The organism is Actinopolyspora lacussalsi subsp. righensis, from assembly GCF_900116555.1.
Taxonomy (GTDB): domain Bacteria; phylum Actinomycetota; class Actinomycetes; order Mycobacteriales; family Pseudonocardiaceae; genus Actinopolyspora; species Actinopolyspora lacussalsi.
Map to the genome: position 1 here is coordinate 749509 of NZ_FPAT01000001.1, position 55104 is coordinate 804612.

Below are 55104 nucleotides of genomic sequence, written 5' to 3' on the forward strand. Positions count from 1 at the left end.
CCGTCGAGCAGCACCGAGCCCGAGGTGACGTTGTACTTGGGGTGTCCGGCGATCGCGTAGGCCAGGGTGGACTTGCCGGAACCGTTCGGTCCCATGAAGGCGTGGATCTCGCCCGAGCGCACGGTGAGGTTCACGCCGGTGAGGATCTCCTTCGAGCCCTCCTCCGTGTTGACCTCGGCGTGCAGGTCCTTGATCTCCAGGGTGGCCATCGTGTTCGTCTTCTCCAGGTGGTTGCGCGAAAAGCTGTGTCTTGCTGCCGCGTCAGCGGCGGTGGGCGGGCGGCCGAAACGCCGAGCGTTCCGGCCGTGGCCGGCTCATGCTCCGACCGCCGCCAGTTCCTTGTCGATCGCGGCCTCCAGCCGCTCGCGGACCTCGTCGACCGTGATCTTCTGCAGGAGCTCGCCGAAGAAGCCGCGTACCACCAGCCTGCGTGCCTGGTCGTACGGAATCCCCCTGGCCTGCAGGTAGAACAGCTGGTCGTCGTCGAAACGCCCGATCGCGCTTGCGTGACCCGCACCGGCGATCTCGCCGGTCTCGATCTCCAGGTTGGGCACCGAGTCGGCACGCGCTCCCTCGGTGAGCACCAGGTTGCGGTTCAGCTCGAACGTCTCGGTCCCTTCGGCCGCCGCCTGGATGAGCACGTCGCCGATCCAGACCGAGCGGGCCGAATCGCCCTGCAGTGCCCCCTTGTAGGTGACGTTGCTGCGGCAGTTCGGCTGCGCGTGGTCCATCAACAGCCGGTGCTCCAGGTGCTGACCGCTGTCGGCGAAGTACACCCCCAGCACGTCGGCGTCGCCGCCGCGGTCACCGAAGGTCACCTTGGTGTTGACCCGCACGAGATCGCCGCCCAGCGAGGCGGCGAAGTGGCGGAACACCGCGTCCTTGCCGAGGTAGGCGTGCTCGGAGGAGACCTGGGTGGCGTCGTCGGCGAAGTCGTGGATGGTCACCACCGACAGTTGTGCCGAGTCCTCGGCGATCATCTCGATGTTGTCGCCGATGATCCCGGAACCGCGGTAGTCCAGCACGACCACGGCCTCGGACAGCGGCTCGGCCCGGACCTGCAGGTGCCCGTAGGCGGTCCGGTCCTGCCCCGGGCCGTGCACGGTGACGGTGACCGGGTCGGTGGCCTGCGTGTCCTTCGGGATCGTGACCACGGTGGCCTCGGTGAACGAGCTCCACGCCTGGGCGGCGATCCGGTCGGCGGGAGCGCCGGCCGCGCCCAGCCGCTCGTCGGAGCGGTCCACGGTCTCCACCTTCACGGCGGAGTCCCCGCTGACCTCCACATCGAGCGAACCGGTGGCCTCGGCCGAGCCGTCGTGCAGTCCATGCAGCCGCTTCATGGGCGTGAAGCGCCAGTCCTCCTCACGCCCACCGGGCACCTCGAAGGCACGCACGTCGTAGGAGGTGAAGCGGTGCCCGCGAGAACTCCGCGGCGGCACCGCGGAGTTCTGCGGATCGCGCTCGTCGAGGCCGTTCTGGCCGGACGTTTCGAGAGTCGACTCCGTCATCAGCCGACGGCCCCTTCCATTTGCAGCTCGATCAGACGGTTCAGTTCCAGGGCGTACTCCATGGGGAGTTCGCGGGCGATCGGTTCGACGAACCCGCGCACCACCATGGCCATCGCCTCGTCCTCGGTCAGCCCCCGCTGCATCAGGTAGAACAGCTGGTCGTCACTGACCTTGGACACGGTGGCCTCGTGGCCCATCGTCACGTCGTCGACCCGGACGTCCACGTACGGGTATGTGTCCGACTGACTGATGTTGTCCACCAACAGTGCGTCGCACTTGACGTTGGACGAGGAGTGGTTGGCGCGCTTGGCCACCTTGACCAGCCCGCGGTAGGAGGTGCGCCCACCGCCACGCGCGATCGACTTGGAGACGATCGAGGAGGAGGTGTGCGGCGCCATGTGCTCCATCTTCGCGCCCGCGTCCTGGTGCTGGTTCTCACCGGCGAAGGCCACCGAGAGCACCTCGCCCTTGGCGTGCTCGCCCATCAGGAACACCGACGGGTACTTCATGGTCACCTTGGAGCCCAGGTTGCCGTCGACCCACTCCATGGTGGCGCCCTCTTCGGCCTTGGCACGCTTGGTGACCAGGTTGTAGACGTTGTTGGACCAGTTCTGGATGGTCGTGTAGCGGCAACGGGCGTTGCGCTTGACGACGATCTCCACCACGGCCGAGTGCAGCGAGTCGGTGGAGTAGATCGGCGCGGTGCAGCCCTCGACGTAGTGCACGTAGGCACCCTCGTCGACCACGATCAGGGTGCGCTCGAACTGGCCCATGTTCTCGGTGTTGATCCGGAAGTAGGCCTGCAGCGGAATGTCGACGTGCACGCCCTTGGGCACGTAGATGAACGAGCCGCCGGACCAAACCGCCGTGTTGAGCGCGGAGAACTTGTTGTCACCGGCCGGGATGACCGAGCCGAAGTACTCCTCGAAGATCTCGGGGTGCTCCCGCAGCGCGGTGTCGGTGTCGAGGAACTTGACACCCTTTTCCTCGAGGTCCTCGCGGATCTTGTGGTAGACGACCTCGGACTCGTACTGCGCGGCGACACCGGCGACCAGACGCTGCTTCTCCGCCTCGGGGATACCCAGCTTGTCGTAGGTGTTCTTGATGTCCTCGGGCAGGTCGTCCCAGGTCTGTGCCTGCTCCTCGGTGGAGCGCACGAAGTACTTGATGTTGTCGAAGTCGATCTCCGAGAGGTCGGCGCCCCAGGCGGGCGTCGGCTTGCGATCGAACAGCCCGAGCGCCTTCAGCCGCGCCTGCAGCATCCAGTCGGGCTCTTCCTTGCGCTCCGAGATCTCCCGGACGACGGCCTCGCTGAGGCCGCGTTGCGCGTTCGCGCCCGCGACGTCCGGATCGGACCAGCCGTACTCGTAATTACCGAGTGTGGCCAGGGTTTCTTCCTGGGACATTGGTTCGGAACTGGGCACCGTGGTGGGTGTGCGCTGCTCCGCAGCGGCAGTCATACGGGCTCCCCTCCATGAGGACTCGGGGCAGTGTCCTGTCGGTCCGGACTCCGCGACGCGGATCCCGAAGCGACAGCGTTGTGATCGGTTTCCGGACGGCTCGCCGTACGGTCCTCCGATCGTGCGTGCGGAACGTGCGTGGTGCAGGCCGCGTCGCCGTTGGCGATCGTGGCCAGCCGCTGCACGTGGGTGCCGAGAACTTCGGCGAACGCCTCCGTCTCGGCCTCACACAACTGCGGAAAATCCGCAGCGACATGCGCCACCGGGCAGTGGTGCTGACAAAGCTGCTCCCCTGACCCGACGGTTCGCGCGGAAGCGGCATAGCCCTCCCGCGTGAGCGCGTCAGCCAACACCTGGGCCCGTTCGGCGACGGTCCCACTCGCTGCCAACGCCTCACGGTGGTGCTCGACCAGAGCGGCCATCCGCCGTTCGGCGAACGAGCGAATCGCCTGCTCGCCGGACTGTTCGGCCAGAAACCGCAAGGCCGAGACGGCGAGATCGTCGTAGGCATGGCCGAACCGTGCCCGCCCGCTCTCGGTCAGCAGGAACAGCTTAGCCGGACGTCCCCTCCCCCTGCGGCCGCGAGACGAGGACTCTCTGATCCACGCCTCGCCATCGGCGACCAGCGCATCGAGATGTCTGCGCACCGCCGCCGGGCTCAGACCGAGCCGCTCGGCGATCCCGGCCGCCGTGACGGGGCCCTGTTCGAGCACTGTCCGGGCGACCAGCTGCCGGGTCCGCCCGTCACCGGCGCTCGGAGCCGCACCCTGCCGCGCAGAGCCCGGCTCCTCGGCGGCCCACTCGACCGCCGCGCCCGCTGGGGAGGTTCCGACGTTTTTCACAACACTGATGTTACCTAATTTGGAACGGCACGACAGCGGGCAGGTCCGAGCACATGAGTTGTCTCACACTCCGGTTGCCCGAACGCACCACTCGCCCTTGCCACGTACCCGTCGATCGAGTGGCTAGGCTCGGTCAACATGGCGGCAGGCGAAGCAACCGACACCGGCGACTCGGACAGGAGCCACTCCGGCCGGCGGGACCGAGCACGGGAGGACGCCGGAACGACCACGATCGCACCGGAGACGAACGACGTCCCGGGACCACTCGACCGGAACGAACGCCGCCAGCTGGCACTCGTACGCCGGTTCGGCACCACGGGTGCCCTGCTGCTCGCGTTCGCCGCGGTCGGAGCGGGAGCGGCACCGGTGGACAACCCGATCTCCGGAATCCGCGTGCTGAGCCTGCCCGCCCGCATGCCCACCGTCGCGATGGCCTGCGCCTGGCTGGGCATGCTGATGGTCGTGATCGGCTGGCTGTGGCTGGGCAGGCTCGCGCTGCCGGGACGGAGCCGCCTCGTCTCGCACACCCAGCTCGGCCGCACCATAGTCATGTGGGGCTTTCCACTGGCGATAGCCCCACCGCTGTTCAGCCGCGACATGTACGCCTACCTCGCACAGAGCGCGGTGGCTGCCAGCGGAGCCGACCCCTACGAATTCGGCCCCTCCGAGGCACTGGGCGTGGACAACCCGCTGACCGGCAACGTCCCCAACATCTGGCGGGACACCCCCGCCCCCTACGGGCCGTTGTTCCTGATGCTCGGCAGGGGCATCGCGGCGATCGTCGGGGAGAACATCGTGTTCGGCGTGCTGCTGTGGCGAGTGGTGATGCTGCTGTCGCTGGCGCTGGCCGTCTGGGCCATTCCCCACCTGGCCAGGCGTTGCGGCGTGCCGCCCGTGTGCGCGCTGTGGCTGTGCGCGGCCAACCCGATCGTGCTGTTCCACGTGGTCAGCGGTATGCACAACGAGGCGCTGCTGATGGGCCTGATGCTGGCGGGCATCGAGCTGGGACTGCGGCTGCCGCGCCCGGTGGGACTCGTCGTCGGGTCGGTGGTGATAGTCGTGGCGGGAGCCGTGAAACCCCCCGCCTTCATCGCCCTCGGTTTCCTGGGGATGTATCTGGCGCGCCGACGTGGCGGCCGACTCACCGACGTGCTGCTCGTGGCCGCGGCGATGGTCGCCGTGTTCCTCGCGACCATGACCGTCATCACGGTGACCAGCGGCTGGGGCCTGGGCTGGCTCGAAACGTTCGACGTGCCGAACCGCATCAAGACATGGCTGGCCCCGATGACCGCGGTCGGCATGTTCGGCGGCGGCGGCGTGAGCATGCTGCTGCGACTCGGCAACCACACCGACGCGATGCTGAGCATCACCAAGGTGATCGGATACGGGATCAGCGCGCTGGTGTGCCTACGACTGCTCTGGACCTCCTTCCGCGGCCGGATCGAACCCCTGACCGGGCTGGGGATAACCCTGGGAGCCGTGGCGCTGCTCGGCCCGGTGCTGCACCCCTGGTACCTGCTGTGGGCGCTCGCGCCGCTGGCGGTGTCCACGAACGACTCGCGGTTCCGGGTGGTCACCATCGCCATCAGCGCCTCGGTCGCGCTGCTGGTGCCCCCGACGGGCGCCGGGTACGTACTGCGCTACTACATGATCCCGTTCGCCGTGATCGCCGCCCTGATCGCGTTCGCCGCGATCCTGCTGCTCACCCGCGGCAGGGTGCCGCGGCTGCTGCCCAACCTGCGTCAACCGGCCACGACGGACTCACGATGAACCTCACCACCGGCTCCCGAGGTTCCGCCGAACGAGCACCTACGAAAACCGTGCCGGAAGAACGGTATTAGGCTGGCGGAGCGTGAACCCAGACGCCGACTCCGCCGCTGTGCGGGCACGGGGGCTGACCAAACGATTCGGCGGCAACACCGCCGTGTCCGAGATCGACCTGCACCTGGCGCGCGGTGAGATGCTGGCCCTGCTCGGCCCGAACGGCGCCGGCAAGACCACCACCGTGGAAATCTGCGAGGGCTTCCTGCGTCCCGAGGCCGGGCAGGTCCGAGTGCTCGGACTCGATCCGGTCGACCAGGGTGCCCGGCTCCGCCCCCGCATCGGGGTGATGCCCCAGGGCGGCGGTGCCTACCCCGGTGTGCGCACCGAGGAGATGTTGCGCCTGGTGGCCGCCTGCTGCGCCGAGCCGCTCGACCCGGCCTGGCTGCTGGACATTCTCGGACTCGACGGAGTGCGCACGACCCCCTACAAGCGGTTGTCCGGCGGGCAGCAACAACGACTGTCACTGGCGTGCGCGCTGGTCGGCAGACCGGAACTGGTCTTCCTCGACGAACCGACCGCGGGAATGGACGCCCACGCGCGCAACCTGGTCTGGGAACTGATGTCGGCGCTCCGCGCCGACGGGGTCGGTGTGCTGCTGACCACCCACCTGATGGACGAGGCCGAGACCCTCGCCGACCGGGTGGTGATCATCGATCACGGCCGTGTGCTCGCACGGGGCACCCCCGAAGAACTCACCTCCGGCGACGAGGAACACCGCGAACTGCACTTCCGGTCCCGCCCCGGACTGAACCTCGAACCGCTGCTGACCGCGCTGCCGGAAGGGTGCTCCGCCCGGGAAGTGCGTCCGGGACAGTACCTGGTGCGGGGTCACATCGACCCGCAGACCGTCTCCACCGTGACGGCGTGGTGTGCCCGGCACGGAGTAATGGCCGACGAACTGCGGATCGGCAGACGCAGCCTGGAAGACGTCTTCCTCGAACTGACCGGACGGGAGCTACGCGCTTGACACGACAGGAAAGCTCCGACAGCGCGTACGAGGGGCTCGCGAACGCACCGGAACGGACCACCCGGACACCCACCTTCGCACCGGGAACCTTCCGCCCCTCCCCGGGACGGGCCAATCCGCTGCGGATGCTGCTCACCCAGACGCGGGCGGAATCGCTGCTGACGCTGCGGCACCCGGAGCAGGCACTGCTGACCCTGCTGATCCCGCTCGTACTGCTGATCGGGATGAGTACCCTCGACATCGGACTGGTGGAACAGCCCCGCGTCGACTCGGTCACCCCGCGGATACTCGCGCTCGCGGTGATGTCCACCGGATTCACCGGGCAGGCCATCGCACTGGGATTCGACCGCCGCTACGGCGTGATCAAACGCCTCAGCGCCACCGCCCTCCCCCGCTGGGTGCTGATCGCGGGCCGCGTGCTCGCCGCACTGCTGGTCGTGGCACTGCAAACCGTGGTCCTCGGCGGGACCGCCCTCGCACTCGGTTGGCACCCCTCCGGTGCCGGCGTGGCGGCGGCGGTCCCGGTACTGATCCTGGGAACACTCGTCTTCGGTGCGGGCGGGGTGCTCGTGGGTGGCGCGCTGCGGGCCGAGACGGTGCTCGCCGTAGCCAACACGACCTGGTTCGCGCTGCTGCTGGCGGGCGGACTCGCGATCCCCGCCCGGCACCTGCCCGGCGTCATGAGCTCGCTCGCCGAGTACCTGCCCTCCGGAGCCCTGGCCGAAGCGCTCGACGCCTGTCTCGCCGACGGGACGGCACCCACCGCGGGATCACTACTGGTCCTGCTGTGCTGGGGAGTCATCGCCGGAGCCCTGGCGGTGCGCACCACCCGCCTCAGTTGATCCCGGCTCCGGCGCGGTCCGGGGATCACTAGAGTGCGGGCCATGGAAACCCAACACGCACGCCGGGCCAAAAAGACGCTCGACCTACCGCACGCCATGATCTACTTCGCTCCCGAGCTGGAACGGGAAATGTCCGAGCTCGGGATCGACTCCTGGAGCAGGGCCTACTTCGCGAGCCGTGCCGCCCCGCTGGGCGCCGTCGGGGCGAACCTGGTGACCGCCACCTTCTACAACTTCAACCCCGAACTGGTGCGCCAACACATTCCCGCCGCCTGGTCGATCGCCGCTCCGGAGGACATCGTCGCCGCACGGTTCCGAGCGGTCTCGGGAGCCCTGGAACGAATGCTGGGACGGGAAGCGGTCCGTTCGGAGGCGGTCGACGAAGCCGGACGGCTCGCGGCCAAGGCCGCCGAGAGGTGCTCGCCCGCGGGCAAACCTCTGTTCGCCGGACACGCGGAGATCGAGTACCCGGACGAACCGCACCTGCGCCTGTGGCACGCCCTGACACTGTTACGGGAGTTCCGGGGCGACGCGCACATCGCCGTACTGCAACAGGCGGGACTCGGCCCGCTGCAGGCACCCGTGCTGCAGAGCGCCGCCGGACGAGGGATGAACGCCGCGACGTTGAAACAGACCCGGGCCTGGTCCGAGGAACAGTGGACCGACGCACAACTGGAACTGGCCGACCGGGGCCTGCTGGACTCCTCCGGAGCGGTGACAACGGCCGGTGAACAACTGCTCGACGAGATCGAGGACACCACCGACGCGGCCTCGCTGGAACCGTGGCGCGCGCTCGACACCTCGGAGTTCGCCAAGCTGCTCGAACACGGCGGCGCGCTGAGCAAACAGCTCCACGAGGCCGGCGCGGTGCCGAAACGGATCTTCGAGCACTGACTCCACCGGTCTCCGCACTCTCACGGTGGTGGTCGCCGTCCGACGGGAATCACCACCGTGGCGTGCGACACCGACGCGCGGTCCCCCACGCCGGGCGACGCCCTGGTGTGCCTACCATCGTCTCGTGCCGACCCTGTCGTTGCCAGAACGAATAACCCGCCCCTCCGCCCGGTTGGTTCGCGCCTCGGCCGTCGCGGTACTGGTCACCCAGATGATGATCGCGGTAACCGGCGCGGTCGTGCGTGTCACCGGCTCGGGACTGGGCTGTCCGACGTGGCCGCAGTGCTTCCCCGGCAGCATGGTGCCGGTCTCGCACGCCGATATCGCGCCGCTGCACCAAGCCGTCGAGTTCGGCAACCGGCTGCTGACCTGGGTCGTCGCGGCCACGGCGCTGATCTGTCTGCTGCTGTCATGGCGAGTGCGCCCGGTCCGCCCGAGACTGCGCCTGCTGGCCGGGTTGGTGCTGATCGGCGTTCCGGTGCAGGCCGTGATCGGCGGTATGACGGTGCTGCTGGATCTGCGCTGGTGGAGCGTATCGCTGCACTTCATGGCATCGGCGGTGCTGATCTGGATCTCCGGGCTGCTGGTCAAGGCAGCGGGCGAGGGTGACGAGAAACCGTATCCGGTCGTCACCGGCAGGATGCGCGGCGTTCTGGTGGCGCTGACAGCGGTCGCGGCCGCGATGTTGTTCGCGGGCACGCTGGTCACGGCGGCGGGTCCGCACGCCGGTGACCCGAGCACCCCGCGGCTGCCGATGTCCATTCCGCTGCTGACCCAGCTGCACGGGCTGCTGGTGATGGCCTATCTCTGCCTGCTGGCGGTGTTCGGGTTCTGGCTGCGCGGCACCTCGCCGACTCGTGGCCTGCTGCGTGCCTACGCCACCGCCTGCCTCGTGGTGCTCGCGCAGGGGGTGATCGGCTCGGTGCAGTACGTCACCGGGGTTCCCGAGGGGCTGGTGGTGGCCCACGTCCTCGGCTCCACGATCGTGATCGCGACGGTGTCCCTGCTCTGGGCGGAGTCCCGCTACCGGGGTCCGGCTCCCAACCGGCGGCAGCCGCGCTCGGTTCACGTCGCGAGCGAACCGGTGAGTGGTTGAACGAACCCGCTGTCGCCGGGGTGGCGCGTCGGGGGGTGAACTCGGGGAGCCTGCCGGATCAGCTCCGCCTGCGGGAGTCCCGTTCCCAGCGACGCCACAGCTCCGGGATCTCCTCGGACAGCCACTGGTAGAACTCGTGTACCGCCCGCAGTCTGCGGGCGCGCTCCCCCTGTCCGCTGAACATGCGCAGCCCGGAGTCGATCAGGCTCTCCAGCTCGACCATGCGGTGCATCCGGGCGCTGACCAGCTCCGGCCAACGATGCTCCTCCACCCGGTAGAGCGCGGCCTCTCGGCCCTGCCGGGTGGTTTTGGAGACGATCCCCAGCCGCACCAGGAACCGAACGTTGGTGCTGATCGAGCCGGTACTGGCACTGAGCGCGTGCGAGAGCTCCGCGGCGGTGCGTTCCGGCGGATCGCAGATCAGCAGGAAGGCAAGGACTCGCCCGGCGATCAGCGGCATCCCTTCGGTGGACTCGAAGTAGGCCGCCATCTGCTCGATCCACTCCGACATGGCGGGGCGGTCCGTGCGCTGGGTGTACTCGACCACTGGTGTGCTCGCTTCCGGATCCGGACCACGGAAGCACCGTGATCGGTTTCGCTAAACACTGAAACCATAGGTGCAACCGACACACAAGGCAAGACGCCTCCCCGGCACGGCGATTTCGCGAGAAATTTACGCGGGACCGGGGTGAGGACCCACCCACCGATCCCGCGACGAGCCGGACGGAGTAACCGGGTCAGGCGGCCCGGTGCGAGTCAGGAAGCACGGCGCGCGAGCTCGGCGCGCACGGCCGAGGCGAAGCGCAGCGGAGCCGCCCGGTCGGCGAGCAGGAAATTGAGCCGCGGTTCGATCAGCTCCAGCTCCAGCAACATGGGGTCGCCGTCGTCGCCGCGGACCAGGTCCACGCGCGCGTAGAGGAACTCGTACCGCGCCACGCCCAACAGCTGCCCGGTGGCGTCGAGTACGTCCTCGGCGACCCGCCGCAGCTCGGGAGCGGGATCGGTGGCGAACGGCCCCTTGCCGAGATCCGCCGAACCAGCCGCGTCATCGGCCGGGTCCAGCAACGGCCCCTTCACGAACCCGTGCGAGTACACCCCGCCGAAGAAGACCAGCGCGGTCTCACCCTCTCGATCGACCACGGGCTGATAGGGCTGCACCAGCGCAGGGATGCCCTCATCGTGCAACGAACGCAGATGCAGCAGGGCCCGTTCGCGCTGTTCGGGCAGGAACCGCGCCGCGCCCCGCGAACCGGCGCCCACCGTGGGTTTGACGACGAACTCCCGCTCCGGCAGTTCGGGATCGTCGTCGGCCCGCGCCTGATCACCGGGCTCCACGACCCGGGTGGGAGTGACCGATACCCCGGCCTCGGCGAGCTCCGCCAGGTACCGCTTGTCGCTGTTCCAGCGCACCACCCGCGCCGGGTTCGCCAACGCCGGTACGGACTCGCACCAGTCCACGAACTCCTTCATCCGCGAGGTGTAGTCCCAGGTGCTGCGCAGCACCACCAGGTCCGCGGTCTCGAAGGGTTCGGCCGGGGAGTCCCACACCGCCCAGCGACTGTCGATTCCCAGTTCGTCGAGCGCGGCGAGCAACGACCGCTCGTCCTCGTGGGACTCGGGCATGTCGGAGTAGGTCGCCAGCAGCACGCGAGGACGGCCACCGGCTCGGTGCGGATCGCTGGTCACCTCGCGCGTGCCCCCGCCATCTTCCTGCGGTGGGCTGGTCCGATCGTCAACGCCGCCGCGGTATCGGAGTCCCAGTCACCGCTTTCCAGACCTGCCACGGCCTCGACGACCGACTCACCCGTTGTCGGGTCGGGAACCAGTACGTCGCCGAGCGCGCCGTCCTGGCCGATGAGCACTATCCGTGCCCCGCCCTTGCCGAGGTTCTCCACCACGGCACGTGCCGAACCGCCGTGTCGGGCGACGAACTCGGTGGCAGTGGCCACGGCACGTTTCGGGGGCCGCGTCGGCGCGGTCTCACCAGTCTGCTGCGTAGTCACGCGGCTGATCGTAACGGTAGCCCGGTCGGTAACGGAGCGACGCGTGAGCCACACCACCCGGCGAATGCTCGGGACATGCCGCTGGAATCACCTTGAGCGGTACCGAACGGAGTTCTCGTGGCATGATCGAACGCCACGGAACTGCCAGGCGAAACCACGGATCAGGAGGCCGCGCATGCGCGCTGTCCAGGTCACCGAGCACGGCGGCCCAGAAGTGCTGCACACCGTCGACGTGGCGGACCCCGAACCCGGCCCGGAGGAGCTGCTGGTCGGAATCACCGCCAGCGGGGTGAACTTCATCGACACCTATCAGCGCGGTGGGCTCTACCAGGTGTCGTTGCCGTTCACGCCGGGCTCCGAAGGTGCGGGGACCGTGCTGTCCGTGGGGTCCGGTGTGAACGGCTTCGAGATCGGCGACCGGGTGGCGTGGGCCATGGTTCCGGGCAGCTACGCCGAGCGCGCCGTGGTACCCACGAACAAAGCGGTGGCACTGCCCACCGCGCTCGGGGAGCGCACCGCCGCGGCCGCGATGTTGCAGGGCCTGACCGCGCACTACCTCACCGCCTCCACGCACGTGGTGAAGCCGGGCACGGTCGCGCTGGTACACGCGGCGGCCGGTGGGATGGGGCTGCTGCTGACGCAACTGATCACGCTGCGCGGCGGCCACGTGATCGGCACGGTCTCCACTCCGGAGAAGGAACGGCTGGCGCGCGAGGCGGGGGCCGAGGACGTCATTCGCTACACCGAGCGGGACGTGGCCTCGCGGGTGCGGGAGCTGACCGGCGGAGTCGGGGTGCACGTCGCCTACGACGGGGTGGGCAGGGACACCTTCGACGCGAGCCTGGCCTCGCTGCGTCCGCGCGGCACGCTGGCGCTGTTCGGCGCCGCCAGTGGCCCGGTGCCGCCAGTGGATCCACAGCGGCTCAACTCGGCGGGTTCGGTTTTTCTCACCAGGCCGACGTTGGCGCACCACATGCTGGACCGCGCGGAGCTGGACTGGCGGGTGGGTGAGCTGTTCGACCTGATCACGCGCAACGAACTGCGGATCCGCATCGGGGGCAGTTATCCGCTGGCCGAGGCGGCGGACGCCCACGAGGCGTTGGAAGGGCGCCGAACCACCGGAAAGGTACTGCTGGAACCCTGATCGCGGTCCGCCGGGACAGTGCGAACCCGTCCCGGCGGACTCCGCTTCAGCCGTGGGCGACGGTGTGCCCGGCGGAACCGAACGGCGGTGTCACGTGGTCACCACGGGGACGGTGATCACGTCCCTGGCCAGGGGGGCGATGGCGAACAGGGTTCCGGTGAGCAGCGGCTCCGGTACGGAGCTCTCACGCAGCGAGTCCGCGAGATGCCCGATCACCAGGTCGTACTCGTCGTGGTGGATTCCCTCCGCAGAGGCGGTGTCCGGCTCGGCGCCCGCGCCGGAACCATCGACCGCCCCGGCACCACCGAGCGCGGCGGTGAACAACCGGACCTGGTGTTCCCGCAGCAGGCTCAGATCCACCCGGTGGAAGTACCCGGCCAGCCGGGAATCGGCCAGTGCCTTTTCGTAGAACCGGAAGACGACTTCGCGTACTGCGGGCTCGCCACCGAGCTGCTCGTGAATAGTGGTCATCACTGCCTCCGGAACTGGGAAATCGACGTCACCCCGAGTGAATCCTGCTCGCTTTTCCGGGACGTAATTGCCGCGTAAACACCGGAAGTAACTTCACGGCCCTGCCGACGAACACCGCCCGAGCGTCCCGGAGCTCCCGAACAAGCACGCCGTGTGTTCGAGCGGAGAACGCTACGGGAAAACACTCCGGAAACACGTTCGGAGTCACCGCGCAACAGAACCGCACCAGAATCCCCGCCGCACCCGGCTCAGCCCGCCGGGAGAGCGAAACGGTGAGAGGAGTGCGTATTGCCGCGGCAGACCAGCGACGCGAGCACGACCACCCGAGCGGCCGACGAGACGCTCGAGGACTACACCCTGCGGTTCGCCCCGCGCGGTTATCGGCGATGGAGTCCTCCCGTGGTCGCGACCACGGCACTCGGCGGCATCGCCTACCTCGCCGACTTCTCCATCGGAGCCGGCATCGGGCTCACGCACGGCACCAGCAACGCGCTGCTGGGCATAGCGGTGGCCGCACTGATCATATTCACCACCGGGCTGCCCATCGCGTACTACTGCGCGCGCTACAACATCGACCTCGACCTGGTCACTCGCGGATCCGGGTTCGGCTACTACGGCTCGGTGCTGACCAGCGTCATCTTCGGCAGCTTCACCTTCATCTTCTTCGCCACCGAGGGGGCGATCATGGCGCAGGGGCTGCGGGTGGGACTCGGGATCCCGCTGTGGCTCGGATACCTGATCACCACGCTGATCGTGATCCCACTGGTGGTTTACGGCATGTCGGCCCTGAGTAAACTGCAGGTCTGGACGACGCCGGTGTGGTTGCTGCTGATGGTCGCCCCGATGGCCTACCTGGTGCTCAGTGATCCCGGTTCCCTGGGGGAATGGCTGGCCTTCGCGGGACGGGACGGCTCGGGCGGCGTGAGCGTCGCCGCGGTGCTGCTCGGTGCCGGGGTGGCGCTGTCGCTGATGGCCCAGATCGGCGAGCAGGTGGACTACCTGCGCTTCATGCCACCCAAGACCCGGGAGAACTCGCGGCGTTGGTGGATCTCGGTGGTCGCGGCCGGACCGGGCTGGGTGGTGTTCGGCGCGCTCAAACAGGCGACCGGGGCTTTTCTGGCGTTCTTCGTGCTGGGGTTGGCCGGTTCCGCCGCGACCGAACCCGTGGAGCAGTTCCTCGGCGTCTACGGGCTGTTCCTGCCCGGATGGCTGGCGGTGGCCCTGGCCGTGGTGCTGGTCGTGGTCAGCCAGATCAAGATCAACGTCACCAACGCCTACTCCGGCTCGCTGACCTGGACGAACTCGGCGACCAGGCTCACGCGTCGCTACCCGGGACGCAACGTGTTCGTGTTCGGCAACCTCGCCGTGGCACTGGTGCTGATGGAGGCGAACATGTTCGCGTTCCTGAACTCGGTGCTGAGCTTCTACGCCAACACCGCGATCGCGTGGGTGGTCACGGTCGCCTCGGACATCGTGCTGAACAAGTACCTGCTGCGTCTCTCGCCGCGGGTGCCGGAGTACCGCAGGGGGATGCTGCACCCGATCAACCCGGTCGGAGTGATCTCGTTCTCGGCAGCGAGCGTGATCTCGATCGCGATGTACTTCGGGGCGTTGGGTTCCGCCTTGCAGCCCTACTCGCCGATCGCGGCGGTGCTGCTCGCGCTGGTGCTGCCCCCGATGGTCGCCATCGCCACCAGAGGGAGGTTCTACCTGCGGCGCACCGACGACGGGATCCCCGAACCCAGGTTCGACAGCACGGGCACTCCCGTGGCGACCGCGTACCGCTGCCACGTGTGCGGGCAGGACTTCGAACGGCCCGACGTGCTGGCCTGTCCGACACACGAGGACGTCGTCTGCTCGTTGTGCGTCACCACGGACCGGTCGGGGACGCATCTGCTGCCGGCGCAGTCGACCCCGCTGCCCCGTGCGGGATTCCGTCACGGAAACGGCCACGACGACCGGGACGGCGAACCACTACTGAAAAACTGAATCGAAAGAGTGACTGTGTAGGATCGTGCGGGAAACTCCCGCGCGATCACTACGTAGTTCTGGAGCACACGTATGCCGCTGGTCTCCGACGTGTTGGACACGCTTTCGTCACTTCCCGACGAGCTGCTCCTCACCGTCGCGGGGGCCATGGCGTTCGTGGAGTCCGGCCTGGGGATGGGGATGTTCATCCCCGGCGAGACCGGCGTGCTGATCGCCGGTGCCTCCGTGGACAACCCGGCACTGCTCGGTGTGATGCTGCTGGTGGTCACCGTGTGCGGCTCCGGGGGTGACCACGTGGGTTACCTGTTGGGCAGACGCTACGGCCCGGCGATGCGCTCCACCTCGATCGTGCGACGCATGGGGGTGCGACGCTGGGACCAGGCCACCGCCACACTGGATCGACACGGGGGTCTGGCGATCTTTCTGACCAGGTTGGTGCCGATAGTCAGGACCTTCACACCCGCGGCGGCGGGGGTCTCGCAACTGCGCTACAACCGCTTTCTGCCTGCCTCGTTGTCCGCGGCGGCGCTGTGGTCGCTGGTCTACGTGTGCACTGGTGCGCTGGCCAGAGCCTCGCTGGAACGCGTGGGGGCGATACTCGGCAACGCCAGCTGGGTGGTGTTCGGCGTGCTGGCCGTCGGAATCGCGGGGCTCGTGCTCGTTCGACGAGCTCGCGCGCGCAGGCAGCGACGGGAAGAGCCGGAGCACTGCCCCGAGGTGGAATGCCACGCCGAGGCGGAGTGAGTTCGTCCGAACCGCGGCACCGGCATCCTGTTCACGGGAAACGGATCCGTGCTTTTCCACTTCCTCCGTCGAAGGCGGCTTCCCGCGTCGAGGCGGCGAGGAAGCCTCGATTCGATGACTCCGAGTGATGATCCGAACACGGATAGCACGTTTCGCGCGTTCACACGAACGGGGGTGAGGCATCGAACGCATCCACGAGGCGGACGGGTCGCGACACCGAGCACACAACAGGATTACGCTGCACGTTGGACGAGGGATAACAGCGGAACGAATCGGTCAAGTTCGACCGGATTCACCGCGCGAGGGAAACTGGAGCCGCGAGGAGTGTCCGTCACAGACGACCTTGCCCGTTTGACCACCAAACGAGTTCCCGAGGACTGGACCGAGCTGGACCAACGCGCCGTGGACACGATCCGCGTACTGGCCGCCGACGCGGTCGAGAAGTGCGGCAACGGCCACCCCGGTACCGCGATGAGCCTGGCCCCGGCCGTGTACGCGCTGTTCCAGCGGGTACTGCGCCACGATCCCAACGATGCGAGCTGGATCGGCCGGGACCGCTTCGTGCTCTCCGCCGGGCACTCGAGCCTGACGCTGTACCTGCAGCTCTACCTGTGCGGATACGGGATGGAGCTGGAAGACATCAAGGCGCTGCGCACCTGGGACTCGGCCACGCCCGGACACCCGGAGTACGGCCACACCACGGGTGTGGAGACCACCACCGGCCCGCTGGGCCAGGGACTGGCCAACGCGGTCGGCATGGCGATGGCCGCCAGGCGCGAGCGCGGCCTGTTCGACCCGGACGCCGAGCCGGGCGAGAGCGTTTTCGACCATCAGATCTACGCGCTGGCCTCCGACGGTGACATCGAGGAAGGTGTCACTTCCGAGGCGTCCTCCCTGGCCGGGACCCAGCGGCTGGGCAACCTCACGGTGATCTACGACTCCAACGAGATCTCCATCGAGGACGACACGCACATCGCCCTGTCGGAGGACACGGCCAAACGTTACGAGGCCTACGGCTGGCACGTGGTCACCGTCGACGGCGGCGAGGACGTGCGGGGCTTCCTAGACGCGGTGGAAGCCGCGCGCGCCGAGACCGAGCGTCCGAGCCTGATCGTGCTGCGCACGGTGATCGGCTACCCGGCCCCGAACAAGATGAACAGCGGCAAGTCCCACGGCGCCGCGCTGGGCGGCGAGGAGGTCGCCGAGGTCAAGAAGGCGCTGGGCTTCGACCCGGAGAAGTCCTTCGAGGTGGCCGACGAGGTGATCGCCCACACCCGCACGGTCGCCGAGCAGGGCAGGGCCGCGCACCAGAAGTGGCAGATCGCCTTCGACTCGTGGGCGGCGGAGAACCCGCAGCGCAAGGCACTGCTCGACCGGCTGAGCGCCCGTGAGCTGCCCGCCGACTGGGCGAACGCGCTGCCCAGCTGGGAACCGGACGCCAAGGGCGTCGCCACCCGCAAGGCGTCCGCCGAGGTGCTGGCCTCGCTCAAGGATGTGCTTCCCGAGCTGTGGGGCGGTTCGGCCGATCTGGCCGAGAGCAACAACACCACGATGAAGGGCGCCGACTCGTTCGGCCCCGAGAGCATCTCCACGGAGATGTTCCAGGCGCAGCCCCACGGCCGCACGCTGCACTTCGGCGTCCGGGAACACGCCATGGGCTCGCTGCTCAACGGGATCGCGCTGCACGGCGGCACCCGGCCGTACGGCGGCACCTTCCTGATCTTCTCCGACTACATGCGGCCCGCGGTGCGGCTCGCGGCGCTGATGCGGGTTCCCACCATCTACGTCTGGACCCACGACTCGATCGGGCTGGGCGAGGACGGGCCGACCCACCAGCCGGTGGAACAGCTGGCGAGCCTGCGCGGTATCCCCGGCCTGTCGATGGTGCGTCCGGCCGACGCCAACGAGACCGCCGCCGCGTGGAAGAGCGTGCTGGAACGGTCCGAGGGGCCGGCCGGGCTGGCGCTGACCCGCCAGGGCGTGCCGACGCTGGAGGGCACCGACAGCGAGGGTGTCGCGCGGGGTGGCTACGTGTTGGCCGATGCCTCCTCGGGTACACCGGAGCTGGTGCTCATCGCCACCGGCTCCGAGGTGCAGCTGGCTGTGGAGGCCCGCGGGATCCTGGAGAACGAGGGCGTCCCCACTCGCGTGGTCTCGATGCCGTGCGTCGAGTGGTTCGACGCGCAGGACGAGAGCTACCGGGAGCGGGTGCTGCCGGCCGCGGTGCGTGCGCGGGTCGCCGTCGAGGCGGGTATCGCGCAACCCTGGTACCGCTTCACGGGTGACAGCGGCGAGATCGTCTCGCTGGAGCACTTCGGTGCTTCGGCCGACTACAAGACGTTGTTCGAGAAGTTCGGTATCACCACCGAAGCCGTGGTCGCCGCGGCCCGGCGGAGCCTGAGCAGCGCGCGGTCGAACTGAGACCGGTCGCACCCGGCCGAACCGCAACCGCTGCGAACGACGGAGGTAACTAGTGAGCGGCAACAGCAATCTGCAGGCACTCAGCGACGCCGGCGTGGCCATCTGGCTGGACGACCTGTCCAGGCAGCGAATCAACTCGGGCAATCTGGCCGAGCTGATCGAGAACAAGAACCTGGTGGGGGTCACCAGCAACCCCACGATCTTCGCGAGCGCGCTGTCCAACGCGGCGGACTACAACGACCAGGTACGTGAACTCGCCGGTCGGGGTGCCGGGGTGGAAGAGGCCGTCCGCGAGTTGATGACCAAGGACATCCGCGACGCGGCGGACGTCTTCCGCGAGGTGCACACCGCCACCGGTGGTGAGGACGGCCGCATCTCGCTGGAGGTCGACCCGAGGCTGGCCCACGACACCGAGAGCACGGTCAAGGAGGCCCTGGAACTGGCCAAGGCGGTGGACCGCCCCAACCTGTTCGTCAAGATCCCGGCCACAGTGGAGGGACTGCCCGCGATCACGCGCACGCTGGCGGAGGGCATCAGCGTCAACGTCACGCTGATCTTCTCGGTGCAGCGCTACCGCGAGGTCATGGACGCCTTCATCACCGGCCTGGAGCGGGCCAGGGAGAACGGGCACGACATCAGCCGGATCTTCTCGGTCGCCTCGTTCTTCGTCTCCCGTGTGGACTCGGAGATCGACAAGCGGCTGAAGCAGCTGGACGGACCGGAGCACCTGTACGGCAAGGCGGCCATCGCCAACGCCCGGCTGGCCTACGCGGCCTACGAGGAGGTCTTCACCGGCCAGCGCTGGCAGGCCCTCGAACAGGTCGGAGCACACCGGCAGCGGCCGCTGTGGGCCTCGACCGGTGTCAAGGAGCCCGCCTACTCCGACACCCGCTACGTCGACGAACTGGTGGCGCCGAACACGGTCAACACCATGCCCGAGTCCACCCTGGAAGCGGTCGCCGACCACGGCAACGTCCTGGGCGACACGGTCAGCGGCACCGCCGGGGCCTCGCAGCAGGTGTTCGACTCGCTGTCCGAGATCGGCATCGACCTCGACGACGTCTACACCGTGCTGGAGCGGGAAGGCGTGGAGAAGTTCGAGAAGTCCTGGGACGAGTTGCTGCGGACGGTGTCGCAGCAGCTCGAGCAGGCTCGGTAACGGTGCCTCACCCGTGTGGGGAGCACTCCCCGCACGGGTGAAAACCACGCGAACGCAGGCGGCCGCCCGGTCGGATCGAGGAATCCTGACGAGTGGGTGTTCGGCACGGACGACCGGCCGGAACACGGCGGTGGTGCCGGGAAGTCCTCCCGGACCACGCCCTCGCTCGTGAAAGGACCTCACGAACCGGCGGCCGCCTGTAAACGTGTGCACCATCCGTCTCGTCGTGTGTTGACGATCGAACGCGAAGGAACCATATGACGACTGAAACCTCAGCCGAGATCGCCGATCCTTCGCTGGCACGGGAGGCCGAGCCCCTGGTCCAGCGGCTGGTCAACGACCGTGCCGCGAGCGAACTCGCCGCGCAGGATCCGACGCTGTGGGGTCCGGAGGCCGAGTCGGAGGCATCGATCCGGCTGTCGTGGACCACCCTGCACGAAACCTCGCGCGGCCTGGTCGCCGAGATCGACGCACTGCGCGCCGAGCTCTACGAGGAAGGGCTGACCCGGGTCGTGCTGGCGGGCATGGGCGGCTCATCGCTGGCTCCGGAGGTGATCACGGCCACGGCAGGCACCGCGCTGGTCGTGCTGGACACCACCGATCCGGCCCAGGTGCGTGACGCCCTGGAGGGCGAGCTGGAGCGCACCGTGGTGGTGGTCTCCTCCAAGTCCGGCACCACGGTGGAGACCGACAGCCACCGGCGCATCTTCGAGCGGGCGTTCTCCGAGGAGGGCATCGACCCCGCACGGCGCATGATCGTGGTCACCGACCCGGACTCCCCGCTGCAGACCACCGGGGAGGAGTCCGGCTACCGCAAGGTGTTCACCGCGGACCCGAACGTGGGCGGACGCTACTCGGCGCTGAGCGCCTTCGGCCTGGTGCCCGCCGGGCTGGCGGGTGCCGACGTCGCCGGGCTGCTGGACGACGCCGAATCGGTCTTCCCCTCGGTGAGTGCCGACGACGAGTCGAACCCCGCGATCCGGCTGGCCGCCGCGCTGTCGGCAGCCCACCGGTCGGGAGCGGAGAAGGTGGTACTCGCCGACAGCGGCTCCGGGATAGTGGGCTTCGCCGACTGGGTCGAACAGCTGATCGCCGAGTCCACCGGCAAGTCCGGCATCGGGCTGCTTCCCGTGCCGGTGGAGAACGTGGAAGCGCCCGGTTTCGCCACGGCGGGCGGCGACGCCACACCGGTGGCCATCGGCCCCGCGGCCGGTGCCGCGGCGGTGGGCACGCACGGCTCGCTGGGTGGCCTGATGCTGCTGTGGGAGTTCGCCACGGCACTGGCGGGCAGGCTGCTCGGTATCAACCCGTTCGACCAGCCCGACGTAGAGGCCGCCAAGCAGGCGGCACGCGGCCTGCTGGACGGTCCGGCGGGCGGCCCGGTGGCGACGCCGACCGCCGTGGACGGGGACATCGAGATCCACGCGGCGGGTGAGTGGCTCTCCCCCGGTGTCGGCACCGTGGCCGAGGCGCTGCGGGCGCTGATCAACGCGGCTCCCGCGAACGGCTACCTCGCGGTACAGGCCTACCTCGATCGGCTCGACGACGCATCGATCAGCGTGCTGCGTCCCGAACTGGCTCGCCGCAGCGGGCTGCAGACGACTTTCGGTTGGGGCCCCCGCTTCCTGCACTCCACCGGCCAGTACCACAAGGGCGGTCACCAGAACGGGGTGTTTTTGCAGGTGACCGGCGCGGTCGATGAGGACATGGAGGTTCCGGGACGCCCGTACACCCTCTCGGGGCTGCAACGTGCCCAGGCCCTCGGGGACGGCCAGGTTCTCGCGCAGCGGAACCGGCCGGTGCTCCGGCTGCACCTCACGGACCGGACCACCGGACTGGTGGAGCTGGTCAAAGCGGTGCAGGATCTGCGTACGGCGAGCTGAGGCGCGAGCGGCAGGAAAGGAAAACACGTGAGCTCCCCCGAGCACAATCCACTGCGCGATCCGCGTGACAAGCGGTTGCCGCGCATCGCGGGCCCGGCTGGCCTGACGATCTTCGGCGTCACCGGGGATCTGTCCCGCAAGAAGCTGATGCCCGCCATCTACGACCTGGCCAACCGGGGACTGTTGCCGCCGGGATTCGCCCTGACGGGAGTGGCCAGGCGCGACTGGGAGAACCAGGACTTCGGCGAGGTGGTCTACGAGGCGGTCAAGGAGAACGCGCGCACGCCGTTCCACCAGGCCGTCTGGGACCGACTGGCCGAGGGGATCCGGTTCGTCTCCGGTAGTTTCGACGATCCGAACACCTTCGAACGGCTGACCAGTACGGTCAAGCAGCTCGACGCGGAGCGCGGCACCGGTGGCAACCACGCGTTCTACCTCTCGGTGCCGCCCTCGATGTTCCCGACCGTGCTGACCCACCTGTCCAACTCGGGACTCGCCGAGCAGACCGAGGACCAGTGGCGGCGGGTGGTCATCGAGAAGCCCTTCGGGCACGACCTGGAGAGCGCCCAGGAACTCAACCGGATCGTCAACGAGGTCTTCCCCGAGGACTCGGTGTTCCGCATCGACCACTACCTCGGCAAGGAGACGGTGCAGAACATCCTGGCGCTGCGGTTCGCCAACCAGCTGTTCGAGCCGTTGTGGAACGCCCACTACGTCGACCACGTGCAGATCACCATGTCCGAGGACATCGGGCTCGGCGGTCGGGCCGGCTACTACGACGGCATCGGCGCGGCCCGGGACGTGATCCAGAACCACCTGCTGCAGCTGCTGGCGCTGACGGCGATGGAGGAACCACTGTCCTTCGCGCCGAGCGACCTGCGTGCCGAGAAGAGCAAGGTGCTCTCGGCTACCAAACCGGTCGGCCCCTTCGCCGACACCACCGCCCGGGGCCAGTACACCGGCGGTTGGCAGGGTGGCCAGCAGGTTCCCGGGTTGCACGAGGAGGGCGGTTTCGCCGCGGACTCCAAGACGGAGACCTTCGCGGCGATCACGCTGGAGATCGAGAACCGCCGCTGGGCCGGTGTGCCGTTCTACCTGCGCACGGGCAAACGCCTCGGCAGGCGGGTCACCGAGATCGCCGTGGTGTTCAAGCGGGCGCCGCACCAGCCCTTCGACGACACCATGACCGAGGAGCTCGGCCAGAACGCCCTGGTGATCCGGGTGCAGCCGGACGAGGGCATCACGATGCGGTTCGGCGCGAAGGTTCCCGGCACCTCGATGGAGGTGCGGGACGTGACGATGGACTTCGGCTACGGCCACGCCTTCACCGAGTCCTCCCCGGAGGCCTACGAACGGCTGTTGCTGGACGTGCTGCTCGGTGAGCCGTCGTTGTTCCCGGTCAACGAGGAAGTGGAGAAGTCCTGGCAGATCCTGGATCCGATCCTGGACTACTGGGCCGAACACGGATATCCGGAGAAGTACAAGGCAGGAAGCTGGGGGCCACCGTCGGCGGAGTCGATGCTGGCCCGCACTGGACGCGTCTGGAGGCGGCCGTGATCGTCGATCTGCCCTCCACCACCACTTCGCAGGTCAACAAGAAAATGGTCGAGCTGCGCGAGTCCGGTGGTGCCGTCGCACTCGGCAGGGTGCTGACGCTGGTAATCGTCACCGGGGACGGGACCGAGACCGAAGAGGCGATCCAGGCGGCCAACGAGGCCAGTCGGGAGCACCCGGCGCGGGTGATCGTGGTCGCCAAGGGTGCCAGGCAGGCCGCGGCCCGGCTGGACGCCCAGATCCGCATCGGCGGCGACGCCGGGGCCTCGGAAGTGGTGGTGCTGCGGCTGTACGGCCCGCTGGCCGAGGAGGGCGCGGGCTCCGTCGTGCCGCTGCTGCTGCCGGACGCCCCGGTAGTGGTGTGGTGGCCCAACGACGCCCCCGAGTTCCCGGCCAAGGACCCGATCGGGGAGTTGGCGCATCGGCGGATCACCGACGCCGCCGCCGAGCCGGACCCGATCGAGGCGCTGCGCACCAGGGTGCGCTCCTACGTGGACGGCGACACCGATCTGGCTTGGACCCGGCTCACCTCGTGGCGTGCCCTGCTGGCTGCCTCGCTGGACCTGCCGCCGTTCGAACCGATCGAGGGAGCGGTCGTAAGCGGCGAGTCCGACTCGCCCTCGACGGATCTGCTGGCGGGCTGGCTGGCGGCCAGCCTCGGTATCCCGGTGCGCAGGGAGGTCCACCGGGGGCCGGGCATCGTCTCCGCGGTGCTGGAACGCCCGAGTGGGAACGTGGAGGTGGTTCGACCCGACGGCAAGGTCGGCTACCTCACCCAACCGGGCCAGCAGGATCGCAGGGTGACGCTGCACCGCAGGGCGGTACGCGACTGCCTGGCCGAGGAGCTGCGCAGACTCGGCCCGGACGAGATCTACGAGAGCACGTTACGGGGCCTCTCGAACGTGGTGCGGGGCGAGGGCTACGAGAACGAGGAACAGGCGGAACCGGTCTCGGCGGGACAGCAGTGATGAGCGACAACGAGGTGATCGTGCACCCGGACGCGGAGGTGCTCGCGGAGGCGACGGCCGCCAGGCTGCTCACCAGCATCGTGGACGCCCAGGCGGCCCGCGGTGTCGCCTCGGTGGTGCTGACCGGCGGGCGCACCGGAATCGGCGTGCTGGAACGGGTGCGGGACTCGATCGCCCGCTCGGCCGTGGACTGGTCCGCGGTGAACCTGTTCTGGGGTGACGAGCGGTTCCTGACCGACGGCGACGGCGAGCGCAACGAGACCCAGGCGCGTGCGGCACTGCTGGATCACGTGCCGCTCGACCCGCGGCGGGTACACCCGATGGCCCCGTCCGACGGCCGGTTCGGCGCTGATGCCGAGTCGGCGGCGGACCACTACGCCGAGGTGCTGCGCACCCTGGCGGGCACGGATTCGGACACTGGGGTCCCCCGGTTCGACGTGCTGCTGTTGGGTGTCGGCGAGGAGGGGCACACCGCCTCGCTGTTCCCCGACACGCCCTACGTGCGCGAACGCGAGCGCACCGCGGTGGCTGTTCGGGACTGCCCGAAGCCACCGCCGACGCGGATCTCACTGACCCTGCCCGCGATCGCGTCCGCCTCCGAGGTGTGGCTGATGACCACGGGAGCGGGCAAGGCCGAGGCGGTGTCACGGGCACTGACCGGGGCTGATCCGGTCGACATCCCGGCGGCGGGTGCCCGGGGACGGGACCGGACGCTGTGGTTGTTGGACCGCGAAGCGGCCAAGGACTCCACTCTCGGCGGCTGAGAGCGCGTGACGAGAGCTCGCCCCGCGGGCTCCGTCGTGGCTTTCGAGCACGCGTCGCCGCCCCGGTACCGCCGGGGCGGCGCCCGCCGGGGACAGCGGCCGAGCACTGTCGTCGTCGAATCACGCCCCGCGTTCGGTGAGCCCGTAGAGCGTTCCCTCCGGATCGGCGAACTGCGCCCAGCGGGTTCTGCCTTCGGGATCCCACGGCGCCGTGCGCGGTTCGATCGGGAACCGCACTCCCCTGGCCCGCAACTCGTCGAAGGTGGCGTCGAGGTCGTCGCAGTCGAACCAGACGTGGCTGAGCTCGCCCAACCGCTGCAACACGAGATCACGCACCCGCGGATCCCCCTCGGCGAGCACCAGGTAGGTCTCGGCACCCGGCACGCTCACCTCTATCCAACGGTGACCGTCCCCGTAGGGCACATCGGTCCTGACCTCGAACCCCAGCTTATGGGTGCAGAAATCGAGCACGGTCTGCTGGTCGGTCACGTAGAGCACCACGAACTTGGGATTCGTGATCATCGGGCACCTCGCGTCCCACCGGCGATGTCGAGGGCCCCGGACTCACGGAACCGGTTTCGGTCGAGCCTCGGCTCCCGAACGGCCTTGATACGGCCCCCTCGAATCACGGTACGAGTTTTCCCCGAGATCACCAGTCGGTGCGGGCAGCCGGAGCGACCGCTCCGATGTCGGGGCTCCCGGAACGAGAGCCCCGCGAGGGGTCCGCCGACCGGGCAACGTCGAGGACCGAACCGCGCGAACCCGGTCAATCCAGCGGGGTCCGGCTGACCACCACCCCGTCGTGGTCACTGAGCAGGTACTCGCCGGGGACGAAGTCGATCCCGCCGAACTCGACGACGACGTCGGACTCACCGGTGCCGGACTTGGAGCTCTTGCGCGGGTTGGTCCCCAGCGCCTTGACCCCGAACTCCATCCCGTCGATCACGGCGGAATCCCGGATCGCGCCGTTGACGACGAGCCCGTTCCAGCCGTTGGAACGCCCCAGTTCGGCGATCAGGTCACCGACCAGCGCGGTGTGCACCGAACCCGCTCCGTCGATCACCAGCACCCCGCCCTCACCGGGCTCCGAGAGAATCCTCTTGAGCAGCGCGTTGTCCTGGAAGCACCGCACCGTGCGAATCGGCCCGGAGAACACCTCGCGGTTGCCGAACCCACGTAGCTGCAGGTCGCAGCTGCGCACCTCGTCGCCGTCGCGGTCGGCCAGATCAGCGGTAGTAATCATTTCCACTCCTTTCGTTGAAAAATTTGCAGGGGACTCGCCCGGATGGTCACCTGGCGGAACCTCTCGCACGGCTCTCGCCCCGGGAGGCCCGACATCGAGTAGCCCCACTTACGCCACGTCGGGCCTTCCTCGCGAGAGCCGCACGGGAGAACCCGCGGCGGTGCCGATTCCGAGGTGGTGGGTGTTCGACCCACGTCGATGGCGCGGCGATTTCGCGAGAAATTGACGCCGGCGGGTCAGCCGGGGAAGACGATCACGGCGGTGATCACCAGACCCGATTCGAAGCGGAACCGGCCGGAGAACCCGGTGAGCTCGCCCGCCGAGCTCGGCGCGGGTGCTTCGATCAGCTCGGCGCGGAACTCCCCCGAGGGATCGATCCGCACGAAGGCGTCCTCGAAGCCCAGCCAGCGGCCGGTCAACGGGAACCACGCCTTGTAGACGCTCTCCTTCGCGCTGAACAGCAACCGGTCCCAGTTGGTCCCGGCAGGCAACCCGGCCAGCAGCTCGCGTTCCCGCTCCACGGTGACCTGCCCGAGCACGCCATCGGGCAGCACCTCGTCGGTCTCCGCGTCGATGCCCAACGAGCACACCTCGGTGGCCGGTGCCACCGCGGCGGCACAGTAGTCCTTGCAGTGCGTGATGCTGCCGACCACGCCCCGCGGCCACAGCGGTTCGCGCCGCTCACCACTGTGCACCGCGAAGTCGGGATGCCCGAGATCGCCGAGCGCACGCCGAGCGCAACTGCGGGCGAGGGTGAACTCGCGCCTGCGCTTCTCCACCGCCCTGGCGACGTACTGCTCCTCCCCCGGCAACAGTCGCGCGTGGGGGTCGTCGCCGAAGACCTCGGAGGAAGCGGCCGCTTCCGGCAGGATTCGTTCGATCACCGGTGGGCCCTCACCAGTTCCTCGAAGGTCCGCTCGGGCGCGGCGGGCAGGATGCTGTGCAACGGTTCGCCCGGGCCGCCGCGCCTGCGCCACTCCCGGGGGTAACCGAGTGAGACCTCCTCGAAGGGAACACCGTCGATGCGGTCGGTCACCGGGATGTGCAGGTGGCCGTGCACCTCAGCCACGGCCCGGAACCGCAGGTGCCAGTCGGCGGTGAGCTCGGTGCCGCACCAGATGCCGAACTGGGGGTAGTACAACCGCCTGGTGGGATCGCGATGCAGCGGCCAGTGGGAGATCAACACCGTGGGCAGGTGCTCCGGGATGGCCTCCAGCCTCGGCAGGGTCTGCCTCACCCGCTCGTGGCACCACTCGGTGCGCGACTCGTACGGATCGGGATGCAGCATCACCTCGTCGGTGCAGACCACGTGAGTGTCGTAGGCGTGTGCCAGGGCCTGCTCGGCGTCGAACTCGGGCGCCCGGAAGCTGTAGTCGTAGAGCACGAACAACGGCGCGACCACCACCGAGCGCTGCTCGTCGCGCCACACCGGGTAGGGATCCTCCGGCGTGGTGACGTCGAGCTCCCGGCACATCCGCACCAGGTGGTCGTAGCGCTCCACTCCCCTGGCACGCACATCGTCACCGGGCGGAGTCCACAGCTCGTGGTTGCCCGGCACCCAGATCACGCGGGAGAACCGTTCCCGCAGCTTGCCCAGCGCCCAGCCGATCGTTTCGGTCGTCTCGGCGACATCGCCCGCCACGATCAGCCAGTCCTCGTCGGTGTGAGGCCGAATCTCGTCCAGTACCGGGCGATTGTCGCGGTGCGATACGTGCAGATCGCTGGTCGCGAGTAACGACGGCGCCACCATGCGCCAGACCCTACCGGCCGGTCACCCCACTGGGGAGGAGATGTGTCACACATCCGACGAGGGCGGGACGCCGCGGACCCGGTTTCCACCGTTGGTTCCGCACCGGCCCGTCCGGTTCGGCACCGGCCCCGACCCGCCGCACGGCACGGAGGCGGCGGAACCGGCGCCCGAACGGGTGCGGACACGCGGGGCGGTTCGAGTAGCCGCGCACCCGCCGGACACGCAGACTGAACGAGTGGACGATCGAGTTCGCGAGCACATCCGGGTAGCGGGTGTGGTACAGGGTGTCGGATTTCGTCCCTTCGTGTACACATTGGCGTGCGAGCTGGGACTGACCGGGTTCGTGGGAAACGACGTGCACGGGGTGTTCGTGTTCGCCGAGGGCCCGCCTTCGCTGCTGTCGCGATTCCGCACGGCACTGTCGGAGCAGGCACCGCCGTTGGCTGTGGTCGACGAGGTCACCGCCACCGCGATCGAGCCCCGTGGCGACGAGACGTTCGAGATCGCGATCAGCGAGCCCTCGGGGCAGCGGGCCACCCTGATCTCCGCCGACAGCACGACCTGTGTGGACTGTCTGGCCGAGCTGGGAGACCCGGGCGACCGCCGCTACCGCTACCCGTTCCTGAACTGCACGAACTGTGGCCCCAGGTTCACCATCGTGACCGACGTGCCCTACGACAGGCCGCTGACCACGATGGCTCCGTTCGAGATGTGCGCCGAGTGCGCGGCCGAGTACCACGACCCGACCAACCGGCGGTTCCACGCGCAGCCGGTGTGCTGTCCGGCCTGCGGCCCCGAACTCCGGTTGACCGACTCGACCGGAACCGTGCTGCCCGGGGATCCGCTGGACCGAACCGTCGCCGCGCTGCGCGACGGCGAGATCGTGGCGCTCAAGGGGCTGGGGGGATACCACCTCGCGGTGGACGCGGCGAACCCCGACGCGGCCGCGACGCTGCGCAAGCGCAAGCACCGCGAGGAGAAGCCCTTCGCACTCATGGCCCCGGACGTGGCGTGGGCACGCGCACTGTGCGAGATCGACGAGCACGAGCGGGAGCTGCTGGAATCGCGGCGCCGACCGATCGTGCTGCTCGACAGGCGTCCGGACGCCGCCGTGGCCGAGGCGGTGGCTCCCGGCAATCGGCAGCTGGGGGTCATGCTGCCCTACACCCCACTGCATCACCTGCTGCTGGCGGGCACGGGGCCGATCGTGCTGACCAGCGCGAACCTTTCCGACGAACCGATCGCCTACCGCGACACCGAGGCCCGGGAACGGCTGGCCGAGATCGCGGACGTGTTCCTCGGTCACGACCGAGGGATCCACATGAGAACCGACGACTCGGTGGTGCGCTCCTTCGAGGGGCGGGAGCTGCCGGTGCGGCGTTCCCGTGGTCTGGTCCCGGAGCCGGTGCGGCTGCGGCGGGAACTCCCGCGGCCGGTGCTGGCCTGCGGTGCCGAACTGAAGAACACGTTCTGCGTGGCCAAGGGTTCGAACGCCTTCGTCTCGCACCACATCGGTGACCTGGAGAACTACGAGACACTGCGCTCGTTCACCGAGGGGATCGAGCACTTCGAGCGGCTGTTCGACATCACCCCGGAAGTGGTGGCCCACGACCTGCACCCGGAGTACCTGTCCACAAAGTACGCCGTGGAGCGGGCGGACGTGGAGCTGGTGGGTGTGCAGCACCACCACGCGCACATCGCTTCCTGCCTGGCCGACAACGGCGAGAGCGGTCCGGTGCTGGGGGTGGCCTTCGACGGGCTCGGGTTCGGCACCGACGGGACGATCTGGGGCGGGGAGTTCCTGCTCGCCGATCTGGCGGACTTCCGGCGACTGGCACACCTGGAGCGGATACCGATGCCGGGTGGGGACCGAGCCGTGAAACAACCGTGGCGGATGGCGGTGTCGCAGCTGCTGTCGTGCTACGGAACCGAACCGCCGGGCGGGCTGGGGGTGCTGCGACGCAACGAACCACAGCTCTCGGCCATCACCCGAATGTGCGAGGGCGGGGTGAACGCACCGCCGACCTCCAGTGCCGGTCGGCTGTTCGACGCGGTCGCCGCGATCCTGGGCGTCCGGGACGCGGTCAGCTACGAGGGGCAGGCGGCCATCGAACTGGAACAGCTCGCGGACCGGGAGGAGCGCAACCACTACTCCGTGGCGCTGCCGGATTCGGGGGCGCTGCCGGATTCGGTGTCTATCGACGCCGGGAGTCCGCCGCTTTCGGTGCCCGCGGGGCAACTGGTCCGTGCTGTGGTCGACGAGCTGCTCGCCGGGCAGCGTGGCGAGCTGATCGCCGCCAGGTTCCACAACGGAGTCGCCGAGCTGATCGCGCGGCTGTGCGAGCGCCTGCGGGACGCGACCGGCGTCGGTGAGGTGGCGCTGTCGGGTGGGGTGTTCCAGAACACGCTGCTACTGCGGCGGACCGTGGACGCGCTGCGGCGACGCGGTTTCCGGGTGCTGCTGCACTCCAGCGTCCCCCCGAACGACGGAGGCATCAGTCTGGGGCAGGTGGCGATCGCGGGGGAACGCGACCGCAGAGGTGAATGCTCCCCGGAACGGGGGTAGCGACTCGCCGGTAAGGACCTCGCGGACTCCCGCGCCGGGAGCCCGCGAGTGGGGTCGTGCCGCCACCACGAACGTGGCCGGGGTTCCGATCACGTCACTCCGGCAGTGGGCAGCCGGCCCGCTCGGCGGCGGCACGGGCGAAGTGATCCAGGAACCGGTTACCGGAAGTCTGCTCGGCGGGATCCTTCTCCCAGTGACTCGGATCGTCCTCACTGGGGCCGTAGTAACGGAACGACACCGGCTCGCCGTGGCACATCACGTCGTACTCCGGCAACGAGTACTTCTCCGACTCGTGCCGCGCCTTCGCGAGCGGACCCTCGTACATCACGAAAGCCGACCTCGGCCTGCCGGGCACATCGCCATCCGTGGAATCAAGGTTCCCGGTCCGGATGTCACAGGTACTGATCAACCCACTGGGCTGCGGCGTCCCCATCGCCCATTCCTCGCCCCGGTCCCACTCGTAATCGGGCAACAACGACCGTTTCACGAACGAACACGCCGTCCCCCGGAACGGAGCATCGACCTCACTCGCCGCCAGCCGTCCCACCTCCGGGATCTCCGGCAGCTCACTCGGCAACGACAACGCGTTCGCCGACTCCGCACACCCGAACCGCGCACGCGCCTTGTTGGTCATATCCACCAACAACCGCGCCATCGCCAACCGCGCATCGGGATTGTCCAGCTCGGACGAATCGATACTGATTGAGCTTTTTTGGATGAGCGTTTTCGAGTCTCTGGAACAAGAAACATACAATCGCCCATAACCGTGAGTCACGAAACCCGGCAAATCACCGATCGGAATCAATAATGGATCCGGCGGCCTGTATCCACCCGCAAGGTAAAGTTTCTCTTCGGGATACATGCTGAGATCCAGAGTGTTCAGTGCAACCGCGTGACAGCTCAGGGACGGGTCATCGACATCCACCTCGACATCGGAATCCTCGGGATTGGGAACACCCAGATCCGCTTCTTGGATCAAATCCACCATCAACCGTGGATCGGTCGTGCCATCGCATGACAAGTGCTCTGGCGGTGACCGCACCCACGTTGGAACCTCCGAATCGTCCCCCGCTCCCGAACAACCGCTGAGCACAAGCAGGGAGACCAAACAACCGGTCGCCAATCGACTCCAACGCATGCGCATGCCCTTCATTCGGTCTCGCTTACCGACACAGGTCGATGACCGGTAGAATCGGAGTATACTGCGGCACCGTTCTGATAAGTATTCTGCACGACTTGCTGATCGATACCGTAAGGACTGTTTTCGCTTATCCAAGTTCGAATATTTTCCGGCACACGTCCGTCAGAATTGACGAGTCGGTTCGGGTTCTCGAGTTGCTCGGAGCCAGGGGAGATCGGCGGCGGGTCAACGTCGTCCTTCCACATCCGGTTCTCCCATAACACCTGGTTCAACAGGTTACCCGCATCACTGGGACCGTCTTCTTTGATCTCTGCGGTATCCCTGGTCACGATGTTGGAGCTGTCCTGCTTGAGCTGCTCGGCGATCTGGTTGACGGCCTCGCCACCCACGGCACCTCCGACCGCACCCGCGGGCCCACCGACGGCACTGCTGGCTCCGGTTACTGCCCAGGAGGCCAGCGTGCCGCCCGCGTCGATCTTCGCGTTGTGCTCGGCATCATCGTCATCGTTGGCCTGGTCCACCGCGTAGGTACGGGCCTCGTCCAGCGCGCCGAACACGGAAGCCGACTCCTTAGCCACCGTTGCCATGTGGTCCCGCCGATCACCCATCGATCGACCGTCGTCGCCGGCGATCTCGTCGAGCCGCTGTCCGGTGTGCACCATGTTGGCGTCGCGCATCTGCGCGTAGGCCTCGGAATCGTAGGCCGCGGACCCCATCACCTTGTACACCTCGCCCTGGCTGAACCGAGGACTCATCTCTCCCGTCGTGCCCTTCGCCCACTTCGGGTCGTCCCCGTCCAGGTCCAGCGAACCGCTGCTGTTGGGGGACACGGCCCCCGAGTCGTGCACCGCCGGCATGTTGTGCGCGAGCATGCGGCCGACGCTGTCGCGCATCGATTCCGGCACCGTTCCCTCGCCGGGATTCTTCATCGACTGCTCGGTGTTGGCCAATTCGTGCACCATCCCCGACATCACGCGGGCCCCTTCCGCGGTGCCCTGCTGCTCGCCGAGGGTGGCCGACTCCAGCGCTTTGCCGAGCACGTCGTGCCCCAGTCCTTTTTCCCGCTCGTTGGGTGTGTAGTCGCTGCCCGGCCCCGGGTCGTGGTCGTAGGTGTCGACCGGCCAGTCCCGCTCGATCAGATAGCCCATGTGCCCGGTGTCCCGCGCGGGGTCGAAGAAGGAACCGGCGGCGTCGGGGCTGTGCTCCATCGCCGTCATCAGCCCCACGAGCGGGTCACCGCCTCGGCCGCGATCGTCGACGTGGTTGAGGTCGTTGCTCTGGATCCGGTCGAAGGTGTCCTCCTTGTCGGACTCGATCATCGCGTCCCCGACCGGGTTCAGGAAGTCAGCGGAGTACTCGCCGCTGTGCAGCAGCATCCCCAGCGCGCGGTAGCCGGTGTCCTCGTGGCTGCCGAGACCGAGGAATCCGGTGTCCCAGTTCTCCGACGCCCGCACGAGCCGCTTGCCGTAGGTCTCGGCACGGTTTTCGAGCTCGTCACCCGCCCCATCGCCGTGCAGGTCCTCGCCGAGGTAACGCCTGCCGGTCTCACTGGTTCCGGCCGCCAGCGTTTCGCCGAGGTTCCGCTGCAGCTCGCCGATCAGTTCGGAGCGGTTCGGACCGGATTCCCCGTTGTGACCGTCCCAGTGGGTCATCCCCATGTCCTGCAGGTGGTCGGTCAGTTTGAGCAGCTGTTTCGGCCGCACCCGCTCCAGGAACTCGCCCGCGAACGCGGGGTCCTGCCCGTTCTCCCGCAGCAGGCGGGCGAGTCGCTCGCCCTCCGCGAAGTCCAGTTCACCCGGCGGCTTCGCGGCCAGTTTGGCCGCCTGCTTGGCGGCCTGTTCCTGTTCGGCACGCTCCTCGCGCAGCACTTCGTCGAGATAGCCGAGTGATTCGTCGGCTTCGCCGAGCGCGCCTGCCGCGTCCTGATCCGCCTGTTCCGCCCTGGACAGCAACCCTTCGATCTCGGCGGCGTAGGACTCGTAGCGGGCCTGTTGGTCCTCGGGGTAGTCGATCCGACCGTCGGGGTGGATCGTCCAGTGCTCGCCCTCGTTGATCTCGTTTGACAGCCGCTCCAGGCGCGCCCGGCAGGTCTCGATCTCGGATGACGCTCGTTCCAGCGTCTCGGGGACCGACTCGATCCTGTCGAGGTACTCGCGCATCTTCTCGCGGATGTGCTCGGCGTGGCCGGTTGCGGCGTTCTTGGCCTCACCGTGCCAGGCCTCCTCGTTGTCGAGCGGATCCCGCACCTCGGCATCGAAGTCGCCGAGAACCTTGTCGTACTTCTCGGCCAGCGATCTCCACGCCTCGGCGGCTCGGCTGATCGCCGACGGCTCGGCTTCCGTCAGCTGTCGGTAGTCCACGGCGCTCAGACACCCACCCCTCGGAGCTTCGCGACCGCCCACTCGTCGGTTTCCTCGTAGTTCCGGGCCGCTGCCGTCAGCCTGTCGCCCATGTCGTCGAGCCAGCGGCCGAATCCCTCGACGTTGTGCTCGCAGCTGGACTGCAGCCGTTCCAGCGCGGCCGCGAACGCCCAGTCACCGTGGGTCCGAACGGCCGCGGCGGAGCCCTCGGCCGTGGCACGCTTCAGTTCGAGCAACCTCTCACCCAGATCGGCGGATCTCCTGCCGATCTTCGTCAACTCCTCGGGATGGACGGCGTAACGACCACCAGCCGCGGAACTCCCCATATCGAGCCCCCAAGGAAAACCACACAGCGCTGTCGCGGACCGCGAAATTACCGACGTCCCACGAGATCGTCACTCCGAAGTGAGTGATCGCATACGGCGCGCGACGGGGCGATCGAGCTATGCCGGGTGCCTACTGGTTGTCCCGTGGCGGACCCGCGCGACCGGGCGGACATCGGACCGTGCGGCGACGGCGTGTCGCCGGCGCGGAAGTGACTGGTCACGGCCTCGGTTCCCGCCATCCGGTAGCATTCGTTGCTGTTCGGTGCCGGTCGTCCGAGAGAGTGAGCAGTGCCAGCCACAGTCGCGGAACGCGAAGAAACGCATTCCGATCGTTCGCTCGCGAAATCGACGGGTGTCCAGTTGGGAATCGTGGTGTCGGGAATGTTCTCCGGCGGGTTGGCCGCGGTTTCCTACTACGTGGCCGGGTTGGAGTGGCTGGCGCACGGTTTTCTGATCTGGATCGTGCTGGGAGTGACGACCACTGCGGGGCACACGCTGCGAACGGCGGTCCGCCGGGCGTCGACGGCGCTGCTGAGCGGTGTGCTGGTGTTCTACCTCGGCAAGCAGTGGGTGTACGTGCTGGAGTACGCCGGGGCGGAGTACTCGGTCGATCCGAAACGAATGGCCGCCTGGTTGGCTGTCGCGGTACTGGCGGGTGTCACCTGCGGAACGGTGTTCCGACACATCGGACGGGAGGGCTGGTCGGCCGCGATCGCCACGACCACCGCCATCGGGCTGTTGTTCGGCGACGCCGCGCGGGAGCTCTACCCCACGCTCAGCGCCGATCCCGTGTTCCTGGTGTGCACCCTGCTGGTCGTACTGGTGATCCTGCTGCTGGCGGTGGTGTCGAAGCGGCAGTTCGGCAGGATCGTGCTGATGGCGCTGCCGTGCGCCGGTTTCGGACTGGCCCTGCTACTGGCCGCGGAACTGCTCGAACGCCTCACCTGGTAGTGGAGCTTCGTCGTCCGAACCGTGGCGCGGCCGGAGCGCGGAAAGATTCGCGGACGACCGCGATCGCCGCGCAGCCGTATTCCGTGGCACGATCGGGGAATGGACGAGGCAGCCGGTGGGGATGAACAGGACGACATCACGCCTTCCGGTACCGATGCCGGTGAAGAGCAGGACGCCGGTAACAGCGACTACGGCGAGATGCTGCGCAGCCATTCGGCGGGTTGGCGACTGCTGGCCGAGCGGATGCACCCGGACCAACAGCCCGAGTTGGACAGACTGGACGAGATCGGCATGGGCAGCACCCTGTTGCGTGATCTCCTCGACGGGTTCCGGCAGCAGGCGCTGCTGCTGCACAGCACCATCTCCGCCCAGGCACGTGCCTACGAGGAGATGATCGAGGCGGGCGGGCCGGACGATCCCGAGGCATACGAGAACTACCGCCGGACGACCGAGTTCCTCAACGAGTTGCTACCCGGTGGCAAGCACTGACTGGGTGGCAAGCACTGAACGAACCCGAGCACCGCGCGCTCCGGTGGCCACGGCTCCAGCGGTGAGGACTCCCGTGGTGACGGCTCCTACGGGCCGAACGGCTCACCGGATCTCGGCCACCAGCTCCTCGATCTTGCCGCCGAGTGCCCGCGCGTCCACCGGGGTGAGCGCGTATACCCGCTCCCCGGTGTTTCCTCGCTCGTTGTGGTCGAGATAGCGCCCGTCCGGTTCGACGTTGTCGAACCAGCGCACCACCCGGGAGCGGGTGACCCGGCCGTTGCGGTCCCGGACGTTCGCGGCGAGCTGGCCAGCCCGGAGGTGTTCGGCCGCGCCGAGCGCGCGGTAGAGCGCCAACTGCCGGTCGCCGCTGCCACCACCGGAGGAACCCGCGGCGGGACGGAGCAAACCGTGCGACTCGGAGTCCGTTTCGGATTCCTGCCCGGGGAAGGAACTCTCGGGGACTCGTGCCGGCCCCTGGTTGCCGGGCGGTGCCGGGGGGAGCGTGGGCAGCAGCGCCTGGGACAGGCTCACTCGATCGTGGAGTTCGACGGTGAGCGGACCACCGTAGCGTTCGGTCTCCCCCGGCGGTTGCACGCCGAGCACCACCTGATTGCCAACGGTCACCGCGGCGACCGTGCGCCACATCGGGTGCTCGCCGAACCTCGGCAACCACATCGAGTCGACCCACAGGTAGGGCTTCGCCAGCACGGCCAACGCGTGCGCGAGGCCGGGCTCCACCTCGTCGTCGACGATCAGCCCTTCGGAACGCATGGTTTCGTACTCGCGCTTGCCCACCTCGGCGAACTGCTGCCGGGTGTGGGTGAAGGGCTCCACTTCCAGCGGCAGCGTCAGATCGTCCAGTCCGAGATAGCTGTGCAAGAAGTACAGGTGCAGCGGGTGCAACTGCCAACGGCCCGTGACGGCCACGGTGTTCCTCTCCTGCCGGGGTGCGCCCGGGATCCGTGGTGGTCCGGACGCACCGTCGCTGCTGTCACTCGATGACCGGTGGGGCGGTTCTGGGCATGTCGTTGAACCACACGTCCTCCCACTCCTCCAACCAGCTGGGACGCTCGTGTTCCTGGTCCTCCTCGCTGCCCTGACCACGACCGCCGGGCGCGCCCGCCATCGGCGCGCGTCCGCCTCCGGCACGTCCCGAGGTGGCGCCGGTGGCCGCGGTTCCGGGGGCCGACGAGCCACCCCGGACCGGGGCACTCCCCGCGCGGCCCCCCGGGCCCGGAGTGCTGCCGCCACGTCCCGAGGTCGAGGGCGTTCCGCCACCCGCTCCCCCACCGACGTAGCCACCGACTCCGCCGACACCTCCGACGCCGCCCGCGCCACGTCCGGCTGCGCCACCGCCCGCACCGGTACCGCCCGCGGCTCCCGGCCCGCCCGGGGTGGCGGAGCCACCGGGTCCGGATGTCCATGCCGACTCGCTGCCGGCGGATCCGTTGGAGTAGTCGCCCGAGCCCGGGGACTGTCCCGGACCGAAGCCGCTCCCGTTCTGGCCCGGCAGTGAACCGCCGTTGCCGGGACCACCGGAACCGGATCCAACGCCCCCACCGGAACCGCCGTTCCCCTGACCGGCACCGGAGTAACCACCGGGCACGTTGCCCTGGCCGGTACGCCCCGGTGGCACGGCCGGCGGCACCGCAGGTGGTTCGTTTCCGGAGGGAGTGGCGGGCGGGGTAGCGGGATCGCCGTTCAGCTGCCGGTAGGTGGGAACGGTGGAGTCCACGTCCTGGTAGGTCGCGCTCAGCACCCGGTTCATCGTCTCCTGGGCGTGACGCTCCTCCTGCTGGCGTTCCTGCTGCTGGCGCTTCGCGTCCTGCCCCGCGCCGTCGGGGCCGCCCGCTATACCCGCGATCAGAGACCGGCTCACGTTGTAATCACGCGGCGGCGGCACCATCTCCTTGACCTGGCCCGCGGCCGTACCGGCCTGCTCGATCTTGTTGCCGGTCAGCCGGAAGCACTCGCCGCTGCCGCTGGCCCAGGTGGCCAGTGGTTGCGCGGACTGCTTGGCCGTCTCGGCCGCCTGCCCGGACCAGCCACTGTCGATCGCCTTGGCGGAGTCATTCTGCAGTCTTGCACCGAGCTCGTTCAGTTTGCCGCCGATGTCGCGCCAGGCCTCGCCCACGGCCTTCGCGTCGGAGTGGCTCAGCGTGTTCTGGTTGGTGTCGTAGATCTTCTTGTGATCGTAGGACTGCCAGTTCTCGTGCTGCTTGATGGACTGCGGGTCGTATCCGGCAGGGGCGTCCAGCTTCCGATTGCGCTCTTCGAGCTCCTGCCGCTGCTGCTCGCCCTGCTGCTCGGCGGCCTCGGCCTGTTCCTGCTGCTGGTTCTCGGCACGCGTGTCGTAGCCGAGCAACTTACCGACGTCGTCGCGCACCATTCCCGGGATGTCATTGATGGCCCCGGGAAGGTCCTTCATCACGTCGCCGATGGCCTCGTCCGCCGACCCCATCTTCTCGTCCAACCAGGATCCGAATCCCATGACAGCGCCCCCTTACGCCGGTTCCGGAACGTTCGGCTCTACCTTCTTCGCGATCTCCAACGCCTTGGCGCACTCGTCGCTGCGCCTTACGCCGCGTCTCATCGACGAACTGTCCCAACAGATCCGCCCGCTCCGGTGGAACCGTTAGCTGCCTTCTGCCCGAACTCGTTCGCCAGCTGCTGTCCCGAGAGGTACTCACCCAACCCCGGTACCTGTTGCAATCCGGTTGCGGAGTCAGCGAGCCGATCAGCTTCCAAAGCTTCGCGCTCATACACAGCAGCGGCACTGTCGGCCGCCTGCGGCTCCACGGTCAGCTGCCCTACCGAGATCTGCTGCTGGATCCAGGAGTTCTCCTCGCGAATGACCCCCAGAGCAGCACTCGCGCCCGTGAACCCAGCGGTCTCGTCCGCCATCACAGCCCCTTCCAGCTCCGAACAAGCTCACCGCAACCGATGCCACCCCGACCGGACGATCACTCTAACCCACGGGTAAGTCCGTCCTCCCGCAAACCGACAAACCCGACCAGTGACCCGCATCACCGCACTGAACTCGACAGGCTCGCCAGGAACTCGGCCCACCGATGGCGATCCACCACCAGCACCCCGGCGTTCGGGGCCTTCGAGTCCCGCACTGCTATCGCACCGGACAAGGTGGTCACCTCCACGCAGTTGCCGTTGCCGCCGCTGTAACTACTCCGACGCCAGTACCTCGTGGACGGTTCCATCGCATTCATCGACGCCACCACATCGCGAGAGCTCGGGTTCAGGAGAGGCAGCGCTCCGCAGGACTCACCGAACCGGAACGCGGCGCAAGAGGTCACTACCCGAGTTCACAAGTACCACTGGGCCCCTGGTGAAGTCATCAGCCGTACCGGTGACAGAGCGCCCCGCGACTCATTTCGACAGCTTGGCCACGAACTCGGCCCAGCGGCGACGGTCCACCACCAGCACTCCAGCATCCGGGGCCTTCGAGTCCCGCATCATCACCTGGACTTCGCCCACGAACGCCACCTCCACACACGCTCCCTGGTTCATGCTGCGAGAGGATTTCTTCCATCGAGCGGCGGACGTGTCCCGCATAATCACTCCTGCGTCAGATCAGCGATCACATGCTCCATCAGCTCAACTGATTGTCGCTGATCCAGCGCTTCGTCGCGAAGAGCCTTCGCAATCGAGCTGTAGGTCTCGATGAGTTTCGGGTCCTCCAAGTCGTAGCGAGCGCCGAGGACAGGGTGACTCTCCAGAAACACTCCGGGACCGAACTCGGCGAACTCCAACAAGACGAACTTGCCGTCCATACCGGAGTGTGCTCCTACACCGGTAGGCATGACCTGAATCTCCACGTGCCGCAAGGCGCTCATCTCGATGAGTCGTCGAAGCTGTGCACGGAGAACCCCCACACCTCCGATGGGGCGCCAAAGAACCGACTCTTCGAGCACCACATGCAGCACAAGCGGATCAGGGTCGTCGAGTCGCCGCTGCCGTTCCAGACGCAGGTTGGCCACCTCCTGGTGATCCTCGGCCGCCACGCTGCGGCTGGCTTCGGCCAGAGCCGCCGCGTAATCCCGGGTTTGCAGCAGACCGGGAACGACGAGCTGCTCATAGTTGAACTCACGGATCGCCTCACCCTCCGACCCGAGGAAGAACGCGAACCACTCCTCGACCACATCGGAGTAAGGTGACCACCAACTCGGCTCGGCCGATCGCTTTGCCTTCTCAACCAGAGGATCACGTTCTGCCTGCGGAACACCGTAGAACTTGAGCAGATCGCGCACGTCCCGATGCTGGAAGCGATACATCCCGGCTTCCATCTGACTGATCTTCCCGCGTGAGCAACCCAGCTCTGCCGCAGCTTCGTTAGTGGTCAGACCCGCCTTCGTGCGCGCGTGACGCAACCTCATCCCGATCCTTCGACGCAACGAGGCCGGATCCACTCGTTCCACCACATGCACCTCCTCGAATCAGAACCCAGTTTCCCCCGACAGCACTCAACCACCACGACCACCTGATCGAAGGATATTCAAGCTAACCGTTAGTCGCTAACGTGTTATTTGAATCGTCAAGACGAGGAGGAACTGTGTTTCCCAACTATTCCGCTCTCTCACCCCTGTGCACCCGCGAGGAGTTCATGACCGCGATGCGGGAGATGGTCGACGAGAACGCGCCGCGCGTCTTCGCGCTGTGCGAGGAACTCGGCGACCGGCACGACGCCGTGCTGCACTACTGGGGCATGGCCCACGACGACCACGCCGACCTCATCGGTACCGGCGGCAGCCTGCACATCGGCTTCCGGGACGCGACCACGGCCCGCGAACGCCTGGCCTGCCGCAGAAATATGCACCTCGTCTGGCCACACCAACCACCCGACCCCGTCTGAACACCGGAACGCCGACGGGCCACACACGACGACGCCCGGCGCGCCGAAGCGCACCGGGCGTCAATTTCTCGCGAGATCGCCGGGCAGGGGGCGGAATCGGAGCCGATGGAGGTCCGGAGTACGAACGCCTCTGCTGCAGAAGGGCGCGAGGCTAGGGTCAGACCCCCTGGTGCAGCGGGGACGAGACGTGCCCTGCCAACCAGTCGTACCAGGCCGGGAGTCCTTCGCCGGTGGTGGCCGAGACCGGCAGGATCTCGACGCCGGGATTGATCCGGCGGGCGTACTCGGCGAACCTGTCCACCTCGAACGAGAGATGCGGCAGCAGATCCGTCTTGTTCAGCAGCACCAGATCGGTGTGGGCGAACATGTTGGGGTACTTCAACGGCTTGTCCTCGCCCTCGGTCACCGCCGCGATCACGACCTTGGCGTACTCGCCCAGGTCGAACAACGCCGGGCAGACCAGGTTTCCCACGTTCTCCACCAGCACCACCGAGCCGGGCGCGGGCCGCAACGAACGCAGTGCGCCCCCGACCATCTCGGCATCCAGGTGGCATCCCGCGCCGGTGTTGATCTGCACCACGTCGGCACCCGCACGACGCAACCGCTCGGAATCGCGCAGCGTCTCCTGATCGCCCTCGATCACCGCCAGTGGGACGGACGAGTCGGATTCCGCCAGGGTTCGCTCCAACAGCGTGGTCTTGCCCGCTCCGGGCGAGCTCATCAGGTTCAACGCCAGCACACCCCGCTCGGTGAGCCACTGCCGGTTGCGCTCGGCCACCGTGTCGTTCTTGGCCAGCACCTCGCGCTCCAGCTCCACCCGGCGCGTGGCGCCGTCCTGCTCCGGAACCTCGGCCTCCGAGTCGGCAGGCGCGTGCACACCGTCCTCGTGCGAATGACCGTGATCGTGCGGATGGTCGTGATCGTGCGGATGGTCATGCGAATGGGAATACTCCCCGTGCAGGTGATCCGGCGATCCGGATTCGGATTCCTCCCGCGTGTCGGCGGCGTCGCGGGTTTCCACCCGCACGCCGCGCTCGTCACCGCATCCACAGGTAGCGCACATCGTTCTTCCCTTCCCACAACGTCGAACCGACCAATCGAAGGAATCCGCGTACCCAGCCACTCACGAGGCGACGGTTCCGGATTCCACGTCCACCGCTCTGATCCGCAGTTCCCGTCCGGAGAGCACTTCGACATCGGGACTGCCGCAGTCACAGACCGCGAGCTGGTCCTCCAGCACGAGCCGCTGATCACAGTCCCGACAGCGACCGATACCGGTCGGAGTCACGATGTCCAACCGCGCACCTTCCAACGCCGTGCCGGTGACCACCAGGTCGAAGCAGAACCGCACGGAGTCCGGCACCACGCCGGAGAGCTTGCCGATCTCCAGTTCCAGCCTGGTGACGCGCGGCTCGGTGACCGCGTCGAGCACCGCGTCCACCACACTCTGGGTGATCCCCAGCTCGTGCACCGCGATCCCCTCCCACAACCACTCCACGGAAATTCGTTTCGGGCGGCGTCAATTTCTCGCGAAATCGCCGGGCCGCTTCTCGACACGCGACCGTGAGCAACGCGACGGTGTGTCACCGGTGCGTGAGTCGGATGCATCGCAAGCGGAACCCCTCGGCGCGGCAGCGCCGAACGACCACGCACGCAACCGGCACCGCCGCGGGTTCTCCCGCGTCGCGCTCTCGCGAGGAAGGACCGACGTGGCGTAGTACCTACTCGATGTCGGTCCTCCCGGAGCGAGAGCCAGCGGGAGGTTCCGCAGAGCGACCACCCTCGACACCCGAGCGGGAAGCTGCGATCAACAGATCCGAGGTAGGGGATCCCCTACCAGCAGATCCACGATCCGCGTCCCGCCGAACGCGGTGTTGAGCATCACCAGCCCTGGTGGGTCCTCACCTATCCGCCCGATCACCGCCGCGTCCGAACCGTGCGGATGCTCGCGCATCGCCGCCAGCGCGGTGTCGACGGACTCTCCGTCCACGACGGCCACCATCCTGCCCTCGCAGGCCACGTACAGCGGGTCGATGCCGAGCAGTTCGGAAGCGCCGCGCACCTCGGTACGCACCGGGACCTCGCCCTCCTCGACGACCACGGCGACGTCGGCCGCGGTGGCCACCTCGTTGAGGATGGTCGCCACACCGCCCCTGGTGGCGTCGCGCATCGCGCGCACACCCGGGGTGGCCTCCAGCAGCCCGGTGACCATGTCGTGCAACGGGGCGGTGTCGGACTCCAGGTCGGCGTCGATGTCCAGCTCGCCGCGCTCCAGCATCACCGTGACGCCGTGGTCACCGACCGGCCCGGAGACCAGCACGGCATCGCCCGGCCGGACGGTGTCGATGCCGAGTTCGTGCTCGGTCCGGCGCACCCCCACTCCGGTGGTGTTGATGTAGCAACCGTCGGCCTTGCCCTTCTGCACCACCTTGGTGTCACCGGTGACCACTCGCACCCCGGCCCGCTCGGCGGCCTCGGCCATGGACCGGACCACGCGTCGCAGCTCGGAGATCGGGAACCCCTCCTCGATGATGAACCCGGCGGACAGGTAGAGCGGCGTGGCACCGGAGACGGCTAGGTCGTTGACGGTGCCGTTGACGGCGAGCTCGCCGATGTCGCCGCCGGGGAAGAACAGCGGGGATACCACGAAGGAGTCGGTGGTCATCGCCAGCCGCGAACCGTCCACCGCGAACTCGGCGCCGTCCTCCAGCTTCTCCAGGTGGGGGTTGCGCAGTTCCTCCAGGAACAACGCCTCGGTCAACGTCTGGCTGGCCTTGCCACCGGCGCCGTGGGCGCTGGTGACGCGCTCTTCCTTGATCTTCGGTTTGCGGGCGCGCGCCTTCTCGATGCGGTCGAGGACCTGCTGTTCCCTGCTGCGGTAGTCGCTGCCCGGTTCCGCGGTGCCGTGCGCGGGTTCGGCAGCGCTGTGTACGGTTTCAGCGGCACTGTGGTCGGATTCCGCGGCGGGGTGTTCGGGCGACGTCCCGCTCACGGCTACCGGCTCCGCGTCGGTCTCGTTCTCGATGCTCACGACTTGCTCGCCTCCTTGACGCGTTCCCGGCTGAACCGGCCGAAGTTGTAGTAGGCGGCGCAGGCCCCCTCCGGGGAGACCATGCAGGTGCCGATCGGGGTCTCCGGGGTGCAGGCGGTGCCGAACACCTTGCACTCCCAGGGTTTGAGCACGCCCTTGAGCACCTCGCCGCACTGGCAGGACTTGGGATCGGCCACGCGCACGCCCGGCAGTTCGAACCGGCGTTCGGCGTCGAAGTCGGCGAACTCCTCGCGCAGTCGGGTGGCCGAGTGCGAGATGAAGCCCAGTCCGCGCCACTCGAAGTAGGGCCGCAGTTCCATGGTCCGGTTGATGGCGTCCAGTGCCACCTCGTTGCCGTTCCACGGCACGACCCGCGAGTACTGGTTCTCCACCTCCGAGCGGTTCTCCGACAGCTGCAGCATCAGCATGTAGATCGACTGCAGGATGTCCAGCGGCTCGAAACCGGCCACCACCAGTGGCTTGCGGTAGTCGCGGGCGATGAACTCGTAGGGCTTGCAGCCGATCACCGTGGAGACGTGCCCGGGGCCGATGAAGCCGTCCAGCCGCAGGTCCGGCGAGTCGAGGATGGCCTTGATCGCCGGGATGACGGTGACGTGGTTGCAGAACACCGAGAAGTTCTCCAGTCCCTCGGACCGGGCGCGCAGCAGCGTCATCGCGGTGGACGGGGCGGTGGTCTCGAAGCCGATCGCCATGAAGACCACGTGCTGTTCGGGGTTCTGCCGCGCCAGCTTGAGTGCGTCCAGTGGGGAGTAGACCATCCGGATGTTGGTGCCCTCGGCGTTGGAGTCGAAGAACGACCCGTTGCTGCCGGGAACCCGCATCATGTCGCCGAAGGAGGTCATCAACACCCCCGGCTGCCTGGCGATGTGGATGGAGTCGTCCACCCTGCCCATCGGGATCACGCAGACCGGGCAGCCGGGCCCGTGGATCAGTGAGATGTTCTCGGGGAGGTAGTCCTCCAGACCGTGCTTGTAGATGGTGTGGGTGTGGCCGCCGCACACCTCCATGAACTTGTACTGCCTGCCCGGCTCGCACAGTTCGGTTATCTTGGCCGAGAGCGCACGCGCCTTGTCCGCGTCGCGGTACTCGTCGACGAACTTCATGGCACCTCCTCCGAAACCCTTCGGGTGAAAATCCGACGGCACGAAACGCGTTCGGAAACGCGTCCCAACTGATAGTGCTCCGCCGAATTTCGACGCATCCGTTCGAATCCGAATTCTTTCCGGTGTTCCCCGGCGTTCCCGACGCCGAAATCCCACCACTCACGCAGCCCGAACTCCCATCACCCTCGCGATCGGCACCGCCGCGGGTTCTCTCGTGGTGCTCTCGCGAGGACGGCCCCGACGTTGTGTGGTGACTACCCGATGTCGGAGCACCCGCAGCGAGAGCGCTGCGAGAGGTTCCGCCACCCGCACCGCCAGACAAACCGAGCCGACAGAGCCCCGCTAATCGATGTAGGAGTCCTGCAACGCTTCCAACTCGTCCTCGTACGCCTTTCCGATGTCCTCCAGGAATTCCAGCGCGGCCTGCGCCTCCTGCTCGTCGATCTTGGAAAGCGCGAATCCCACGTGGATCAGAATCCAGTCACCGGCCACCGGACGATCGTCGTCGAGCAGACCGATATTGATGTTGCGACGCACCCCACTGACGTCCACCTTGGCCAGGTCGGGCCGGTCCGGCAGGACTTCGATTACCTCACCCGGAATTCCCAGACACATTCACGTTCTCCTTGTCGCAGCTCTTTGTTCGCCTTGATGGGGCGGTCACTCGACGGAACCTCTCGCGGCGGTGCCGGTAAGCGGGCACGGCCAGCAGCGGTCGCACCGCTTGCCCGTCAATTTCTCGCGAAATCGCCGCGCCGGAGGCCCGATCTCACATGCGGCTGATCCGCAGGTAACGCTTCACGTCCGGCCCGAACAGCCACGCGAGGGTGGCGATCAACCCCACCAACAGCACCAGGAACAGCAAGCGACGCACTACCGATCACCTCCTTCGACAACTCCTCGCCCGAGTCCGGCCGACTCGGATCCGTCCTGCTCGGCGCACACCAGTTCGCGCACCCGACGCACCGCTTCCGGCACGGCACGTTTCACGATCCGGCTCAGGCCGATGCGCTGCTCCAGCTCGGCGGGCTCGCAGCCGAGCACGAAAACCCGTCCGGGATCACCGCCCAGCAGGGTGACCAGGTCCAGCACCACATCCGGCTGCATGCCGTGCGCGTCGGCCAGCGCCGCGGTGTCTCGCTTGTCGGCGTTGCCGATGTCGGTGGGCCGCAGCAGGGTCAGCGTCCCGGGCGGATCACCCCTGGACACCGCGTCGACCAGCACGGTCGTCGCGTAACCGTCGAGCAGGTCGAAAGCGAGGTGCATTCCGCTGGTGCCGTAGTCGCCCGCCCACACCCCCTCGGGCAGCTCGGTGTCCGCGAGCGCGCGCCCGACCTCGGGGCCGAACCCGTCGTCGCCGAGGAAGATGTTGCCGATGCCCGCGACCAGCACCCGGGGGCTCATCGCCGCACCTCGTCCTCGCCGGCCAGGGCGGTTCCCCCCGGCTGTTCGGACGTCCCCTCGGAGCTCCCCAGTGGACGGACCTCCTCGGTGCCGAAGTAGCGGAACCGGCCGTTGGCACCCTGGATCTCGGCTCCCGGGTCGTCGTCCAGGGTCACGGCGAGGTGGCTGCCACCGTCCACATCGAAGTACACCGCGCGCACCGTGGCGACGCGCCCGGTCAGGAACATGTCCTGCGCGTCGCTGCCGCTGCCCGGCAGCAGGATGACCTTGCTGCCGTTGGACACCGACAGCCCGTCCACCTCGACGCTGTCGCTCTCCGGCGAGACCGCGGCGTCGGCACCGGGATCCCACCAGGGCACCCCGGGTTCGGGGAACGGTCCCGCGGCCTCGCCGGAGATTCCCGCGCCGGACGAACCGGGCGGGGCGGGGAAGTCCTGTCGCGGGGATGACGGCGGCGGACCCTCCTGCCGCGCCCCCTTCTCCTCCGGACTCCCCTGCTGTGCCCCCTCCTGCTGTGTTCCCTTCTGCCGCGAACTCTCCTGCTCCGGCACCGACTCCCGCAGGTATCGCAGCGTGCCGTGCAGCCGTTCCAGCATCTCGGGCGGCATGTTGTCGACGCCGTCGATGATGCCGCGAGCCCGCTCGTCGGTCTGCCTGGCCTGCTGTTTCTCCCGCTCGGTCAGCGCCATAGTGCGCAGCGTCAGGATCTCGTCGATCTCGGTGGCGTCGTGCAGCTGCCGTGGGCTCTCGGGGGCGACCCGCGGATCGTCGTAGAGGATGATCGGGGCGGCCAGCACCGCGGCACTCCGGTCCCCGGGCCCCAGCAGCACCGGCCAGCAGCGCACGTTCTCGCACTCGGCCACCGCGGCGGCGGCCCATTCCGGTGGGGCCGTCGAGGACAGCAGCGCCCCCTGGTCCAGGCCGAGCAACAGGTGGGTCGCCACGAAGGCGTGCCGCAGCGCCCGCTGCCTGTCCGCTTCCTCGGCCCGCCACTCGGAGGTGTTGTCCACACTCACCCGCAGCCGCAGACCACCGTAGGGTCCCGCGAGCCGTTCGGCGTCGACCCGCAGCCTGCCCCGCAGCGGACGCAGTTCGCGAACGATCCTGCCCCGGAGCTCCCCGTCCTGGTCTCGGATCTCCTCGGTGCTCCGGGCCGAATCGTCACGGACGGCGAGTTCGCATCCGCCGTCGAGCAGGTCGCCTACCCGGGCCAGCAGGTCGTGCTCCTGCTCGACCGCCTCGTCGAACTCCTCGACCACGCGGTCGCCGACCGGCAGCGACGTGACTCGGTGGTACTGACCGTGCTCGTCGAGCGATTCGATCGAGCGCTGCTGGATGCGCAGGAAGCGCAGCCGGACGTGCACCCGGGCGTCCTCGGGCGCCTCCAGCAGGCACTCGGTGCGCAGGTCGGTGTACTCGCCGATCGAGTCGTCGGCGTGGCTCGGCGGCATCAGCACCCCGAACTGCCAGCGCACCTGGTTCTTCGGCGAGTCGGCGGTGTAGGGGTAGAGCAGGTAGCCCTCGTAGAGGACGGCGTCGGCCACCGCCCTCGCCTTGTCGAACAGTTCCGTCACGGGGTCACCTCGCCCGCGTTGTCCAGCAGCGTTCCGATGGCGGCGTCCCAGGTGGGGATCGCGTGTTGCGACTGGTAGCGCAGCAGCGCGTCCACTGTGTCGCGGTGCAGGCGGATCCAGTCGGCCCGCGGGAAGTACAGCTCCTTGAGCCGCTGCCACACCTCGATCGGCATGGCGTAATCGGCCTCCAGCTCCCAGGGGATCTGGTGGACCCAGAAACCGTTGGTCCCCTTGCCGAAGACGGTGCCACTGAACATCAGCACCATCGGCACCGAACCGGAGCGCAACGAGTGCAGATACTTGCCCGAGGCCACCTCCATGTCGAAGGTGCAGGGCACGGGCACGTCCACCCGGATGGAGTCGGTGAAGCCGGGTACCTGCGTGGCGACGTTGGCGAACCGCAGGTTCCGCAGCGTGTGGCCCCAGCGGTCCCGTCCGCCGAAGAGATGGCCGAGCAGCTCCTCCTCGGAGCTGTCGTAGTCGCGCTTGCGGGGCTCGATGTTGATGGCGCAACGCAGCGAGACCGCGTGGATCGGGTCCTCGCCGGACTCGTCGATGCGCAGCCGGAACAGCAGGGTGGGACCGGCACCGTAGCGTTCGCAGCGCACGTCCTCGCACGTGACGGAGAGGTCAGCCATCACCGCACTCCCATCCGGGCTGTCCGGAACCGACCCGCTCGCCGCGCTGCCGGAGTCCGGTGAAGAACTCCTCGATGTACTCGCGTGCCTGGCTGCCGCCGTCGAAACCGCGCCAATGAGTACGGACCAGTCCGACCAGCCGGTAGCAAGTGTCGACCGGCACCAGGAAAGCCTCGAACTCGGTACCGGACTCGCCGAGCTGGTTGATCAGCAGCGCCTCGACGTCCTCGGCGATGTCGGCGAAGGCGGGTTCACCGGCGATCACCTCGTCCCAGTCCTTCGGCGGCAGCGTCGACTCGGTGGCTCCCGCCGGGCTCGGGTAGAACAGCACCGGCCCGGTGGTCGAGCTGCGGAAGGCGAAGGCCATGCCGACCGGTATGCCGGTGGACTCCCACAGCGCTACGCCCGGTGGAAAGCTCGGCGCGTAGCGGTAGCGCTCCGGGACTGCGCGGTGTTTGCCGCTGCCCGCCCCCGGGTGGGTGAACAGCAGGTAGCAGGCACGGCAGGTGCACAGGATGCGGCGGTTCGCCACGTTGACCACATGGGAGTGCCCCGATTGCCACAACTGTTCCGAACACATCTCGCAGCTGGTGCCCGGCGCGCGTTCGACACGGGCGGACTCACCGCGAGGGCGCAGGAAACGGCGCAACCCACCGGGATCGGTGGTGCCCGCCCCACCGGAGGCTCCGGAGATGGAGGATGTTTCCGGTTTCACCGCGCGACCTCCGGAACCGCGAGACGGACACCGCCGTCGTCGGCCAGCAGCGGCAAGGGCTCCAGATGCAGGTTCGGATCCTGCTCCTCCCTGCCCGCCAGTCGCACGTCGTAACTTCGCGCGCAGCCGGGGCACCGCAGTTCACTCCCGTGCAGCACCGCCCGGCCCAGCTCCGTGTCACATGCGGGGCAACGGTCCCGGTAGGCGTAGAGCGATCCGGCCACGTTGCACACCAGCACGCTCGCGCCGCCGATTCCGATCGAGGTGAGCTCACCCTCGGACAGCCGCACGAGCTCGTCCAGGTTCACCCACTCCGCGGTCTCGGCCACGGCGGAACCGCCGTTGTCCGACTCGGTCGCCAGCGGCAGCAGCGGTCGGCCGCCGGGGCCGGTGGCGGTGGTTTCCGGCTGGGCCATGCCCTCCACCGCGATGTCGGCGATCTCCGGCGCGGCCTTGCGAATGGCGTCCTCGATGGCCAGTTTCACCGTCACGGCCGAGGAGGGGCAGCCGTCGCAGTTGCCCTTCAACCGCAGCCGCACGACACCTTCCTCGTCGATGCCGAGCAGCTCCACGTCCCCGGAGTGCGACCCGAGGTAGGGCCGCACGCTGTCCAGCGCGTCGGACACGCGCTGCCGCACCGGGAGCGGGTGCAGATCGTGCAGCGCCAGCAGCCCGCCGACCAGCTCGTCCGCCGCCAACCGGTCGAGCAGCTCGGTGCCGGGAGCGTGCTCGGCCAGCAGTGTCGTGATCCGTTCGATTCCGGAGCCGTAGAACCGCATGATGGTGGCGACGAGGTCCTCGGCCGCCTCGCGGACGCCGGGTGTCTCGGCGGTGTCGAACTTGCCGAGCAGCTCGTCCACGCGGGCGGCGACCGCGCTCGCGTCGTCCTGCCGGGACTCCGCCTGCGGCGGTGTCCCCGTGGTGGTGGATTGCGTCATCAGTGGGGAGTCCTCGCGTGAGTGAGTCACGCCCCGGTGCCCGCCCCGAAAGCACGGGCACCGGAACGATCGTTCGGAGTTGTACGACTGGTGTGTCACCGGGGTTTTCCGGGACAGGTGACGGATCGGGTGGTTCCTTCGGTGCGCGGCGCGAAATTCCGCTCCCGCGGCTCGCACCACCGCTGGTTCTCCCGTGCGGCTCTCGCGAGGAAGGCCCGACGTGGTGTAGTCGCTACCCGATGTCGGGCCTCCCGCAGCGAAAGCCGTGCGAGAGGTTCCGCCAAGCGACCACCCCCGCGACCCGGCCGGAACACCGAGCCCTCAGGTCTGGCTGTCGAAGGCGTGCGGGGTGTGCGTCTTGTCCAGCTCGAACCCCTCCCCGGTGTACATGTGCACCCCGCACGGCAGGCAGGGATCGAAGCTGCGCACGGCACGCATGATGTCGATTCCCTTGAAGTTCTCCGGGGAGTTCTCCTCGAAGATCGGGGTGTTCTGCACCGCGTCCTCGTAGGGCCCCGGGGTGCCGAACGAGTCGCGCACGCTGGCGTTCCACGGCGTCGGCGGGTAGGGGTGGTAGTTGGCGATCTTGCCGTTCTGCACCACCATGTGGTGCGAGAGCACCCCGCGCACGGCCTCGGTGAAGCCGCAGCCCACGCTCTCGTTGGGTACGTCGAACGGTTCCCAGGTCTGCGTGTTGCCGCCGCGGACCTCGGCCAGCGCCTTGTCCACGAAGTGCAGCGCCGCCGCCGCGCAGTAGGCCTGGAAGTAGGTACGGGCCCGGTTGCGCTCGATCGCGTTGCTCCACTTCGGAATCTTCCATTCCAGCGTGCGCTCGCCCATCGTGGCGCTCTTGGGCAGGTTGATCTCCACGCTGTGGCCGGTCGATCTGACGTTGCCCATGTCCACCAGCCCGGCCAGCGCGGTGGTCCACAACCGCGCGATGGGACCGCCACCGGTGTCCAGCGCCAGGTGTTCGGAACCGTCGAACCAGCGCGGCGACATCACCCAGGAGTACTTGTCGTCGAAGTCCCGCTTGGCCGGTTTGGGAATGGTGTGCTGGTTCCAGGGATGACGCTGGTCGACCGGGTTGCCCAGCGGATCGCGGTCGACGAACGTCTCCTGGCCCTGCCAGTCCTCGTAGTAGGAGCTGCCGAGCAGGATCCGGATTCCCAGGTTGATGTCGACCAGATCCGTGGTGACCAACTGCCCGTCCACGACGATGCCCGGCGTGACGAACATCTTGCGGCCCCAGTCGCTCATGTTCGCGTACTGGAAGTCGCAGTGGTCCGGGTCGTTGAGACTGCCCCAGCAGGCGAGCATGATCCGACGCCTGCCGACCTCCTCGTAGCCGGGCATGGCCTCGTAGATGAAGTCGAACAGGTCGTCGTGCATCGGCACGCAGCGCTTCATGAACTCGACGTAGCGCATCAGCCTGGTGAGGTAGTCGGTGAACAGCTGCACCGTGGCAACCGTTCCCACCCCGCCCGGGTACAGCGTGGAGGGGTGAACATGCCGTCCCTCCATGAGGCAGAACATCTCGCGGGTGAGCCTGCTGACCTGCAGCGCCTCCCGATAGAACTCACCTTCCAGCGGGTTGAGCGCCCGCATGATGTCGGCGATGGTGCGGTAGCCGTGCTCGGAGGCGTTGGGGGCCTCGGTCCGCTCGGCCAGTTCCAGCACGCCGGGGTTGGTCTCGCGGATCATCTTCTCGCAGTAGTCGACCCCCACCAGGTTCTCCTGGTAGATGTTGTGGTCGAACATGTACTCGGCGGCCTCGCCGAGGTTGATGATCCACTCCCCCAGTTTGGGCGGCTTGACCCCGTAGGCCATGTTCTGGCTGTAGACCGAGCAAGTGGCGTGGTTGTCCCCGCAGATGCCGCAGATGCGGCTGGTGATGAAGTGCGCGTCGCGGGGGTCCTTGCCCTTCATGAAGATGCTGTAGCCGCGGAAGATCGAGGAGGTGCTGTAGCACTCCACCACCCGCCTGGCCTCCCAGTCGATCTTGGTGTAGATACCGAGGCTGCCGACTATCCTGGTGATCGGGTCCCAGGACATCTCCATAAGATCGGATTTCGACTTTCCCGACTTCTTGGCGGGATCGGTCTGTGTCATGCGGGGATACCTTCCTCGGATCGGATCACCAGGTCGGCCGGTAACCGGTGTGCAGCTCCCGCCCCTTGCCGCGCCAGGACGGTTCCTTGTCCGCGGTCTTGCGGGTGATGCCGCGGAGTCTGCGGATGGCGGCGCCGTAGGCGCCGCTCGCGGCGGTGGACAGCAGTGCACCGGGCGGTTCGTCCATGAACGGCATGAACTTGTCCGGGAAACCGGGCATGGTGCATCCGATGCAGATGCCTCCCACGTTGGGGCAGCCGCCGATGCCGTCCATCCAGCCGCGTTTGGTCACGTTGCACTGCACGACCGGCCCCCAGCAGCCGATCTTGACCAGGCACTCGGGGGTGCCGTAGTGCTCGGTGAACTGCCCCTGCTCGTAGTAGCCGCCCCGGTCGCAACCCTCGTGGACGGTGGCGCTGAACAGCCACTTCGGCCGCAGCGCGTCGTCCAGCGGGATCATCGGGGCCTGCCCGGCCACCTGGTAGAGCAGGTACAGCAGTGTCTCGGACATGTTGTCCGGCTGCACCGGGCAGCCCGGCACGCACACGATCGGCAGACCGGCCTTGGACTTCCACCGCCACCCCAGGTAGTCCGGCACTCCCATCGCACCGGTGGGGTTGCCCGCCATCGCGTGTATCCCGCCGTAGGTCGCGCAGGTTCCGGTGGCCACGATGCCCAGCGCCTTCGGCGCGAGCCGGTCGATCCACTCGCTGGTGGTGATGGGCTGGCCGGTGTTCGGGTCGTTGCCGAACCCGCACCAGTAGCCCTCCTCCTTGATGGCCTCGTTGGGGATCGAGCCCTCGATGACCAGCAGAAAGGGTTCGAGCTCACCACGGTCTGCCTTGTGGAACCACTCGATGAAGGTGTCCGCGCCCTGCTCGGGTCCGCTCTCGAAATCGATCAGCGGCCAGTGCACCCGCACCTCGGGCAACCCGGGCAGTGCCCCCATCACGATTTCCTCGATGCTGGGCTGCATGGCCGCCGTCAACGAGACGGAGTCACCGTCGCAGCTGAGCCCGGCGTTGATCCACAGGACGTGAACCGGCCCCTGCGTACCGCCTCCGGTGTCGCTGTCGGCTCCCGCCCCTCGGGTGGTCGGGTCCTCGTCGGGAACGGGTTTCATGTGTCGTTCGTCGGTCGGTGCCACGACGGATCACTCCTCACTCACGCATCGAGGCCGGTGTGCCCTGCGGTGCCGCACCGTCCCGATCCCGGGAGAGCGCGGCTTGGGTGAGCTCCCAGAGCGCGTGGTACAGCGTGGTCTGGGCTTCCTGAATGCGGTGCACGGAGGGTGAGGGCACCACGAACAGGTGATCGATGCTGTCCGATTCGGACATCTTGCCGCCCTCGTAGCCGGCGATGCCGACGGTCAGCATCCCCCTGCCCTTGGCCTCCTCGAAGCCCGCGAGCAGGTTGGCCGAGTTACCGCTGGTCGAGATACCGACCGCGATGTCGTTGGGGCCGCCGAACGCGCCGAGCTGCCTGGCGAAGATGACGTCGAAGCCGACGTCGTTGCACAGCGCGGTGACCACCGCGATGTCGCTGGTCAGCCCGAGAGCGGGCAGCGCGGTTCCCCCCGCGTCGGGATGCAGGAACTGGCTGGCGATCTCCTGGGCGTCGGTGGAGCTTCCCCCGTTGCCGAAGGCGAGCAGTCTGCCGCCGCGGGCGAAGCGTTCGGCCATAGCCTCCGCGCAGCGGAGGAGGTTGTCGCCGTCGCGCCGGTGCACCTCGACCCGCAGTTCCCTGATCTCGCGGGCCTTCGTCTCGATGGAGTGACGTACCTGCTCGAACACGGCGTCGACGTCGACCGGCGCGTTGGTCAGGAACGGGTACAGCGCCCCTGCCGATCCGATGTCGCTCGCCGGTCCGGCGTCGCTCGCGGGACCGCTGTGCGTAGTGGGGCCTGCGTGGGTGGTGGGACCGGCGTGAGCAGCGGGGCCGGTGTCGGTGTTGGCTTGGTCCACGGTGTTCACTCCTCGACGGTCGCGATGGCCTCGCCCGCGTGCACGAGCACGGTGTCGCCGACGGCGGCCGGAACCAGCGCGACGCTGATCCGTTCGGTTCCGAGTTCGGTTTCCACGTCGGCCATGCCGTCCGCGAGCAGCCGCAGCACGGTGACGCGCACCGCTTCGTCCGAACAGGTCACGCAGTGCTGCCCGTCGCAGCTCGCGCCGGAGGGCGCCGGGTAGGGAAGCGGCTCCTCGCTCATGCCGCCACTTCCGAGGTCAGTGCGCCGGGCTGTTCGAGGAAGACGTGCACCAGTTCCCAGAGGATGTGGTACATGGTCACGTGCACTTCCTTGACCACGCGCGGATCGGTGGCCCGCGCCGTGAGCACGTGGTCGACTCCGGAGTCCGCCACCGCCCCGCCGTCACCACCGACCAGGCCGACGGTCAGCAGGCCGAGGTCGCCGCTCTCGCGCAGCCCGCGCAGCACGTTGGCGCAGTTCCCGTCGGTGGAGATCCCCAGCGCGATGTCGCCCGGGTCGGCCAGGTGCCGGATCTGATGGGCGAACACCTCGTCCAGCCCCTCGCCGCTACCGGTGGCCACTCCGGTGACCGTGGCCACGTCGGAGGTCAGCGAGACGGCGGGCAGCGCGCGTTTGCCGACGATCACCGGATGCACGAACTCGACTGCGACGTGCTGCGCGTCGGTACTGGCCCCGCCGTTTCCGAAAACGACCAGTTTTCCACCTTCGTGGAATCGTCGGGACACGGCATGACAGGCTCGGGCCACGTTATCGGCGTTCGCCAGGATTTGATTGACGGGTTCGACACGACGTTCAAACAGGCGATCGACCGTTTCGTGCGCACCGCTGTCCGGGGACGATGACATCGGTGATCACTTCCTTGTGGTGGTATGCGGCATCGCCCAAGCTAGAACAGAGTGAATCAGTTCACAACTCGATGTTGGAGTTCAGCAGCGCACCACGATTCGGCGAGAGAAATTCGTGAAATCATCGCCACGAAACAAACAGACAAAAAATGAGACCGTTCCGGAATCGCACACGGAAAGACTGAAAAATATCCCGCGAGAATCGCGAATTGGCGTGTCGTTGTTGACCGAGTCCCGAGAGAACCCGACCACGGTGCCACAGCGACGTGGATCCTCACACGGTCACGTGACACCGGATCGGTTCACTCGCTACACCGGCCCGCGAGCATCCACTGGCACAGATCCGGGCAGCGTTCCGCAGTGCTTCGGCTCGCCGAAGTCGACAGCCCGGCCCGACACGGGTTTCGCCCCAACGCGCTCAGGGGTGGGGGTTCTGCTTGGTGTGTCGTTGTCGGGCGCGGTGTCGTGCGACGTTTTGTCGGTTTCCGCATATCTGGGGGGTGCAGT

Annotated in this window: 56 protein-coding genes (1 of these 56 only partly in view); 18 read left to right on the forward strand and 38 right to left on the reverse strand. The window is 68.0% G+C overall.

The window, feature by feature from the left end; translation table 11 throughout:
* The 4 genes from sufC to BM394_RS03200 form a co-directional block, all read right to left on the reverse strand.
* On the reverse strand, positions 1-209 hold the start of the coding sequence (sufC, locus tag BM394_RS03185; RefSeq protein ID WP_092973464.1) for a Fe-S cluster assembly ATPase SufC. The gene continues 565 nt to the left of window position 1, outside the view; only the first 209 of its 774 coding nucleotides appear in the window; its start codon is at positions 207-209; its stop codon lies off the left edge, out of view.
* Between the two features lie 105 nt (positions 210-314).
* Positions 315-1508, reverse strand: a complete 1194-nt coding sequence (gene sufD / locus BM394_RS03190; protein WP_092973466.1) for a Fe-S cluster assembly protein SufD — start codon at positions 1506-1508, stop codon at positions 315-317.
* Positions 1508-2968 carry a Fe-S cluster assembly protein SufB gene (gene sufB / locus BM394_RS03195; protein WP_092973468.1) on the reverse strand — a complete coding sequence of 487 codons (1461 nt, stop codon included), beginning with the start codon at positions 2966-2968 and terminating at the stop codon, positions 1508-1510. The genes sufD and sufB overlap by 1 nt, the downstream gene beginning before the upstream one ends.
* Positions 2965-3810, reverse strand: a complete 846-nt coding sequence (locus BM394_RS03200; RefSeq protein ID WP_092973470.1) for a helix-turn-helix transcriptional regulator — start codon at positions 3808-3810, stop codon at positions 2965-2967. The genes sufB and BM394_RS03200 overlap by 4 nt, the downstream gene beginning before the upstream one ends.
* A gap of 138 nt (positions 3811-3948) precedes the next feature.
* On the opposite strand from BM394_RS03200, the gene mptB reads away from it, so the two are divergent.
* The 5 genes from mptB (at position 3949) to BM394_RS03225 (ending at position 9433) form a co-directional block, all read left to right on the forward strand.
* Entirely contained in the window at positions 3949-5580 is a 1632-nt protein-coding gene (gene mptB, locus BM394_RS03205; RefSeq protein ID WP_092973472.1) for a polyprenol phosphomannose-dependent alpha 1,6 mannosyltransferase MptB, read from the forward strand.
* 82 nt (positions 5581-5662) lie between these two features.
* The gene (locus tag BM394_RS03210; RefSeq protein WP_092973474.1) at positions 5663-6601 is read left to right on the forward strand and encodes an ABC transporter ATP-binding protein; all 939 of its coding nucleotides are present in this window, start codon (positions 5663-5665) and stop codon (positions 6599-6601) included.
* Positions 6602-6726: 125 nt separating this feature from the next.
* Positions 6727-7443 (forward strand): ABC transporter permease, encoded by a 717-nt coding sequence (locus tag BM394_RS03215; RefSeq protein ID WP_092973753.1) that lies wholly within the window; start codon positions 6727-6729, stop codon positions 7441-7443.
* A gap of 42 nt (positions 7444-7485) precedes the next feature.
* A complete protein-coding gene (locus BM394_RS03220; protein WP_092973476.1) occupies positions 7486-8337 on the forward strand; it encodes an SCO6745 family protein in 852 nt (283 codons plus the stop codon).
* 124 nt (positions 8338-8461) lie between these two features.
* Positions 8462-9433 (forward strand): COX15/CtaA family protein, encoded by a 972-nt coding sequence (locus tag BM394_RS03225; protein WP_092973478.1) that lies wholly within the window; start codon positions 8462-8464, stop codon positions 9431-9433.
* Between the two features lie 58 nt (positions 9434-9491).
* Here BM394_RS03225 and BM394_RS03230 read toward each other — a convergent pair whose 3' ends face one another.
* The 3 genes from BM394_RS03230 to BM394_RS03240 form a co-directional block, all read right to left on the reverse strand.
* A complete protein-coding gene (locus BM394_RS03230) occupies positions 9492-9980 on the reverse strand; it encodes a GbsR/MarR family transcriptional regulator (protein ID WP_092973480.1) in 489 nt (162 codons plus the stop codon).
* A 209-nt stretch (positions 9981-10189) separates the two neighbouring features.
* Positions 10190-11056 carry an ATP-grasp domain-containing protein gene (locus BM394_RS03235; RefSeq protein ID WP_092973756.1) on the reverse strand — a complete coding sequence of 289 codons (867 nt, stop codon included), beginning with the start codon at positions 11054-11056 and terminating at the stop codon, positions 10190-10192.
* Positions 11057-11115: 59 nt separating this feature from the next.
* A complete protein-coding gene (locus BM394_RS03240) occupies positions 11116-11436 on the reverse strand; it encodes a hypothetical protein (protein WP_092973482.1) in 321 nt (106 codons plus the stop codon).
* A 175-nt stretch (positions 11437-11611) separates the two neighbouring features.
* On the opposite strand from BM394_RS03240, the gene BM394_RS03245 reads away from it, so the two are divergent.
* Entirely contained in the window at positions 11612-12580 is a 969-nt protein-coding gene (locus BM394_RS03245; protein ID WP_092973484.1) for a quinone oxidoreductase family protein, read from the forward strand.
* Positions 12581-12670: 90 nt separating this feature from the next.
* Here the strand turns inward: BM394_RS03245 and BM394_RS03250 are convergent, their stop codons facing one another.
* Complete coding sequence (locus BM394_RS03250) at positions 12671-13051, reverse strand: group I truncated hemoglobin (RefSeq protein WP_092973486.1); 381 nt, start codon at positions 13049-13051, stop codon at positions 12671-12673.
* Between the two features lie 288 nt (positions 13052-13339).
* Between BM394_RS03250 and BM394_RS03255 the strand changes: the two genes are divergently transcribed.
* The 8 genes from BM394_RS03255 to pgl all read left to right on the forward strand — a co-directional run bounded on the left by BM394_RS03255 (position 13340) and on the right by pgl (position 24533).
* Positions 13340-15040: a purine-cytosine permease family protein gene (locus BM394_RS03255; RefSeq protein WP_217643315.1), complete on the forward strand. Its 1701-nt coding sequence runs from the start codon at positions 13340-13342 to the stop codon at positions 15038-15040.
* A gap of 72 nt (positions 15041-15112) precedes the next feature.
* Positions 15113-15784 (forward strand): DedA family protein, encoded by a 672-nt coding sequence (locus BM394_RS03260; protein ID WP_092973489.1) that lies wholly within the window; start codon positions 15113-15115, stop codon positions 15782-15784.
* A gap of 351 nt (positions 15785-16135) precedes the next feature.
* Positions 16136-18205, forward strand: coding sequence for a transketolase (gene tkt / locus BM394_RS03265; RefSeq protein ID WP_092973491.1), 2070 nt, complete (start codon positions 16136-16138; stop codon positions 18203-18205).
* Between the two features lie 52 nt (positions 18206-18257).
* Positions 18258-19364, forward strand: a complete 1107-nt coding sequence (gene tal / locus BM394_RS03270) for a transaldolase (RefSeq protein WP_092973493.1) — start codon at positions 18258-18260, stop codon at positions 19362-19364.
* 257 nt (positions 19365-19621) lie between these two features.
* On the forward strand, positions 19622-21247 hold the full coding sequence (locus BM394_RS03275) for a glucose-6-phosphate isomerase (RefSeq protein WP_092973495.1): 1626 nt from the start codon (positions 19622-19624) through the stop codon (positions 21245-21247).
* Positions 21248-21274: 27 nt separating this feature from the next.
* A complete protein-coding gene (gene zwf / locus BM394_RS03280) occupies positions 21275-22804 on the forward strand; it encodes a glucose-6-phosphate dehydrogenase (protein WP_092973497.1) in 1530 nt (509 codons plus the stop codon).
* Positions 22801-23769, forward strand: coding sequence for a glucose-6-phosphate dehydrogenase assembly protein OpcA (opcA, locus tag BM394_RS03285; RefSeq protein ID WP_092973499.1), 969 nt, complete (start codon positions 22801-22803; stop codon positions 23767-23769). The genes zwf and opcA overlap by 4 nt, the downstream gene beginning before the upstream one ends.
* Entirely contained in the window at positions 23769-24533 is a 765-nt protein-coding gene (gene pgl / locus BM394_RS03290; protein WP_092973501.1) for a 6-phosphogluconolactonase, read from the forward strand. The genes opcA and pgl overlap by 1 nt, the downstream gene beginning before the upstream one ends.
* A 120-nt stretch (positions 24534-24653) precedes the next feature.
* Here pgl and BM394_RS03295 read toward each other — a convergent pair whose 3' ends face one another.
* The 4 genes from BM394_RS03295 to BM394_RS03310 form a co-directional block, all read right to left on the reverse strand.
* Positions 24654-25055, reverse strand: coding sequence for a VOC family protein (locus tag BM394_RS03295; RefSeq protein ID WP_092973502.1), 402 nt, complete (start codon positions 25053-25055; stop codon positions 24654-24656).
* 244 nt (positions 25056-25299) lie between these two features.
* Complete coding sequence (gene rraA, locus BM394_RS03300; RefSeq protein WP_092973504.1) at positions 25300-25776, reverse strand: ribonuclease E activity regulator RraA; 477 nt, start codon at positions 25774-25776, stop codon at positions 25300-25302.
* A gap of 236 nt (positions 25777-26012) precedes the next feature.
* A complete protein-coding gene (locus tag BM394_RS03305; protein WP_092973506.1) occupies positions 26013-26660 on the reverse strand; it encodes a 4'-phosphopantetheinyl transferase family protein in 648 nt (215 codons plus the stop codon).
* Complete coding sequence (locus BM394_RS03310; RefSeq protein ID WP_175529932.1) at positions 26657-27526, reverse strand: metallophosphoesterase family protein; 870 nt, start codon at positions 27524-27526, stop codon at positions 26657-26659. The genes BM394_RS03305 and BM394_RS03310 overlap by 4 nt, the downstream gene beginning before the upstream one ends.
* Before the next feature lie 235 nt (positions 27527-27761).
* Here BM394_RS03310 and hypF point away from each other — a divergent pair, with 235 nt between their 5' ends.
* Positions 27762-30092, forward strand: coding sequence for a carbamoyltransferase HypF (gene hypF / locus BM394_RS03315; RefSeq protein ID WP_217643316.1), 2331 nt, complete (start codon positions 27762-27764; stop codon positions 30090-30092).
* A gap of 94 nt (positions 30093-30186) precedes the next feature.
* Here the strand turns inward: hypF and BM394_RS22655 are convergent, their stop codons facing one another.
* The 3 genes from BM394_RS22655 to BM394_RS03330 form a co-directional block, all read right to left on the reverse strand.
* A complete protein-coding gene (locus BM394_RS22655) occupies positions 30187-31080 on the reverse strand; it encodes a hypothetical protein (protein ID WP_175529933.1) in 894 nt (297 codons plus the stop codon).
* Between the two features lie 161 nt (positions 31081-31241).
* Positions 31242-33593, reverse strand: a complete 2352-nt coding sequence (locus BM394_RS03325) for a coiled-coil domain-containing protein (protein ID WP_092973512.1) — start codon at positions 33591-33593, stop codon at positions 31242-31244.
* Between the two features lie 5 nt (positions 33594-33598).
* Entirely contained in the window at positions 33599-33919 is a 321-nt protein-coding gene (locus BM394_RS03330) for a type VII secretion target (protein ID WP_092973514.1), read from the reverse strand.
* Positions 33920-34288: 369 nt separating this feature from the next.
* On the opposite strand from BM394_RS03330, the gene BM394_RS03335 reads away from it, so the two are divergent.
* Positions 34289-34870, forward strand: a complete 582-nt coding sequence (locus BM394_RS03335; protein WP_245779944.1) for a DUF6518 family protein — start codon at positions 34289-34291, stop codon at positions 34868-34870.
* Between the two features lie 99 nt (positions 34871-34969).
* Positions 34970-35359, forward strand: a complete 390-nt coding sequence (locus BM394_RS03340) for a hypothetical protein (RefSeq protein WP_092973518.1) — start codon at positions 34970-34972, stop codon at positions 35357-35359.
* Between the two features lie 102 nt (positions 35360-35461).
* On the opposite strand, the gene BM394_RS03345 is transcribed toward BM394_RS03340, so the two are convergent.
* The 6 genes from BM394_RS03345 to BM394_RS03370 form a co-directional block, all read right to left on the reverse strand.
* Positions 35462-36286: an ESX secretion-associated protein EspG gene (locus BM394_RS03345; protein WP_092973520.1), complete on the reverse strand. Its 825-nt coding sequence runs from the start codon at positions 36284-36286 to the stop codon at positions 35462-35464.
* A 64-nt stretch (positions 36287-36350) separates the two neighbouring features.
* Positions 36351-37850, reverse strand: coding sequence for a hypothetical protein (locus BM394_RS23485; protein WP_092973522.1), 1500 nt, complete (start codon positions 37848-37850; stop codon positions 36351-36353).
* Between the two features lie 98 nt (positions 37851-37948).
* Positions 37949-38263 (reverse strand): hypothetical protein, encoded by a 315-nt coding sequence (locus BM394_RS03355; protein ID WP_139235120.1) that lies wholly within the window; start codon positions 38261-38263, stop codon positions 37949-37951.
* A 122-nt stretch (positions 38264-38385) separates the two neighbouring features.
* Entirely contained in the window at positions 38386-38583 is a 198-nt protein-coding gene (locus tag BM394_RS03360) for a DUF397 domain-containing protein (protein ID WP_092973762.1), read from the reverse strand.
* A 160-nt stretch (positions 38584-38743) separates the two neighbouring features.
* The gene (locus tag BM394_RS03365; protein WP_092973526.1) at positions 38744-38929 is read right to left on the reverse strand and encodes a DUF397 domain-containing protein; all 186 of its coding nucleotides are present in this window, start codon (positions 38927-38929) and stop codon (positions 38744-38746) included.
* Between the two features lie 2 nt (positions 38930-38931).
* Entirely contained in the window at positions 38932-39792 is an 861-nt protein-coding gene (locus BM394_RS03370) for a helix-turn-helix domain-containing protein (RefSeq protein ID WP_139219540.1), read from the reverse strand.
* 134 nt (positions 39793-39926) lie between these two features.
* On the opposite strand from BM394_RS03370, the gene BM394_RS03375 reads away from it, so the two are divergent.
* Positions 39927-40226: a hypothetical protein gene (locus BM394_RS03375; RefSeq protein ID WP_175529934.1), complete on the forward strand. Its 300-nt coding sequence runs from the start codon at positions 39927-39929 to the stop codon at positions 40224-40226.
* Positions 40227-40383: 157 nt separating this feature from the next.
* On the opposite strand, the gene hypB is transcribed toward BM394_RS03375, so the two are convergent.
* From hypB to BM394_RS23890, 17 genes are all read right to left on the reverse strand, one after another.
* Positions 40384-41289, reverse strand: coding sequence for a hydrogenase nickel incorporation protein HypB (gene hypB / locus BM394_RS03380; protein WP_092973528.1), 906 nt, complete (start codon positions 41287-41289; stop codon positions 40384-40386).
* Positions 41290-41349: 60 nt separating this feature from the next.
* Positions 41350-41697: a hydrogenase maturation nickel metallochaperone HypA/HybF gene (locus BM394_RS03385; protein WP_092973768.1), complete on the reverse strand. Its 348-nt coding sequence runs from the start codon at positions 41695-41697 to the stop codon at positions 41350-41352.
* 336 nt (positions 41698-42033) lie between these two features.
* Positions 42034-43074: a hydrogenase expression/formation protein HypE gene (gene hypE, locus BM394_RS03390; RefSeq protein ID WP_342752623.1), complete on the reverse strand. Its 1041-nt coding sequence runs from the start codon at positions 43072-43074 to the stop codon at positions 42034-42036.
* 179 nt (positions 43075-43253) lie between these two features.
* A complete protein-coding gene (gene hypD / locus BM394_RS03395) occupies positions 43254-44381 on the reverse strand; it encodes a hydrogenase formation protein HypD (RefSeq protein WP_092973530.1) in 1128 nt (375 codons plus the stop codon).
* A gap of 342 nt (positions 44382-44723) precedes the next feature.
* Positions 44724-44996, reverse strand: a complete 273-nt coding sequence (locus BM394_RS03400; protein ID WP_092927847.1) for a HypC/HybG/HupF family hydrogenase formation chaperone — start codon at positions 44994-44996, stop codon at positions 44724-44726.
* A gap of 154 nt (positions 44997-45150) precedes the next feature.
* A complete protein-coding gene (locus BM394_RS23885; RefSeq protein ID WP_425427422.1) occupies positions 45151-45255 on the reverse strand; it encodes a DUF6893 family small protein in 105 nt (34 codons plus the stop codon).
* The gene (locus BM394_RS03405; protein ID WP_092973532.1) at positions 45255-45785 is read right to left on the reverse strand and encodes a hydrogenase maturation protease; all 531 of its coding nucleotides are present in this window, start codon (positions 45783-45785) and stop codon (positions 45255-45257) included. The genes BM394_RS23885 and BM394_RS03405 overlap by 1 nt, the downstream gene beginning before the upstream one ends.
* The gene (locus BM394_RS03410) at positions 45782-47359 is read right to left on the reverse strand and encodes a hypothetical protein (RefSeq protein WP_175529935.1); all 1578 of its coding nucleotides are present in this window, start codon (positions 47357-47359) and stop codon (positions 45782-45784) included. Before BM394_RS03410 ends, BM394_RS03405 begins: the two co-directional genes overlap by 4 nt.
* Positions 47356-47997 (reverse strand): DUF6084 family protein, encoded by a 642-nt coding sequence (locus BM394_RS03415; protein ID WP_092973534.1) that lies wholly within the window; start codon positions 47995-47997, stop codon positions 47356-47358. The genes BM394_RS03410 and BM394_RS03415 overlap by 4 nt, the downstream gene beginning before the upstream one ends.
* Positions 47990-48712, reverse strand: a complete 723-nt coding sequence (locus BM394_RS03420) for a DUF5947 family protein (RefSeq protein WP_217643319.1) — start codon at positions 48710-48712, stop codon at positions 47990-47992. The genes BM394_RS03415 and BM394_RS03420 overlap by 8 nt, the downstream gene beginning before the upstream one ends.
* A complete protein-coding gene (locus BM394_RS03425) occupies positions 48709-49650 on the reverse strand; it encodes a NifU family protein (RefSeq protein ID WP_139235121.1) in 942 nt (313 codons plus the stop codon). Before BM394_RS03425 ends, BM394_RS03420 begins: the two co-directional genes overlap by 4 nt.
* Positions 49651-49971: 321 nt before the next feature.
* Complete coding sequence (locus tag BM394_RS03430; protein WP_092973538.1) at positions 49972-51762, reverse strand: nickel-dependent hydrogenase large subunit; 1791 nt, start codon at positions 51760-51762, stop codon at positions 49972-49974.
* A gap of 25 nt (positions 51763-51787) precedes the next feature.
* The gene (locus tag BM394_RS03435) at positions 51788-52885 is read right to left on the reverse strand and encodes an NADH-quinone oxidoreductase subunit B family protein (protein ID WP_092973777.1); all 1098 of its coding nucleotides are present in this window, start codon (positions 52883-52885) and stop codon (positions 51788-51790) included.
* 37 nt (positions 52886-52922) lie between these two features.
* A complete protein-coding gene (locus BM394_RS03440) occupies positions 52923-53615 on the reverse strand; it encodes an SIS domain-containing protein (protein ID WP_092973780.1) in 693 nt (230 codons plus the stop codon).
* Between the two features lie 116 nt (positions 53616-53731).
* Complete coding sequence (locus tag BM394_RS03445; protein WP_092973540.1) at positions 53732-53971, reverse strand: HypC/HybG/HupF family hydrogenase formation chaperone; 240 nt, start codon at positions 53969-53971, stop codon at positions 53732-53734.
* Entirely contained in the window at positions 53968-54597 is a 630-nt protein-coding gene (locus tag BM394_RS03450) for a D-sedoheptulose-7-phosphate isomerase (RefSeq protein ID WP_092973542.1), read from the reverse strand. Before BM394_RS03450 ends, BM394_RS03445 begins: the two co-directional genes overlap by 4 nt.
* Before the next feature lie 418 nt (positions 54598-55015).
* On the reverse strand, positions 55016-55104 hold an 89-nt coding region (locus BM394_RS23890), incomplete at its 5' end, for a CGNR zinc finger domain-containing protein (protein ID WP_139235123.1).

Excerpts from the sequence above, each read along its gene's own strand:
- BM394_RS03220 (WP_092973476.1), top strand. The coding sequence starts at position 7,486 with ATGGAAACCCAACACGCACGCCGGGCCAAAAAGACGCTCGACCTACCG.
- BM394_RS03250 (WP_092973486.1), bottom strand. The coding sequence starts at position 13,051 with ATGACCACTATTCACGAGCAGCTCGGTGGCGAGCCCGCAGTACGCGAA.
- BM394_RS03360 (WP_092973762.1), bottom strand. The coding sequence starts at position 38,583 with ATGAATGCGATGGAACCGTCCACGAGGTACTGGCGTCGGAGTAGTTAC.
- BM394_RS03235 (WP_092973756.1), bottom strand. The coding sequence starts at position 11,056 with ATGCCCGAGTCCCACGAGGACGAGCGGTCGTTGCTCGCCGCGCTCGAC.
- BM394_RS03365 (WP_092973526.1), bottom strand. The coding sequence starts at position 38,929 with ATGCGGGACACGTCCGCCGCTCGATGGAAGAAATCCTCTCGCAGCATG.
- sufB (WP_092973468.1), bottom strand. The coding sequence starts at position 2,968 with ATGACTGCCGCTGCGGAGCAGCGCACACCCACCACGGTGCCCAGTTCC.
- rraA (WP_092973504.1), bottom strand. The coding sequence starts at position 25,776 with ATGATTACTACCGCTGATCTGGCCGACCGCGACGGCGACGAGGTGCGC.
- BM394_RS03445 (WP_092973540.1), bottom strand. The coding sequence starts at position 53,971 with ATGAGCGAGGAGCCGCTTCCCTACCCGGCGCCCTCCGGCGCGAGCTGC.
- BM394_RS03430 (WP_092973538.1), bottom strand. The coding sequence starts at position 51,762 with ATGACACAGACCGATCCCGCCAAGAAGTCGGGAAAGTCGAAATCCGAT.
- BM394_RS23485 (WP_092973522.1), bottom strand. The coding sequence starts at position 37,850 with ATGGGATTCGGATCCTGGTTGGACGAGAAGATGGGGTCGGCGGACGAG.
- BM394_RS03450 (WP_092973542.1), bottom strand. The coding sequence starts at position 54,597 with ATGTCATCGTCCCCGGACAGCGGTGCGCACGAAACGGTCGATCGCCTG.
- BM394_RS22655 (WP_175529933.1), bottom strand. The coding sequence starts at position 31,080 with ATGGTGGATTTGATCCAAGAAGCGGATCTGGGTGTTCCCAATCCCGAG.
- hypB (WP_092973528.1), bottom strand. The coding sequence starts at position 41,289 with ATGTGCGCTACCTGTGGATGCGGTGACGAGCGCGGCGTGCGGGTGGAA.
- sufD (WP_092973466.1), bottom strand. The coding sequence starts at position 1,508 with ATGACGGAGTCGACTCTCGAAACGTCCGGCCAGAACGGCCTCGACGAG.
- BM394_RS03400 (WP_092927847.1), bottom strand. The coding sequence starts at position 44,996 with ATGTGTCTGGGAATTCCGGGTGAGGTAATCGAAGTCCTGCCGGACCGG.
- BM394_RS03260 (WP_092973489.1), top strand. The coding sequence starts at position 15,113 with ATGCCGCTGGTCTCCGACGTGTTGGACACGCTTTCGTCACTTCCCGAC.
- BM394_RS03310 (WP_175529932.1), bottom strand. The coding sequence starts at position 27,526 with ATGGTGGCGCCGTCGTTACTCGCGACCAGCGATCTGCACGTATCGCAC.
- BM394_RS03295 (WP_092973502.1), bottom strand. The coding sequence starts at position 25,055 with ATGATCACGAATCCCAAGTTCGTGGTGCTCTACGTGACCGACCAGCAG.
- BM394_RS03405 (WP_092973532.1), bottom strand. The coding sequence starts at position 45,785 with ATGAGCCCCCGGGTGCTGGTCGCGGGCATCGGCAACATCTTCCTCGGC.
- BM394_RS03340 (WP_092973518.1), top strand. The coding sequence starts at position 34,970 with ATGGACGAGGCAGCCGGTGGGGATGAACAGGACGACATCACGCCTTCC.
- BM394_RS03275 (WP_092973495.1), top strand. The coding sequence starts at position 19,622 with ATGACGACTGAAACCTCAGCCGAGATCGCCGATCCTTCGCTGGCACGG.
- BM394_RS03330 (WP_092973514.1), bottom strand. The coding sequence starts at position 33,919 with ATGGGGAGTTCCGCGGCTGGTGGTCGTTACGCCGTCCATCCCGAGGAG.
- BM394_RS03415 (WP_092973534.1), bottom strand. The coding sequence starts at position 47,997 with ATGGCTGACCTCTCCGTCACGTGCGAGGACGTGCGCTGCGAACGCTAC.
- BM394_RS03215 (WP_092973753.1), top strand. The coding sequence starts at position 6,727 with ATGCTGCTCACCCAGACGCGGGCGGAATCGCTGCTGACGCTGCGGCAC.
- BM394_RS03245 (WP_092973484.1), top strand. The coding sequence starts at position 11,612 with ATGCGCGCTGTCCAGGTCACCGAGCACGGCGGCCCAGAAGTGCTGCAC.
- hypD (WP_092973530.1), bottom strand. The coding sequence starts at position 44,381 with ATGAAGTTCGTCGACGAGTACCGCGACGCGGACAAGGCGCGTGCGCTC.
- BM394_RS03355 (WP_139235120.1), bottom strand. The coding sequence starts at position 38,263 with ATGGCGGACGAGACCGCTGGGTTCACGGGCGCGAGTGCTGCTCTGGGG.
- BM394_RS03425 (WP_139235121.1), bottom strand. The coding sequence starts at position 49,650 with ATGACGCAATCCACCACCACGGGGACACCGCCGCAGGCGGAGTCCCGG.
- pgl (WP_092973501.1), top strand. The coding sequence starts at position 23,769 with ATGAGCGACAACGAGGTGATCGTGCACCCGGACGCGGAGGTGCTCGCG.
- BM394_RS03435 (WP_092973777.1), bottom strand. The coding sequence starts at position 52,885 with ATGAAACCCGTTCCCGACGAGGACCCGACCACCCGAGGGGCGGGAGCC.
- mptB (WP_092973472.1), top strand. The coding sequence starts at position 3,949 with ATGGCGGCAGGCGAAGCAACCGACACCGGCGACTCGGACAGGAGCCAC.